51 protein-coding genes (1 of these 51 only partly in view) are annotated in these 55,218 nt (G+C 67.2%); 17 read left to right on the top strand and 34 right to left on the bottom strand.

The features are described from left to right. Positions 1-594 carry the start of a succinyldiaminopimelate transaminase gene (gene dapC / locus ACIQ67_RS05130; protein ID WP_397533280.1) on the bottom strand. The gene continues 654 nt to the left of window position 1, outside the view, so only the first 594 of its 1,248 coding nucleotides appear in the window; the start codon lies at positions 592-594; its stop codon lies beyond the left edge, outside the window. An 18-nt stretch (positions 595-612) separates the two neighbouring features. Next, positions 613-1,044 carry a preQ(1) synthase gene (gene queF / locus ACIQ67_RS05125; protein WP_397533292.1) on the bottom strand — a complete coding sequence of 144 codons (432 nt, stop codon included), beginning with the start codon at positions 1,042-1,044 and terminating at the stop codon, positions 613-615. A gap of 292 nt (positions 1,045-1,336) precedes the next feature. On the opposite strand from queF, the gene smc reads away from it, so the two are divergent. Genes smc through ACIQ67_RS05110 form a run of 3 tightly spaced genes read left to right on the top strand, consistent with a single transcriptional unit; the run spans position 1,337 to position 7,264 of the window. After that, positions 1,337-4,852, top strand: coding sequence for a chromosome segregation protein SMC (smc, locus tag ACIQ67_RS05120; RefSeq protein WP_397533279.1), 3,516 nt, complete (start codon positions 1,337-1,339; stop codon positions 4,850-4,852). Next, positions 4,852-5,946 (top strand): cell division protein FtsZ, encoded by a 1,095-nt coding sequence (locus tag ACIQ67_RS05115; RefSeq protein WP_397533278.1) that lies wholly within the window; start codon positions 4,852-4,854, stop codon positions 5,944-5,946. Before smc ends, ACIQ67_RS05115 begins: the two co-directional genes overlap by 1 nt. 10 nt (positions 5,947-5,956) lie before the next feature. Next, positions 5,957-7,264, top strand: coding sequence for a hemolysin family protein (locus tag ACIQ67_RS05110; RefSeq protein ID WP_397533277.1), 1,308 nt, complete (start codon positions 5,957-5,959; stop codon positions 7,262-7,264). Positions 7,265-7,284: 20 nt separating this feature from the next. Here ACIQ67_RS05110 and ACIQ67_RS05105 read toward each other — a convergent pair whose 3' ends face one another. Beyond that, positions 7,285-9,276 carry a putative bifunctional diguanylate cyclase/phosphodiesterase gene (locus tag ACIQ67_RS05105; RefSeq protein WP_397533276.1) on the bottom strand — a complete coding sequence of 664 codons (1,992 nt, stop codon included), beginning with the start codon at positions 9,274-9,276 and terminating at the stop codon, positions 7,285-7,287. Positions 9,277-9,437: 161 nt separating this feature from the next. Here ACIQ67_RS05105 and ligA point away from each other — a divergent pair, with 161 nt between their 5' ends. The 3 genes from ligA to ACIQ67_RS05090 all read left to right on the top strand — a co-directional run bounded on the left by ligA (position 9,438) and on the right by ACIQ67_RS05090 (position 14,618). Continuing rightward, positions 9,438-11,573, top strand: a complete 2,136-nt coding sequence (gene ligA, locus ACIQ67_RS05100; RefSeq protein ID WP_397533275.1) for an NAD-dependent DNA ligase LigA — start codon at positions 9,438-9,440, stop codon at positions 11,571-11,573. 44 nt (positions 11,574-11,617) lie between these two features. Further along, on the top strand, positions 11,618-12,526 hold the full coding sequence (locus ACIQ67_RS05095) for an MliC family protein (protein ID WP_397533274.1): 909 nt from the start codon (positions 11,618-11,620) through the stop codon (positions 12,524-12,526). Between the two features lie 130 nt (positions 12,527-12,656). Next, positions 12,657-14,618 carry a methyl-accepting chemotaxis protein gene (locus ACIQ67_RS05090; RefSeq protein WP_397533273.1) on the top strand — a complete coding sequence of 654 codons (1,962 nt, stop codon included), beginning with the start codon at positions 12,657-12,659 and terminating at the stop codon, positions 14,616-14,618. Here ACIQ67_RS05090 and ACIQ67_RS05085 read toward each other — a convergent pair whose 3' ends face one another. The 9 genes from ACIQ67_RS05085 to ACIQ67_RS05045 all read right to left on the bottom strand — a co-directional run bounded on the left by ACIQ67_RS05085 (position 14,619) and on the right by ACIQ67_RS05045 (position 24,075). Beyond that, a complete protein-coding gene (locus ACIQ67_RS05085; RefSeq protein WP_397533272.1) occupies positions 14,619-16,106 on the bottom strand; it encodes a serine hydrolase domain-containing protein in 1,488 nt (495 codons plus the stop codon). It abuts the gene before it with no gap. A 145-nt stretch (positions 16,107-16,251) separates the two neighbouring features. Beyond that, positions 16,252-17,013: a LytR/AlgR family response regulator transcription factor gene (locus tag ACIQ67_RS05080; RefSeq protein ID WP_397533271.1), complete on the bottom strand. Its 762-nt coding sequence runs from the start codon at positions 17,011-17,013 to the stop codon at positions 16,252-16,254. After that, positions 17,010-18,077 carry a sensor histidine kinase gene (locus ACIQ67_RS05075; protein WP_397533270.1) on the bottom strand — a complete coding sequence of 356 codons (1,068 nt, stop codon included), beginning with the start codon at positions 18,075-18,077 and terminating at the stop codon, positions 17,010-17,012. Before ACIQ67_RS05075 ends, ACIQ67_RS05080 begins: the two co-directional genes overlap by 4 nt. A 221-nt stretch (positions 18,078-18,298) precedes the next feature. Next, the gene (locus tag ACIQ67_RS05070; protein ID WP_397533269.1) at positions 18,299-19,183 is read right to left on the bottom strand and encodes a DMT family transporter; all 885 of its coding nucleotides are present in this window, start codon (positions 19,181-19,183) and stop codon (positions 18,299-18,301) included. Positions 19,184-19,252: 69 nt separating this feature from the next. Beyond that, positions 19,253-19,756 (bottom strand): methylated-DNA--[protein]-cysteine S-methyltransferase, encoded by a 504-nt coding sequence (locus tag ACIQ67_RS05065; protein ID WP_397533268.1) that lies wholly within the window; start codon positions 19,754-19,756, stop codon positions 19,253-19,255. Beyond that, positions 19,753-21,258 (bottom strand): Ada metal-binding domain-containing protein, encoded by a 1,506-nt coding sequence (locus tag ACIQ67_RS05060; RefSeq protein ID WP_397533267.1) that lies wholly within the window; start codon positions 21,256-21,258, stop codon positions 19,753-19,755. The genes ACIQ67_RS05065 and ACIQ67_RS05060 overlap by 4 nt, the downstream gene beginning before the upstream one ends. Positions 21,259-21,327: 69 nt before the next feature. Continuing rightward, complete coding sequence (locus ACIQ67_RS05055; protein ID WP_397533266.1) at positions 21,328-22,083, bottom strand: substrate-binding periplasmic protein; 756 nt, start codon at positions 22,081-22,083, stop codon at positions 21,328-21,330. A gap of 109 nt (positions 22,084-22,192) precedes the next feature. Further along, on the bottom strand, positions 22,193-22,945 hold the full coding sequence (locus ACIQ67_RS05050; protein WP_397533265.1) for a LytR/AlgR family response regulator transcription factor: 753 nt from the start codon (positions 22,943-22,945) through the stop codon (positions 22,193-22,195). After that, complete coding sequence (locus ACIQ67_RS05045; protein ID WP_397533264.1) at positions 22,942-24,075, bottom strand: sensor histidine kinase; 1,134 nt, start codon at positions 24,073-24,075, stop codon at positions 22,942-22,944. The genes ACIQ67_RS05050 and ACIQ67_RS05045 overlap by 4 nt, the downstream gene beginning before the upstream one ends. Positions 24,076-24,293: 218 nt before the next feature. Here ACIQ67_RS05045 and ACIQ67_RS05040 point away from each other — a divergent pair, with 218 nt between their 5' ends. Both ACIQ67_RS05040 and ACIQ67_RS05035 read left to right on the top strand, forming a co-directional pair. Further along, complete coding sequence (locus tag ACIQ67_RS05040; protein ID WP_397533263.1) at positions 24,294-25,682, top strand: phosphomannomutase/phosphoglucomutase; 1,389 nt, start codon at positions 24,294-24,296, stop codon at positions 25,680-25,682. Then, positions 25,679-26,974, top strand: a complete 1,296-nt coding sequence (locus tag ACIQ67_RS05035) for a 3-deoxy-D-manno-octulosonic acid transferase (RefSeq protein ID WP_397533262.1) — start codon at positions 25,679-25,681, stop codon at positions 26,972-26,974. Before ACIQ67_RS05040 ends, ACIQ67_RS05035 begins: the two co-directional genes overlap by 4 nt. Before the next feature lie 4 nt (positions 26,975-26,978). Here the strand turns inward: ACIQ67_RS05035 and ACIQ67_RS05030 are convergent, their stop codons facing one another. Both ACIQ67_RS05030 and ACIQ67_RS05025 read right to left on the bottom strand, forming a co-directional pair. Next, complete coding sequence (locus ACIQ67_RS05030) at positions 26,979-27,578, bottom strand: nucleotidyltransferase domain-containing protein (RefSeq protein WP_397533261.1); 600 nt, start codon at positions 27,576-27,578, stop codon at positions 26,979-26,981. Continuing rightward, positions 27,575-28,912 (bottom strand): serine hydrolase, encoded by a 1,338-nt coding sequence (locus ACIQ67_RS05025; RefSeq protein WP_397533260.1) that lies wholly within the window; start codon positions 28,910-28,912, stop codon positions 27,575-27,577. Before ACIQ67_RS05025 ends, ACIQ67_RS05030 begins: the two co-directional genes overlap by 4 nt. Before the next feature lie 144 nt (positions 28,913-29,056). Here ACIQ67_RS05025 and ACIQ67_RS05020 point away from each other — a divergent pair, with 144 nt between their 5' ends. The 3 genes from ACIQ67_RS05020 to ACIQ67_RS05010 are packed head-to-tail and all read left to right on the top strand — an operon-like array spanning position 29,057 to position 31,274. Then, entirely contained in the window at positions 29,057-29,764 is a 708-nt protein-coding gene (locus ACIQ67_RS05020) for an ABC transporter permease (protein ID WP_397533259.1), read from the top strand. Beyond that, positions 29,761-30,450 carry an ATP-binding cassette domain-containing protein gene (locus ACIQ67_RS05015; RefSeq protein WP_397533258.1) on the top strand — a complete coding sequence of 230 codons (690 nt, stop codon included), beginning with the start codon at positions 29,761-29,763 and terminating at the stop codon, positions 30,448-30,450. Before ACIQ67_RS05020 ends, ACIQ67_RS05015 begins: the two co-directional genes overlap by 4 nt. Positions 30,451-30,479: 29 nt before the next feature. Beyond that, positions 30,480-31,274 (top strand): substrate-binding domain-containing protein, encoded by a 795-nt coding sequence (locus ACIQ67_RS05010; RefSeq protein ID WP_397533291.1) that lies wholly within the window; start codon positions 30,480-30,482, stop codon positions 31,272-31,274. Between the two features lie 25 nt (positions 31,275-31,299). On the opposite strand, the gene ACIQ67_RS05005 is transcribed toward ACIQ67_RS05010, so the two are convergent. Next, positions 31,300-32,478 carry a GAF domain-containing protein gene (locus tag ACIQ67_RS05005; protein ID WP_397533257.1) on the bottom strand — a complete coding sequence of 393 codons (1,179 nt, stop codon included), beginning with the start codon at positions 32,476-32,478 and terminating at the stop codon, positions 31,300-31,302. A gap of 84 nt (positions 32,479-32,562) precedes the next feature. Next, entirely contained in the window at positions 32,563-35,097 is a 2,535-nt protein-coding gene (locus ACIQ67_RS05000; RefSeq protein ID WP_397533256.1) for an ATPase, T2SS/T4P/T4SS family, read from the bottom strand. A 377-nt stretch (positions 35,098-35,474) separates the two neighbouring features. Here ACIQ67_RS05000 and ACIQ67_RS04995 point away from each other — a divergent pair, with 377 nt between their 5' ends. Together ACIQ67_RS04995 and pcp are read left to right on the top strand one after the other, a co-directional pair. Then, positions 35,475-39,098: a hydantoinase B/oxoprolinase family protein gene (locus tag ACIQ67_RS04995; RefSeq protein ID WP_397533255.1), complete on the top strand. Its 3,624-nt coding sequence runs from the start codon at positions 35,475-35,477 to the stop codon at positions 39,096-39,098. Beyond that, complete coding sequence (gene pcp / locus ACIQ67_RS04990) at positions 39,095-39,739, top strand: pyroglutamyl-peptidase I (RefSeq protein ID WP_397533254.1); 645 nt, start codon at positions 39,095-39,097, stop codon at positions 39,737-39,739. The genes ACIQ67_RS04995 and pcp overlap by 4 nt, the downstream gene beginning before the upstream one ends. On the opposite strand, the gene ACIQ67_RS04985 is transcribed toward pcp, so the two are convergent. Continuing rightward, positions 39,736-39,936, bottom strand: a complete 201-nt coding sequence (locus ACIQ67_RS04985) for a zf-HC2 domain-containing protein (RefSeq protein ID WP_397533253.1) — start codon at positions 39,934-39,936, stop codon at positions 39,736-39,738. The two genes, pcp and ACIQ67_RS04985, sit on opposite strands and share 4 nt — an antisense overlap. After that, positions 39,933-40,514: a sigma-70 family RNA polymerase sigma factor gene (locus tag ACIQ67_RS04980; RefSeq protein WP_397533252.1), complete on the bottom strand. Its 582-nt coding sequence runs from the start codon at positions 40,512-40,514 to the stop codon at positions 39,933-39,935. Before ACIQ67_RS04980 ends, ACIQ67_RS04985 begins: the two co-directional genes overlap by 4 nt. Positions 40,515-40,677: 163 nt before the next feature. On the opposite strand from ACIQ67_RS04980, the gene ACIQ67_RS04975 reads away from it, so the two are divergent. The 4 genes from ACIQ67_RS04975 to ACIQ67_RS04960 are packed head-to-tail and all read left to right on the top strand — an operon-like array spanning position 40,678 to position 43,143. Further along, the gene (locus tag ACIQ67_RS04975) at positions 40,678-40,962 is read left to right on the top strand and encodes a DUF2282 domain-containing protein (protein WP_397533251.1); all 285 of its coding nucleotides are present in this window, start codon (positions 40,678-40,680) and stop codon (positions 40,960-40,962) included. 35 nt (positions 40,963-40,997) lie between these two features. After that, the gene (locus ACIQ67_RS04970; RefSeq protein ID WP_397533250.1) at positions 40,998-41,870 is read left to right on the top strand and encodes a DUF692 domain-containing protein; all 873 of its coding nucleotides are present in this window, start codon (positions 40,998-41,000) and stop codon (positions 41,868-41,870) included. Further along, complete coding sequence (locus ACIQ67_RS04965; protein WP_397533249.1) at positions 41,867-42,646, top strand: putative DNA-binding domain-containing protein; 780 nt, start codon at positions 41,867-41,869, stop codon at positions 42,644-42,646. Before ACIQ67_RS04970 ends, ACIQ67_RS04965 begins: the two co-directional genes overlap by 4 nt. Beyond that, positions 42,643-43,143: a DoxX family membrane protein gene (locus tag ACIQ67_RS04960; RefSeq protein WP_397533248.1), complete on the top strand. Its 501-nt coding sequence runs from the start codon at positions 42,643-42,645 to the stop codon at positions 43,141-43,143. The genes ACIQ67_RS04965 and ACIQ67_RS04960 overlap by 4 nt, the downstream gene beginning before the upstream one ends. Before the next feature lie 21 nt (positions 43,144-43,164). On the opposite strand, the gene tolA is transcribed toward ACIQ67_RS04960, so the two are convergent. The 16 genes from tolA to ACIQ67_RS04880 form a co-directional block, all read right to left on the bottom strand. Continuing rightward, positions 43,165-44,106, bottom strand: coding sequence for a cell envelope integrity protein TolA (gene tolA / locus ACIQ67_RS04955; protein WP_397533247.1), 942 nt, complete (start codon positions 44,104-44,106; stop codon positions 43,165-43,167). A gap of 20 nt (positions 44,107-44,126) precedes the next feature. Then, positions 44,127-44,558, bottom strand: coding sequence for a protein TolR (tolR, locus tag ACIQ67_RS04950; RefSeq protein ID WP_397533246.1), 432 nt, complete (start codon positions 44,556-44,558; stop codon positions 44,127-44,129). Position 44,559: 1 nt separating this feature from the next. After that, complete coding sequence (gene tolQ, locus ACIQ67_RS04945) at positions 44,560-45,255, bottom strand: protein TolQ (protein ID WP_397533245.1); 696 nt, start codon at positions 45,253-45,255, stop codon at positions 44,560-44,562. Continuing rightward, a complete protein-coding gene (gene ybgC / locus ACIQ67_RS04940) occupies positions 45,252-45,689 on the bottom strand; it encodes a tol-pal system-associated acyl-CoA thioesterase (protein WP_397533244.1) in 438 nt (145 codons plus the stop codon). Before ybgC ends, tolQ begins: the two co-directional genes overlap by 4 nt. Beyond that, positions 45,686-46,876, bottom strand: coding sequence for a pyridoxal phosphate-dependent aminotransferase (locus ACIQ67_RS04935; protein WP_397533243.1), 1,191 nt, complete (start codon positions 46,874-46,876; stop codon positions 45,686-45,688). The genes ybgC and ACIQ67_RS04935 overlap by 4 nt, the downstream gene beginning before the upstream one ends. Before the next feature lie 29 nt (positions 46,877-46,905). After that, positions 46,906-47,397 (bottom strand): transcription antitermination factor NusB, encoded by a 492-nt coding sequence (gene nusB, locus ACIQ67_RS04930; RefSeq protein ID WP_397533242.1) that lies wholly within the window; start codon positions 47,395-47,397, stop codon positions 46,906-46,908. Between the two features lie 5 nt (positions 47,398-47,402). Next, positions 47,403-47,867 carry a 6,7-dimethyl-8-ribityllumazine synthase gene (ribH, locus tag ACIQ67_RS04925; RefSeq protein WP_397533241.1) on the bottom strand — a complete coding sequence of 155 codons (465 nt, stop codon included), beginning with the start codon at positions 47,865-47,867 and terminating at the stop codon, positions 47,403-47,405. Between the two features lie 41 nt (positions 47,868-47,908). After that, a complete protein-coding gene (gene ribBA, locus ACIQ67_RS04920; RefSeq protein ID WP_397533240.1) occupies positions 47,909-49,003 on the bottom strand; it encodes a bifunctional 3,4-dihydroxy-2-butanone-4-phosphate synthase/GTP cyclohydrolase II in 1,095 nt (364 codons plus the stop codon). A gap of 47 nt (positions 49,004-49,050) precedes the next feature. After that, positions 49,051-50,187 carry a bifunctional diaminohydroxyphosphoribosylaminopyrimidine deaminase/5-amino-6-(5-phosphoribosylamino)uracil reductase RibD gene (gene ribD / locus ACIQ67_RS04915; RefSeq protein ID WP_397533239.1) on the bottom strand — a complete coding sequence of 379 codons (1,137 nt, stop codon included), beginning with the start codon at positions 50,185-50,187 and terminating at the stop codon, positions 49,051-49,053. 31 nt (positions 50,188-50,218) lie between these two features. Next, positions 50,219-51,433, bottom strand: a complete 1,215-nt coding sequence (locus ACIQ67_RS04910) for a prepilin-type N-terminal cleavage/methylation domain-containing protein (protein ID WP_397533238.1) — start codon at positions 51,431-51,433, stop codon at positions 50,219-50,221. Beyond that, positions 51,430-52,698: a PilX N-terminal domain-containing pilus assembly protein gene (locus ACIQ67_RS04905; protein ID WP_397533237.1), complete on the bottom strand. Its 1,269-nt coding sequence runs from the start codon at positions 52,696-52,698 to the stop codon at positions 51,430-51,432. The genes ACIQ67_RS04910 and ACIQ67_RS04905 overlap by 4 nt, the downstream gene beginning before the upstream one ends. Beyond that, a complete protein-coding gene (locus ACIQ67_RS04900) occupies positions 52,695-53,390 on the bottom strand; it encodes a PilW family protein (protein ID WP_397533290.1) in 696 nt (231 codons plus the stop codon). Before ACIQ67_RS04900 ends, ACIQ67_RS04905 begins: the two co-directional genes overlap by 4 nt. Beyond that, positions 53,387-53,953, bottom strand: a complete 567-nt coding sequence (locus tag ACIQ67_RS04895; RefSeq protein WP_397533236.1) for a Tfp pilus assembly protein FimT/FimU — start codon at positions 53,951-53,953, stop codon at positions 53,387-53,389. The genes ACIQ67_RS04900 and ACIQ67_RS04895 overlap by 4 nt, the downstream gene beginning before the upstream one ends. Continuing rightward, entirely contained in the window at positions 53,950-54,402 is a 453-nt protein-coding gene (locus ACIQ67_RS04890; RefSeq protein ID WP_397533235.1) for a type IV pilin protein, read from the bottom strand. The genes ACIQ67_RS04895 and ACIQ67_RS04890 overlap by 4 nt, the downstream gene beginning before the upstream one ends. A gap of 310 nt (positions 54,403-54,712) precedes the next feature. Continuing rightward, complete coding sequence (locus ACIQ67_RS04885) at positions 54,713-54,937, bottom strand: Tfp pilus assembly protein FimT/FimU (RefSeq protein WP_397533234.1); 225 nt, start codon at positions 54,935-54,937, stop codon at positions 54,713-54,715. A gap of 64 nt (positions 54,938-55,001) precedes the next feature. After that, positions 55,002-55,218 (bottom strand): hypothetical protein (locus ACIQ67_RS04880; protein ID WP_397533233.1); only part of this gene is annotated, 217 nt, incomplete at its 5' end.

The raw sequence follows: 55,218 nt of genomic DNA, 5'->3' as shown, positions 1-55,218 counted from the left end.
CAGCTGTTGCCACTCCGACAGCGGCATCACCGCGCCGGTGGGGTTGCCGGGCGAGCAAACGTAAAGCAGCTGCGTCCTGGCCCAGGTGGCGGCGTCGATCTGCGACCAGTCGGCCGCGAAATTGCGCGCCGGGTCGCTGTTGGCAAACGCGGTCTGCGCGCCGGCCAGCAGGGCCGCGCCTTCGTAGATTTGGTAGAAGGGGTTGGGGCAGACCACCGTGGCGCCGGGGCGCGTCGGGTCGATCACGGTCTGCGCCAGCGCGAACAGCGCCTCGCGCGAACCGTTCACCGGCAGGATCTGCGTGGCCGCGTCGACGGCCAGGCCATAGCGGCGCTGCAGCCAGCCGCTGATGGCGCTGCGCAAGGCCGGATCACCGGCGGTGGGCGGGTAGGCCGACAGGCTTTGCAGGCTGGCCATGAGCGCCTCGCCAATCAGGGCTGGCGCTGGATGCTTGGGCTCGCCGATGCCCAGGCTGATCGCCTTGAGCGCCGGGTTTGGCTTGATGTCCTTGGTCAACGCGCGCAGGCGCTCGAAAGGATAGGGGTGCAGCTTGTCCAGCAAGGGGTTGTGCGGCGCCTGGGCGGGTTGACTCATCGTCGGGCCACTCTCTCTTCAGCGCAGCAGGCCGGTCTCGAAACCGTGGGCCGGCAGATCCACGCGCGGGGCGGGCTTCCAACCCTTCTTGCGGTGCTCGACCACCACATTGGTGTAGATGCCGCCGCGCACATACCACTTGGCTGTGATGCGGATGAAGCGCGGGTCGGTGACCTTCACGATGTCTTCGAGGATGGTGTTGGTCACCTTCTCGTGGAAGGCGCCTTCGTCGCGGTAGCTCCAGAAGTACATCTTCAAGCTCTTCAGCTCGACGCAGAACTTGTCCGCGATCATGTCGATGGTGAAGTGCGCGAAGTCGGGTTGGCCGGTCAGCGGGCAGTGGCAGGTGAACTCGGGCACCTGGAACTGGATCACATAGTCGCGCTCTGGCGCCGGATTGGGGAAGGCATGCAGTTCCTTGCTCGGGCGCGACGGCGGGTTGGGCGGCATCTCGCGCATCTTGGGCGCGAGATCCTGCGCCTTGCGCATCTTGGGCGCGACGGCCTTGGTCTTGGCGGCGGGCTTCGCGGCAGGCGATGCAGCGGGTTTGCGGGCCGACTTGGCGGCAGCGGCGGGCGTGTTCTTGGCCATGTGTTCTACGTGCTCGACCGGCGTCGGATGGGGGCCCGGCGACAGCCATTTTCAAGGGAGGGCGAATGGTATCATCCGGCCCCGAGCGAAGCCCCGACCAAGGGGCTTTTCTGCAAATAAATCAAAGGCTTAGCGCTCAGATTCCAACTCCATGCGGCTGAACTCGATCAAGCTCTCGGGCTTCAAGTCCTTTGCTGAACCCACCACCTTCCAGCTGCCTGGACAGCTGGTCGGCGTGGTCGGCCCGAATGGCTGCGGCAAATCCAACATCATGGACGCGGTGCGCTGGGTGCTGGGCGAAAGCAAGGCGTCCGAGCTGCGTGGCGAGTCCATGCAGGACGTGATCTTCAACGGCTCGGGCAACCGCAAGCCGGCCAGCCGCTCCAGCGTGGAGCTGGTGTTCAGCAATGAAGACGCGCGTGCCGGCGGCCAGTGGAACCAGTTCGCCGAGATCGCCGTCAAGCGCGTCCTGACGCGCGACGGTACCAGCAGCTATTTCATCAACAACCAGCCAGTGCGCCGCCGCGATGTGCAGGACGTGTTCCTGGGCACGGGCCTGGGGCCGCGCGCCTACGCCATCATCGGCCAGGGCACGATCAGCCGCATCATCGAGAGCAAGCCCGAAGAGTTGCGTCTGTTTCTCGAAGAAGCTGCCGGCGTCTCCAAGTACAAGGAGCGCCGCCGCGAGACCGAGAACCGCCTCAAGGACACGCGCGAGAACCTGACCCGCGTGGACGACATCCTGCGCGAGCTGAACAACAACCTCGAGCGCCTGGAGAAGCAGGCCGAGGTGGCCGCCACCTACCGCGCGCTGCAGGATGCCGGCACGTTGAAGCTGCACCAGCTGTGGTTCCTCAAGCACCGCGACGCCGCGGGCGAGGAGGCGCGCGTCAAGACGGCCCATGCCGAGGCGACCAATGCGCTGGAAGCGCGGCTGGCAGAACTGCGCCATGTCGAGGCCGAGCTGGAAACCGTGCGCCAGGCGCATTACGCCGCCGGCGACGAGTTGCATGCCGAGCAGGGCCGCATGGCCGAGGCGCAGCTGGAAGTCAGTCGGCTGGAAGAACGCATCCGCTATGTGGTCGAGGGACGCTCGCGCGTCGAGGCGCGGCTGGCCGAATTGCAGGCGCAGAACCAACAATGGGCCGAGCGCAGCGAGCAGGCGCAGCTTGAGCAGGAAACCATTGCCGAGCAGATCGCCACGGCCGAGGAACAGAGCGAAATCCTCGCCGCCCAGGCCGAAGAGCAGGCCGGCAATCTGCCCGCTGTCGAGGAGACCGTGCGCGCCGCCCAGAGCCGTGCCAACGAGCAGCGCGGCCAGGTGGTGCAGGTGCAGCAGCAGATCCAGGTGCTGGCGGCCGAGAGCCGCAGCATCGACGAGCAGAACCGCACGCTGCGCACGCGGCGCGAGCGGCTGGCGCAGGAACGCCAGGGTCTGGCCGCGCCGGATGCCGAGCGCCTGGCCGACTTAAAGCGCCAGAGCGAAGCCGCCGACGAGGCGCGTGATCTGGCCGATGCCCGACTGCATGAGCTCAGCGATCATCTGCCCGCGCAGGAGGAGTCACGCCGCGCCGCGCAGCAGGACGCCAATGCGCAGATCGGCCGCCAGGGTGAGCTGTCTGCCCGTCTGGAGGCGCTGCGCGCGCTGCAGGAAAAAGTGCAGACCGAGGGCAAGCTCAAGCCCTGGCTGGCCAAGCATGGGCTGGAGGGGCTGCAGGGCCTGTGGACTCGGTTGCATATCCAGCAAGGCTGGGAGAACGCGCTGGAGGCGGCGCTGCGCGAACGCATGGCGGCGCTGGCCGTGGGGCGGCTGGAGACAGTGCGCGCCTTCGACCAAGACCCGCCGCCTGCGCGGCTGGCCTTCTATTCAGCGCCGACCAGTGCGATTGCCAACACCCACCAGACGCTGCCGCGCCTGTCCGATCTGCTCCGCCTGGATGACCCCGGGCTGAAGGCGCTGCTGAACGACTGGCTGGAAGGCGTCTACACGGCCGCCTCGCTGGACGAAGCGCTGGCCGGCCGCGCCAAGCTGGCGCATGGCGAGCTGATCATGACGGCCCAGGGCCATGCGGTCAGCCAGTTCGCGGTCAGCTTCTACGCGCCCGATTCCGAGCAGGCCGGCATGCTGGCCCGCGCCCAGGAGATCGAGCAGCTGACGCTGGAGTTGCGCGCCCAGACGCTGATCGCCGACGAATCCAAGTCCGCACTGATCCGTGCCGAGGCGGCCTATACCGAGGCCTCTCAGCGCCTGGTCGCCTTGCGCCGCGAAGCCGGCGAGACGCAGACCCGCGCGCACCAGCTGCATGTGGAGCTGCTGCGCCTGTCCAGCCAGGCCGAGGCCGCCAGCACGCGGCGCGCCCAGCTGCAGGAAGAGCTGGCCGAAGTCGACGCGCAGATGGAAGAGCTGCAGGAGCGACGCGTCACCGGCGAGGCCCGTTTCGAGGAGCTGGACCTGCAGCTGGCCAACTGCCAGGAGCGCCATGCCGAGCTGGAAGACGGCGTGATCCAGGCCGAGCGCCGGCTGGCCGAGGCACGCGAGCAGCTGCGTGCGCTGGAGCGCCGCGCCCAGGAGGCCGTCTTCAGCGCCCGGACGCTGGCGGCGCGCCGTGGCGAGCTGCAGCGCTCGATCGAGACCGCGCAGGCCCAGGTGCTGCAGAACACGCAGTCGGCGACGGGCTTGCAGCAGGAGCTGGAAGCGCTCAACGATGCCGCCGCGCAGGCGGGCTTGCAGGACGCGCTGGCGATCAAGCTGGAGCGGGAGCAGGCGCTGGCCGCCGTGCGCAGCAACTACGACGATCTCAGCCTGCGCCTGCGCCGTGCGGATGAGCAGCGCCTGTCCTTCGAGCGCAGCCTGGACCCCTTGCGCGAGCGCCTGACCAAGCTGCAGCTCGAAGAGCAGGCTGCGCAACTGGGCGGCGCGCAGTTCATGGAACAGCTGACGGCCGCTGGTGTCGACCTGGAGGCGCTGGCCAAGGGCGTGGAAGAAGGCAACGTCAAGCTCTGGGGCCTGCAGGGCGAGATCGACCGCATCAACCGCGAGATCGCGGCCCTGGGTGCGGTCAACCTGGCCGCGCTGGACGAGCTGACGACGGCGCGCGAGCGCAAGACCTTCCTCGATGCCCAGTACGCCGACCTGAGCTCCGCGATGAAGACGCTGGAAGACGCGATCCACAAGATCGACCTGGAAACGCGCGACCTGCTGATGAACACCTTCAACCAGGTCAACGAGCATTTCGGGCGCATGTTCCCCAGCCTGTTCGGCGGCGGCCAGGCCAAGCTGATGATGACGGGCGAGGAAGTGCTGGATGCCGGGGTTCAGGTGATGGCGCAGCCGCCCGGCAAGAAGAACTCAACCATCCACCTGCTGTCCGGCGGCGAGAAGGCCCTGACCGCGATCGCGCTGGTGTTCGCGATCTTCATGCTGAACCCGGCCCCCTTCTGCCTGCTGGACGAGGTGGATGCGCCGCTGGACGATGCCAACACCGAGCGTTATGCGAAGCTGGTCAAGGAGATGAGCAGCAAGGGTACGCAGTTCCTGTTCATCTCGCACAACAAGATTGCAATGGAAATGGCTGAACAACTGATTGGTGTGACCATGCAGGAGCAGGGTGTGTCCCGCATCGTTGCGGTCGATATGGAAGCGGCGCTGGGCATGGCGGAGGCATGATGAGTTTGACGGTTCTTCTTGCCATTGCCGGTGGCCTGGTTCTGGTGGCCGTGCTGATCCATGGACTGTGGACTGCGCGCAAGGCCGGACCGCGCCGCGCCGCGCCGCCGATCGAACCCACGCTGGGCGGCATCGGTGCAGAGCGCACCGAACCCAGCCTGGGTGAGGCGCAGGCCGCCGTGGCCGAACCGTTCAACGAGCCGGGCACGAACTATGCGCCCAGCATGGATGACACCATTCCGGCGGTGGTGCGGCAGCCGCCGCGCAAGCCCTCGAATCGCATTGATGCGCTGATCGATGCGATCGCGGCCATTCATGTCGAGACGCCCATCGGCGGTGAGATGGCGCTGGCGCATCTGCCGGGCAGTCGCCGAGCCGGCACCAAGCCATTCCACATCGAAGGCCTGAATGCCGAGCGCGGCGAATGGGAGTTGCCCGCACCAGGCCAGCGCTACGGCGAGTTCCAGGCCGGCCTGCAGATGGCCAACCGCAGTGGTGCGCTCAACGAGATCGAGTATTCGGAGTTCGTGCAAAAGGTGCAGGGCTTTGCCGACGGCATCGGTGGCTTCGCGCAGTTCCCCGACATGCTGGACGTGGTCGGCCGGGGCCGCGAGCTGGACCAGTTCGCCGGGGCACATGATGCCCAGCTGGCGGTGCTGCTGCGGGCCCGCAATGCCGCCTGGACCCTGGGTTATGTGCAGCAGATGGCCTTGCGCCACGGCTTTGTGCCGGGTGCGGTGCCGGGGCGCCTGGTGATGCCTTCGCAGGATGAAGGCGCTCCGCCGGTGCTGACGCTGGGCTTCGAGCCCCAGGCTGCGCTGGCGGAAGACCCGCAAGCCTCCTCCTTGCGTGAGCTGACGCTGGCGCTGGACGTGCCTCAGACGCCGGAGGCGCTGGAGCCCTTTGCGGCCTGGCAGGAATCCGCCCGGGCGTTGTCGCGCGACTTCGAGGCCGACATCTGCGACGATCGCGGCCAGGTGCTGAACCTGCATGCCTTCGCCGCCATCGACCAGGAGTTGGGCACCTTGTACAAGGCCCTGGCCTCGCGCGACCTGGCCGCTGGCTCGTTGGTGGCACGACGGCTGTTCAGCTAGACCAGAACCTATGAGTACAAGCCTGCTGCTGATTGCCGTGCTGATCGCAGCGGCCGCCTTTTTCTCGGTGGCCGAGATGGCGCTGGCCGCTTCGCGCCGCCTGCGTCTGCAGCAGATGGCCGATGAAGGAGAGGCGCGCGCCGCGCGCGTGCTGGCGGTGCAGGAGCAGCCGGGCCATTACTTCACCGTGGTGCAGATCGGCGTCAACATGGTGGCCATCCTGGGCGGCATCGTCGGCGAGGGCGCGCTGACACCGCACTACGAAGCCGCGCTGCGCCTGCTGACCACGCCGGAGCGCGCACAGACGCTGGGCTTCGGCCTGTCCTTCGTCACCATCACCGCGCTGTTCATCGTGCTGGCCGATCTGCTGCCCAAGCGCCTGTCGATGAACGAGCCCGAGCGCATGGCGGTGGTGGTGGTCGGGCCGATGCTCACGCTGGTGACGCTGCTGCGGCCGCTGGCCTGGGTGTTCAGCACGCTGACCACCGGCCTGATCCGCCTGATGGGCCGGCCTGCCGAGCGCGACAACACGATCACGCACCATGACATCCTGGCGCTGACCGAGGCCGGTAACCAGGCCGGCGTGGTGGCGGACGCCGAGCAGCAGATGATTGCCAATGTCTTCGAGCTCGACACCCGCACCGTCGAGAGCGCGATGACCACGCGCGAGCGCATCGTGTTCTTCTCCCTCGACGATGACGATGCGCTGGTGCGCAACCGCATTGCCGAGGACCCGCATTCCACCTATCTGGTCTGCGACGGCGAGATCGACCAGGTGGTGGGCTATGTGGATGCCACCGATCTGTTCCAGCGCGTGCTGCGCGACGAGCCTATCAGCCTGCGTGGCACGCCCGGCCTGGTGAAGAAGGTGCTGATGGTGCCCGACCGGCTGACGCTGTCCGAGGTGCTGACCCAGTTCCGCCAGGCGCTGGAAGACTTCGCCGTCATCGTCAACGAATACAGCCTGGTGGTGGGCGTGATCACCCTCAACGACGTGATGAGCACGGTGATGGGCAGCCTGGTGGCCAGCCATGACGAAGAGCAGATCGTGCGCCGCGAAGATGGCTCCTTCCTGGCCGACGGCATCACGCCCATCCCTGATGTGCAGCGCGCGCTGGGGCTGGAGAGTCTGCCGCATGCGGGGCAGTACGACACGCTGGCGGGCTTCCTGATGGTGATGCTGCGCCGCATTCCGCGCCGCACCGACCATGTGCAGTGGGAAGGCTGGCGCTTCGAGGTGATGGACGTGGACAGCCACAGGGTGGACCAGGTGATGATCACCCGGGCACCGACGGCGGCCCCCGCCGAAGCGCCCTGAAGCCCCATCTTGGCCTGCGCTCAGCGCAGGTCGACCGGCGCCGTCTCGCCGAACAGGGAGGCGCGGAACTCGGGCGCCTTGCTTTCGCTGTCGTTCTTGGCCCAGAGCAGGATGGCTTCGGCCGACATGGGCTTGGCGAACAGATAGCCCTGAAGCTCGTCACAACCGAGCTTGATCAGGTACTTCTGCTGCATCTCGGTTTCAACGCCTTCGGCCACCACGCGCAGGTTCATCGCATGGGCCATGCGGACGATGGCGTGCACGACAGCCCAGGCATGTGAGTTGGTATCGATCTCGCAGACGAAGCTGCGATCGATCTTCAGTTCCGAAGCCGGCAGCTTGCGCAGGTAGGCCAGGCTGGAATAGCCGGTGCCGAAATCATCGATCGACAGATGCACGCCCAGCTCGCCCAGCCGGGCAAAGGTCTGCTGCGTCGCCTGGGTGTCCTCCATGGCGACCGATTCAGTGATTTCGCAAGTCAGCAGATCGGGCTGGATGCGGTGTTCGTTCAGCGTTCGCTCGATCCGTTCGACGATGTCGGGCTGACGCATCTGCAGCACCGAGAGGTTGATGGCCACGCGCATGCGCAAGCCTTCATCACGCCAGCGTCTGGCCTGCACGCAGGCCGCCTCGATGACCCAGTTGCCAAGATCACGCATCAGCCCGAAACGTTCGGCTACCGGAATGAACACCGCGGGCGAAATCATGCCCTTGACGGGATGGCGCCAGCGCAGCAGGGCTTCAGCGGCCGTCACCTGGCCGCTGGCAGCATCGATCTTGGGCTGGAAGAACAGCTCCATTTCCTTGCGCTCGATGGCGTGGTGCAGGTCTTTCAGCAATTCCAGCTGCTTGCGGCCGTCCTGGTCCATGCCGGGCGTGTAGACGCTGAAGCAGGCGCCGCCGAGCCGCTTGGCTGCCAGTGAGGCCTGGTTGGCGCAGGTCAGCAGACGCCGGGCGGCGCCATGCTCGGGATAGATGGAGATACCGGCCGAGCAGCCCAGCGGCATCTCCTGGCCGCTGATGCTGTAAGGCCGGGACAGCTCGGCTAGTACCCGGTTGGCCCGGGCGGAAAGCGCCTGCATGTCCATGCTGTAAGGCGTGATCAGCACGAATTCGTCGGCCGCGATGCGCCCGATCCGTTCTTGCCCGCCTTTGGACTGGGTCAGCCGTGCGGCCACATCGCGCAAGACCTGGTCGCCGACGTCATGGCCCAGGCCGCTGTTGATGTTGTGGAAGCCGTCCAGATTGAACACCAGCACCGCCAGCGACTGGCCGCTGCGGTCGGAGCGCGCGGTGAGGGACTCCAGCTCTTGTTCGATGGCCTGGCGGCTCGGCAGCTGGGTCAGCGGGTCGGTCAGCGCTTTGCGCAGTACTTCGACGGAGCGTTCCGACTCTGCCCTGGCCTGGCCCGCTTCGCGCGCCAGCAGCAGGCCGCTGACCGCCAGCAGGCCCAGCAAGGGAAGGCTCATCAAGACGGGCCCGGCCAGCCAGTCCTGCGCGGCGGCGGTGGACGGCGCATGCCACAGCAAGGGCAGCAGGCAGGCCGGCAGCACGGTGAGCAGGCGCAGCAGCGCGCCGCCCGCGCCGCTGTGTTGCAGCGCCAAGGCACCCAGCAGGAGAACGGATTGCGCCGCGGCTAGTCCGAGCAGCCAGGCGAGGTCCATGCCCTGCGCAAGAGCCGGCGCCTGCAGGCAAGCCAGGGCACCGGCCAGCATGGCAGCGCCGATCAGGGCCGTGGCAATCACGGAAAGGATGCGGAATCGGCCTTCGCGCGGGCCCAGCAGGTGGATCAGAACAGCTGCCATCGTCAGCAAGGCAGCCAGCGCCGCGAACTTCAGCGTGGCCCAAGCCGACCAGGGCACCGCGCTGCTTGCAGACCAGACCGGCCACCACAAGCCTAGGCTCAGCAACGTGGCGCTGCTGAGCGTCTGGGCGGGTGTCCGCGGTTGGCGTGCGGCGGATTCCACGCCCAGCCAAGCCAGCCAGCCACTGGCGACGAGCGCGAACCCCAAGGGAAATGCTGTCTGGAAGTCTGGCATCTGGCGTTGGCTTGAATTACCGTCATTTTCAAGGAATGCAGCCCAGGCCAACGTCACAACAGCAGGTGACTTTTCACGCTGTTCGCGTTGGTGTGAGGCCGGAGGCAACAAGTCCGCTGGGACACAATCCCGGCATGAGCCAGTCCGATCTCTTCTCTGCCGATGTGCCGGCGCCGGCCGCGCCGGCTGCGCGCGCGGCCGAATTGCGTGCCACGCTGAACCACCACGCCCACCTTTATTACGTGCTCGACCAGCCCGAGCTGCCGGACGCCGAGTACGACCGCCTGTTTCAGGAGCTGCAGGCCATCGAGGCCGCGCATCCCGCACTGCTGACACCGGACTCGCCGACGCAGCGCGTGCTGGGCCGGGTGCTGGACGGCTTTGCGCCGGTGCGGCATGCCGTGCCGATGCTCAGCATCCTGACCGAGACAGACACCACGCCGGCCGGCGCCGAAAGCTTTGATGCCCGGGTGCGCCGCGAGCTGGATCTGGGCGAACTCGGCGCGCCGGTGGAATACGCCGCCGAGCTGAAGTTCGACGGTCTGGCCCTCAATCTGCGCTACGAGCGCGGCGTGCTGATGCAGGCAGCCACCCGTGGCGATGGCGAAACCGGCGAAGAGGTGACGCAGAACATCCGCACCATCAAGCAGATTCCGCTGCGCCTGCTGGGTGTCGACGCCGCCGTGCTGGAAGTGCGTGGCGAGGTCTATATGCGCCGTGACGACTTCGAGGCCTTGAACGAACGGCAGCGCGAGAAGGGCGACAAGACCTTCGTGAATCCGCGCAATGCCGCCGCTGGTGCGGTGCGCCAGCTGGACCCGGGCATTGCCGCGCAGCGCCCGCTGAGTTTCTTTGCCTACGGGCTCGGTGAGGTGCAGGGTTGGGCCCCGCCCCACACGCATGCGGGCGTGCTGGACGCGCTGCAGGCCATGGGCGTGCCGGTGTGCGAGCACCGTGTAGTGACCTTCGGGCCGTCCGGCCTGGTGCAGTTCCATCAGGCGATGGCGCAGCAGCGCGATGCACTGCCCTTTGACATCGACGGTGTGGTCTACAAGGTCAACAGCCTGGCGCAGCAGCGCAGCCTGGGTTTCAAGACCCGCGAGCCGCGCTGGGCGGTGGCCCACAAGTATCCGGCGCAAGAGCAGCTGACGCGGCTGAATGCGATCGACATTCAGGTGGGGCGCACCGGCAAGCTGACGCCGGTGGCCAAGCTGGAGCCAGTGTTTGTGGGCGGCACGACGGTCAGCAATGCGACGCTGCACAACGTCTTCGAGCTGCGCCGCAAGGGCGTGCGAGTGGGCGACACGGTGATCGTGCGCCGCGCCGGCGATGTGATTCCCGAGGTGGTGGGCCGCGTCGTGAGCGTCGCGCCGGCGCCGCGAGCCGGCGATGCTGCTGCGGCGGCGGACAGCCTGCCGAGCGGCTTCGCGCCACGCCAAGCCTATGTGCCGAACTTCCGCATGCCTGCCGTCTGCCCGGTGTGCGGCAGCGCAGCGCTGCGCGAAAAGGGCGGCATCGATTACCGCTGCAGCGGCGGCCTTTTCTGCCCCGCGCAGCGCAAGCAGGCGCTGCTGCATTTCGCGGGCCGCCGCGCGATGGACATCGAAGGCTTGGGCGACAAACTGGTGGAACAGTTGGTGGACGGCGGCATCGTGCTCAGCCTGCCCGGGCTCTACACGCTGGGTGTGGCCAAGCTGGCCGCGCTGGAGCGTATGGCTGACAAGAGTGCGCAGAACCTGATCGACTCCCTCGAGAAGAGCAAGTGCACCACGCTGGCCCGCTTCCTGTTTGCGCTGGGCATACGGCAAGTGGGCGAAACCACGGCCAAGGACCTGGCCCGGCATTTCGGCAGCCTGGATGGCCTGATGGAGGCCAGCGTGGAGCAGCTTCTGGAGGTCAGGGACGTCGGCCCGATCGTGGCCCAGAGCATCCACACCTTCTTTGCCCAGGCGCACAACCGCGAGGTGGTCGAGCAGCTGCGCGCGGCCGGCGTGCAGTGGGAGGAAGGCGAGGGTGCGGCCCAAAGCCAAGGCCCGCAGCCGCTGGCCGGCAAGACCCTGGTGCTGACCGGCACGCTGCCGACACTCAGCCGCGACGAGGCCAAAGCCCTGATCGAGGCCGCCGGCGGCAAGGTCAGCGGTTCGGTCTCGAAGAAGACCCATTTCCTGATTGCCGGCGAGGAAGCCGGTTCCAAGCTGGACAAGGCCCGTGAGCTTGCGGTGGCCGTGCTGGACGAAGCAGGGCTGCGCGTGCTGCTCAGCGGCGGCTGATCCAAGGCGCGTCTTGAACCGCTCACTTCTTGGGGAGTCGAGTCATGCAGCTGATCGCGTTCACAAGCAGTCTTTGGGGCTGGATCGGCCTGCTCATCGCGGGTCCCGCCCTGGCCGAGTTGCCTGGCGCCGATCCGGCCTGCTCGAAGGCCTGGCAGCAATCCGTTGAGGCCCGCGTGAGCAGCGGTGATGGCCAGGGGCATGGGCCTGATCTGGGGTCGGCCGAGTGGCAGGGCACGGTGGAGTTCCGCATGGGCTTGCGCGGTCGCGCCGATCTGCCCAACCGCACCAGCGCAGACTGGTGCCGTTTCATCGAAGGCCGATTGCAGGCGAGAGTCGCCTCGGACACCCAGGCCAGGCCCGTTGCAGGCCGGGCGGCCGGCAGCGGCAGCGGCAGCGGCAGCGGCAGCGTGGTGCCGCCGGCCTGCCGCGTCAAGCCGGCTCCGGGCAGCATCGCCGCCCGCGTGTGCGCCGATCCGGAGCTGCGTCAGCTGGATCAGCGGCTGGCCGAGGTCTATGCCGCCGCGCTGCGCAAGGCGGTCAACGAGCGGCCGCCGGTCCTGAAAGCCGAGCAGCGCGGCTGGATCAAGGGCCGCGACGACTGCTGGAAGGCCGGTGCCGACGGCATCATGGGCTGCGTGCGCGACAGCTACCGCCGACGCATCGTCGAGCTGCAAGCGCGCTACCGGCTGGTGCCGGTGCTGGAAGTGATGCGTTATGTCTGCGATCTGGCAAATCCAGCAAATGAGGTGGTGGTGACGTTCTTCGCCACCGAGCCGCCGACGCTGATCGCCGAGCGTGGCGACCAGCTGTCCCTGATGGTGCAGGAGCCCAGCGCCAGTGGCGTTCGCTATCTGGGCCGCAACGAAAGCCTTTGGGAAAAGGGGGGCGAAATCCGTCTTCTCTGGGGCTACGGGCAGCCCGAAATCACATGCAATAGCAGGGCTCGATGAGCCGACTGTGGCTTGCGGGCAGCACAGCCGCGTGCAATTCGTTCAGATTTCACTGTTAGCGAAGGTCCTTACAGATTGAGTGCGCCGGCTGTATCACAATTATCAAATCAACTCTGATGCCGTGAAGCCCATGAGCAAGCCTGTGTCCACGCTGCCCGCCTCAACCCCCGCCTGGTTGCGCCCCGGGGTGAACTGGTTTCGCCGGATGATGTTCCCCGGCAAGTCGGCGGTGGTGCTGCTGCTGCTGCTGGCACCGCTGATCATGCTGCTGGTGTTCTTTGCCAGGGACCATCTGGCCATGCTCGAGAGCACGGCCAACGAGCGCCGCGGCGTCGCGGTCGTCCAGGCCATCGTGCCGGCGATGCAGGCCACACAACTCCTGCGGCGTGCCGTGGTCGACCGCGCCAACGGCAAGGACAGGCCCGATCTGGAAGGGCTTCGCGCTGACTTCAACAAGCGCTACGCAACGGCGATGGCGGCGATCAAGCTCCAGCATGCCTACTTCGGTGGTGATGGCGACGTGCACATCAAGGAGATTGAAGCGGCGTACGCGGCGGCTCAGTCGATCGACACCAAGGCGCCGGCCGCCGAACAGCGCAAGCCGCTGGTAGCGCTCAGCGGGGAGTTCGCCGTCATCACCCCTCACTTCGTGGATTCGAGCGGCCTGGCACTGGATCCGGAAGGCGACAGTTATTACCTGATGCTGGTGTCCATGGTCGAGTTGCCCGATCTGATGGAGGCCATGGGCCTGACGCGCGGTGCCATGGCCACGCTGGCCCGCGATGGCATTAGCCCGGCGACTGTCGCGCCTGCGGCGGCAGCGCTGGCCGTGGACAAGGCCAGCGTGAACCGCATCCAGCTCAGTTTTGGGCGGGCGCTGGAATTCAACGCCGGACTCAAGCAACTGAAGTTCGAAGAGGGTTTGCAGAAGTCTCTGGCCTTTTTCAAGGCAGCCGACGCGACGATCACTGGCGGCCCAGGCGCCCTGAGCGCCGATGCGGTGGTGAGTGATGCCACGGTCGCGATCCAGGACCTGCTGGCGTTGCAAGGCCGTGTTGCCAAGACTTTGGACGGCTTGCTGGCCGAGCGCGAATCGCGGATTCGAGCCGCCATGACCTTTGCCTTCGTCCTGACGTCGTTGCTGGTGCTGGCTGCTGGCTACTTCTTCTACTGTTTTTACCGCGCCATCAACGGCGGCATGCAGGCCTTGGTGGTGCACATGCACGAGATGGCTGGCGGCGATCTGTCGCGCGCGATCGAAGTCAAGGGCAGCGATGAGACCGCAGTGCTGATGCGTTCGCTTGCCGAGATGCAGCAATCGCTATGCAACACGGTCGCCCAGGTGCGCGAAACCTCGGCTCAGATCATCGACTCAGCCAGCGAGGTGGCCTCGGGCACGCTGGACCTGTCACGGCGCACCGAGCAGTCGGCCGCCAATCTGGAGGAAACCGCCTCGGCGATGGAGCAAATCGGTTCGCGCGTTGCGACCACCACGGACGGCTCCCAGCAGGCTTCGCAGCTTGCTTCGGGCAATGTGGGCCTTGCGCGCCGCGGCGGCGAGGTGATCGGTCAGGTGGTGCAGACCATGGACGACATCCGCAGCTCCAGCCAGCGCATCGGCGAGATCATCGGCGTGATCGACGGCATTGCCTTCCAGACCAATATCCTGGCGCTGAACGCCGCGGTTGAAGCCGCACGAGCCGGCGAGCATGGCCGCGGCTTCGCTGTGGTGGCCACTGAGGTGCGGGCCCTGGCCGGCCGCTCGGCCAGCGCGGCGCGCGAAATCAAGTCGCTGATCGTCGCCAGCGGCGAGCGCGTCGAATCGGGCAGCCGCATCGTCAGCGATGCCGGCAGCACGATGAGCGAGATCGTGGCCAGTACTGAGGAGGTCGGCGGGCTCTTGCAGGGCATTTCGGCTGGTGCGCGCGAGCAGGCCAGCGGCATCTCGCAGATCGCCAAGGCCATCCACGAACTCGATCAGATGACCCAGCAGAACGCGGCCCTTGTGGAGCAGACAGCGGCAGCCTCGGACGCGATGCGGGACCAGGCGCAGCGCCTGGTTACCGCAGTCGACGTGTTCAAGCTGCCTTAGTTAAGGCAATTGGGGCCAGCGCACCGTCACAACCCGCGAGTCGGCGGGCAAACGCAGCTGGGCCGCTTGCGGCCCGGTGGCTCGCCATTCGAGCAATCCCAAGGGCGTGGCCAGAGCGGCGCGCGCGAGGCCGGGGCCCAGCGCGATCAGCTGTACCGTTCGGCGTGGCCGCTGAGGTGCGGCGCTGAACAGCGGGGCCAGGGCTTCGGGCAGCTGCAGCGTGGCGCGACACAGGCCCGCCGTCTCGCTGAATTGCGCCGGCACCGCATGCGTCTGGCCGGCATCGCTGATGCTCAAGGTGTGCGCACCGGTCGGGCAGGGGCTGCGCACAAGGTCGGCCGGCAGTGCTCGGAAGGGAGCGCTCAGCAGCTCGGCGTTGCGCTCGATGGCGGTGGTCCAGAGCGCGTTGGACAGCAGGCTAACGCCCATCCCCAGCGTGGGCCAGAGCAGCAAGGCGCTGCGCGCGCCGCTTGTCACGCCGGCATGGTGTCGAAGCGGCAGGCCCTGCAGATCGTGCCCAAGGCGCCAGCCGATGCCCATGGTATCGCCACGCGGCTCCCTCACGGCCCGGCCATCGCTGTGCTGCTGAGGGCTCCACATCCATTGCCGCCAACGCTCGATCAGCAGGTCACCCTGCAACAGGCGACCGCCCCAGAGTGCCAGCGCGGCCGGCGTGGCCTCCAGGCCTGCGCCCCCCAGGCTGTAGCTGTAGTCGTGCGCCTCCGCTTCCTCAACGCCCGTCGGGGTCAGGGTATAGGGCCGACTCCTGCTTGAATCAGCCGACCGATAAATGTCTTCCGGCGCGATGGCCAGGCCTTGGGTGAGAGTGCCGGCCAGATAGTCCGCAAACGACCGGCCGCTGCCGGCCTCGATGGCCGCGGACAGCAGCGTGTAGCCCCAACTGGAGTAGCGGTACTGCTGTCCCGGCGTGGCAAGCAAGCTGCGGCCGGCCAGGTGCGCCCGCGCTGCATCCTGCGCGCTGCTGAAGGCGCGCCCGCCTCGGCCCGTATCCTGCAATTCGTAATGCGGCACGCCGGCCGTGTGTGCTGCCAGCTGCGCAGCCGTGATGGCGCCCCAGCCCGCAGGCAACCAGTCGGGCGGGTTGCCAGCTGCCGACAGTGGCGCGTGTGGGTCGATCCGCTCCTCCTGCGCCAGCCGGGCCAGTGCCGTGGCCGTGAACACCTTGGAGACGCTCGCCAGGCGGAAGCGCGTGTCGGCGTCCACCGGTTGATGCCGCGCGATGTCGGCCCGGCCACTGCTGCCTTGCCACACCAGCTTCCCTTGCTGCACCACCGCGGCGCCCATGCCGGGGACGCCGCTGGCTTCGCGCATCGCGTCCAGCAACGCCTGCGCCACCAGCGCACCTGGCGCCGGCGGCGTCTGCTGCTGAACTGGCCTCGACGTTGTTGCCTGCGCTGTCGCCTGCGCTGCCACGGCTGCGGCCCAGGCCAACAGCGCCACTGTCCTTGTTCTCCGATGCTTCTTCATCTGCACTCCGTTTTGACCGGGCCCATCGCCCAGCCGGCGAGGATGGGGCGGGGCTGCGCTCCGGGCCAGCGGTCTGCGACAGGCCGTGCCCGGCTTGCGGTGAACCGGTGTGCAGTCGAGCAGGTGGCTCTCTTGCGGCTGCGCCTCAGCGGGGACGCAGCAGCGCCATCAGCGCCGGCACATGGGTCCGGCTGGCGCGCACGGGCGTGCCGTCCTTCAGACGAAGCAGTGCATCGCGGTTGCTCAGCGCCTGCATCTCGGCGATCTGGTCAAGCCGCACGATGGCGCTGCGGTGCACGCGCAGGAACTGCGCCGGGTCCAGGCGGTCGGCCAGGCGATGCAAGGGTTCGCGCAACAGGTGCCGTCGGCCGTCTTCGGTGTGCAGCACCGCGTAATCCGCATCGGCTTCGATCCATCGCACCCGCTGCGCGTCGACAAAGACACGCCGCTCGCCCTCGCGCAACTCGAAGCGCTGCAGCCAGGCATCAGGAGCGCTTGCATCCTCGGGCAGGCTGCGCAGCCGCAGGGCTTGGCGGGCGCGGGCCAGCGCTTCGGCAAAGCGTGCGTCGTCGATGGGCTTGAGCAGGTAGTCCACGACCTGCAGCTCGAAACCGCGTAAGGCGTACTCAGCATGGGCGGTCAGCACGATGGCCACAGGGCGTTGCGGCTGAGGCCAGCGCGCCAGCAACTCCAGGCCACTGTCGCCAGGCATCTGGACATCGACGATCAGCACGTCGACGGCTGGCGTTGGCTGAGGACTCGCTGTTGCCAGCCCGGCCCAGGCCGACTGCGCGTCGGTGAACTCGCCCACCAGCGTGCAATCGGGCAAGGCCGCCAGCCGTGCTGTCACGCCCAGCCGCGCCAGCGGCTCGTCGTCGACCACGGCCACACGCAGTGCCTGCGTCATGGCGCCGCCGCCGGCCAGCGCACTTGTACACGGTAGCCTCCGGACACCGGGCCGGCATCGAAACGGTGGCGGCCGGGGAACAGCAGCGCCAGCCGTGCGCGCACATTGCGGTGGCCGATGCCATGGCCAACGGCCGCGCTGCTGCTGCTTTCGGCCAACGGGTTGTCCAGCTGCAGCAGCACATCGGCACCATCGCGCTGCAGCTGCAAGCGCAGCAGGCCGCCTTCGGGCCGCGGCGCGATGCCGTGGCGCAGCGCGTTCTCGACCAGCGGCTGCAGCAGCCAACGCGGTGTGGGCTGGGCCAGCAACTCGGGTGCGAGCTCTTGCTGGAGTTGCAGGCGCGGGCCGAGCCTGCGCTTTTCAATGGCGAGGTAGGTTTCGGTGTGCGCCAGCTCTTCGGCCAGGGGCACCAGCAGGCGCTCGTCGGCTTCCAGTGTGCTGCGCAGGTGGTCTGCGAGGTCGCTGATGAGCTCTCGTGCGGCGCCGCCCTGGCCGGCGGTACTGAGCGCAGAGATCGCGTTGAGGGTGTTGAAGAGGAAGTGCGGCTGCAGCTGGTAGCGCAGCGCGCGCAGCTCGGCTTCACGCGCCAACTGCAGGGCCTGTGCGCTGCGCAGCCGCTCGGCCTGCAGTGCCCAGGCGTGGTTCAGCGCCGCATGCAGGGCGGTGTGCACCAGCAGCGCCATCCAAACACCGTCGGGCCCGCGCCCGCGCAGCAGCGTGGCCCAGCTCCAGTTCAGCGGGGCGTCGCTGCCGAGGGCGTTCCACACGGCCAGCAGCACATTGCTCGCCAGAGCACCCAAGCCGCTGGCGAGCAGGAGCAGCAGTGCCGTAGCCCAACGGCCGCTGCCCCGTCGCCACAGGGCGCGCTGCCACAGGGTGAGCGGCAGCGCGGACAGTAGGAAGCAGGCCATCAACAGCAGGCGCTGCTGCCATGCGGCCTCATGCCCCAGCACCTGCAGACTGAGCAGACCGCTGCAGGCCGCCACGCCCCCAGCCCCAAGCAAGGGCCAGCGCAGCGGCGGCAGGTCGATGGCGTCAGCCTGGGTGGAGTGAGGGAGGTCCATCAAACAAGTGGCGGGCGGGTGACTGTGTCAAACGGCGGCATGCCTACGGCGGGCGCAATTGCGCGTGGATCGTCACGGTAAGCAGCGTGGCAGGCAGCGGCGGATCTTGCCAGATGCACGGGCACCTGCGGCAAGATGGCGCGCTGTCTGCCCACCCACAGTGCAGCGCTGCGCCGCGACAGGCCAGTCGGCCTGAGTCTGCGAGACGCCTTGCCCGGGTGTCAGCGGCCCTTGATCGGGCGCCGGATCAACTCCACCGCCAGCGCCGTGCCCAGCAGCACGATGGCGCAGCCGATGGCCATTCGCAGCGTGAAGGCCTCGCCCAGGAACAGCCAACCCCACAGTACCGCAAAGCCCGGGATCAGAAAGGTCACGGCGATGGTGTTGGTGGGGCCGATGCGCGACATCAGGCGGAAGTACAGGATGTAGGCCAGCGCCGAGCACAGCAGGGCCAGCATCAGCGCGCCGCCCCAGGCCCGGGCGCTGGGCATCTCAGCAGGCCACAACAGGGCGGCAGGCCCGGCCAGCATGAGGGCCGCATACAGCTGGCTGCCGGTGGCCACGGCCAGCGGGCTGACGCCGCTTAAGCGCTTCTTCGTGTAGTTGGCCGCAATGCCATAGCTGAGGGCGGCAAGCAGGCAGGCCAGCAGCGCCAGGCCGCTGCCGCCGGGCTTGAAGGAAGCCTGCTCCCATGCCAGGAACACGACGCCGGAAAATCCCAGCATCAGCCCCAGCACGCGCAGCGGGGTCAGTCCATGCCGCAACCAGGCCCAGGCGACCAGCGCGCCCCACAACGGGGTGGTGGCGTTCAGGATGCTGGACAGCCCGGCGGTGATCGACAGCGCGGCATAGCTGAACAGCGCAAAGGGCAGGGCACTGTTGAGCAGGGCCACAACGACCAACGGCCGGGCGTTGCTGCGCAGCTCCGTCAGGCCCTGGCGCCAGGCCAGCAGGGGCAGCAGCGCCAAGCTGGCGATGGCGACACGAAGTGCCGCCAGAGGCACCGGGCCGAACTCCTGCGCACTCAGGCGCATGAACAGGAATGAGGCGCCCCAGATGGCGGCCAAGCTGCACAGTTCCAGCAGATCGGCGGGCTTGAGTTTCATGGCTGGCGGGCAAAAGAATCTTGGGAGGGCGCGATTCTGGCAGCGACGCCACCCGGTTCGAGGCGCTGTTCAGGCTTCGGCAAAGGCGGTCCCTTCAAGACGCAGCAAGGCCTGCTTGCGCGCGAGGCCGCCGGCATAGCCGGTCAGCCCGCCGCCAGCGCCGAGCACGCGGTGGCAGGGAATCAGGATGGAGATCGGATTGCGCCCGATGGCGGCACCCACGGCGCGTGCCGCGTGGGGACGGCCCAGCGAGGCCGCCAGCTCGCCATAGCTCCGGCTGTGGCCGCTGGGGATGCGCAACAGCGCACGCCAGACTTCCTGCTGAAACGGGCTGCCGCGCGGCGCCAAGGGAAGCCTCGCCAGCGCTTGCACTTCCAGACGGCACTCGAAGTAATCCGTCAGCAGCGCGGCCACCTGCAGCAGCAGGGGATCGTCATCCACCCAGGGCGCGTCCAGCGGGCCGGGATGGTGGGCCTGTGCGTCGAACCACAGGCCGGCCAGACCCAGCTCGGTGCGCGCCGCGCACAGCGGGCCCAGCGGGGTGTTGATGCGGCATTGGGCAGTGAAACTCATGAGCTGCTCCGTTTGGCCGGCGCAAGAAGCGCGGCGTTGCGCCACAGGCGCAGCACGGCGTAGCTGCGATAGGGACGGTAGGGCTCGGCGGCGGCCAGCGTCTGTGCGGCCGTCAGCGGCTGCGCAGGGTCGGGGCTGAGGGCGCGCCGCAGCACGATGTCGCCGGTTGGAAAGGCATCCGGCCAACTCCAGCCGCGCATCAGCATGTAGTCGGCTGTCCAGGGGCCGATGCCGGGCAGGGCCAGCAGTTCCTTGCGCGCCTCGTCCACCTCGCCCTGGCCGAGCGCAAAGCGCAAGCGTGGCCAGGACTCGGCCAGCGCGATCAGGGCCTGGGCACGCTGACGGATGATGCCCAGCTCGGCAATCTGCGAGGGCTCGAGGTCGGCGAGGCTTGCCGGGCTCGGAAACAGGCGATTCAGGCCTGGCGCCTGCGCCGGCTCGACCAGGGCCTCGCCAAAGCGCTGCACCAGCCGTGCCGCCAGCGTGCGTGCGGCGGCGACAGTGACCTGCTGCCCCAGCACCGCGCGCACCGCCAGCTCGAAGCGGTCCACGCAGCCGGGCAGGCGCAAGCCAGGCTCGGCGGTGGCCAGGGCGCCCATCCGGGCATCAATGCCGCTGGGCTCGGCATCCAGGTCCAGCCAACGGCGGACCAGCGGCAGCAGGCTGGCGCTGGCCGGCCAGAGCGAGGCCGAGGGCGAGAGTCGCAGCTGGGATGCCTGCGCATCGAACTGCACGACAAGATGGCCGCGCAAGATCTGACCTCGGTGGAGCAGACGCAGGCTGCGGCTGATGCGCTGCTGGTCCAGGTCCACCACCTCGACACCGGGGATGGCCCGATCCGCTAGGAACTGCAGCAAGGCCTGTACCGCATAAGGCGGGCGAAAGGCCAGGCGCAACTGGCCTGGCTTCGCCATTGCTGCCGCAGCCGCACCCTGGCGGCGCAGCGCGCTGGGCTGCATGCGGTAGTGTTCGATGAAGGCCGCGTTGAAACGGCGCAGGCTGGCAAAGCCGGCCGCATGCGCCAGCTCGGACACCGGCAGCTTCGAGTCGCTGAGCAACTGCTTGGCCAGCAGCAGGCGCCGGGTCTGCAGGTACTGCAAGGGCGTCACGCCATGTTCGGCGGCGAAGATGCGGCGCAGATGGCGGCCTGTGATCCCAAGCTGCGTCGCCAGCTGCTCAATCGAGGCCTCCGGGTCGTCGCTGCGATCGAGCCATTCGGCGGCCTGGCGGGCCAGCGTGTGCGAAGCGTCCATCACGCTCCAGGCGGGCTGACCGGCGCGCGGAGCCAGCTCGGGGCGGCACTTCAGGCAGGGGCGGTAGGCGGCGGCCTCAGCCTGTGCGGCACTGGCGTAGAAGCTGCAGTTCTCGCGCTTCGGGGTGCGGACGCGGCAGATCGGGCGGCAGTAGATTCCGGTGGAGCTGACGCCGACGAACCAAAGCCCATCGAAGCGGGCATCGCGGGCGACAAGCGCCGGGTAGCAGTGGTCGGGGTCGAGCGGCATGTGGCCATGATAGGGTGGCCGCCGACGCCGCACTCGCCGTTTCCGGACATGTCGCCGAACGCCTCCTCTTCAGCGCAGATAGCGCTGCTGTAGCCGCGCGACACTGCCGTCGGCCTGCAGCTGCTGATAGGCCTTGATCCAGCGCTCGGCTTCGGCTTCGGGCAGGCCCAGAGAGGCGCCCATGTACAAGGTCGCCTCGCCCAAGGTCGTGTGGGTGATGTAGGCCGCGCGATTGTGGCCATACTCATCGATCGCCGCCTGCAGCATCGGCGCGCCCGCATAGATGGCTTTCAGGCTCTTCTCATTGAGCATGCGCAGCAGGTCCTTGTAGTCCTTCGCCTCACGGATGTTGCTGAACTCCTCGTTCTGCAAGTTGCTGACGATGGGCGAGCCGCGCAGCACGCCGATCGGCGAGCGCCGCAACTGGTCCAGCGTCATCGGCTTGTCTTCTGCCCGGCCGACAAGCGTGTACTGCACGCGCATCAGCGGGATGAGCCAGCGGAATCGGTGCTCGCGCTCCGGCGTGCGGGCAAGCGGAAATACGCCAAACCGGCTGCCTTCGCTCGTCATCTTGACGGCCCGGGCCCAGGGGTAAAAGCTGACCCGACCCGGGCGCCCCAGCCTCTGGCTCATCGCCAAAGCCAGGTCGTGCGCGTAGCCCTGTGCACTGCCGTCACCGGCCTGCCAGGCGAAAGGAGGCAGATCACCGGCCACCCATTGGAGTTCATCGTCCGCGATCCTGACGCTGGACTGGGCGGCTTGGGGAGCGAGGACCGGAGCCGGCGCCAGCACGACCAGCCGCTCCAGAAAATCACGTCGATCCATCACGGCCTCTCAAGGTTGTTCGCTGCCGGCCTGTTGGCGTACCCGGCCTTTCAGACTCCCCTTTTTGGGGCTGTAACTCTAGCACCGAGCCCGGGCGCGCCCAAGTGCTTCACATGGCCTTGAATCGATGCACATAGGCACGGCTGACGGGCAGCTCGCGCTCATGGCGCTTGAAGCGCAGGAGCAGGCGGCTGGCCTCGTCGCGCCGCGTGCCGGCGAGGTGGGCCAGATTGATGACGGTCGAGCGGTGCACCTGCCAGAACTGCGCCGGGTCCAGCTGCGGCAGCAGCTCGACGATGGAGGTGCGGATCAGGTACTCCGCCTCAGCCGTCTGCACGCAGGTGTATTTTTCGTCGGCGTGGAAGAACAGCACCTCGGCCACGTCGATCTGGTGGGTCAGCTCGCCCTGGCTGGCACGCACCCAGCGCAGCAACGGCTGGGCCGGCGCCGGCGCCATGCGCTGCAGTGCCTGCGCCAGGGCAGGGCCCGGTTCGGCGGCCGGCGCCGCCAGCGCAGCCTGCACGCGCTTGACGGTCTGGGCCAGGCGCTCGGTCTTGATCGGCTTGAGCACATAGTCCAGCGCCGCCTGGTCGAAGGCCTGCAGCGCGTACTCGTCATAGGCAGTGACGAAGACCACCCGGGTCGCCCCTTCGATGCCTTGCGCCACTTCCAGGCCGGTCAGGCCCGGCATCTGGATGTCCAGGAAAGCCACATCGGGCTGAAGCGCCTCGATCTGGCCTGCGGCCTCCAGGCCGTTGCGGGCCAGGGCAACGATCTCCAACCCGGGCCACAAGGCCAGCAGCTGCTCCTGCAGGTAACGGGCGAGGTGCTGTTCGTCGTCGGCAATCAGGGCTCGGGTCATGGTTGCGGGAGGTCCTTCTCAAGGGGCAGGCGCAGCGTGGCGCAGCAGCCGGTGTCGGTCAGATCGAGGTCGAGCGCGGCGCCATCGTCGTAGCGGGCAGCCAGGCGCTCGCGAATGTTCTTCAGTGCCAGGCCGTTGCCGTGTCGGGCGCGGTGCTTCGGTGCGGCCAGACCCAGGCCATTGTCAAGCACCTGAATAGTTAATGCGCTATCGGCAACGCTGGCGCTGATGCGCAGATGGCCGCCGTCAGGCTTGCTCTCCAGCCCGTGGTTGATGGCGTTCTCCACCAGCGGCTGCAGCAGCAGCGGCAGCAGCATGGCCTGCCTGGCTTCAGTCGTGGCCTCGATCTCGAAGCTCAGGCGTTCGTTCATGCGGATCTGCATCAGGCCCAGATAGCTTTGCACTGCTTGCAGCTCCTGCTCCAAGGTGCAGACCTCGGCCCGCAGCGTCTGCAGGCTGGCGCGCAGATAGTCGGTGAAATGCTCCAGCATCTGCTTGGCGCGTTCGGGCGCCGGGTCGATCAGGCTCTGCACAGCCGCCAGGCTGTTGAACAGGAAATGCGGTTCGATCTGGGCCTGCATGCGCAGCAGCTGCGCCTCGGTGGCCTGCAGCTGCAGACTGCGGCGCTTGGCCGCCTGCCAGGCCAGATAGGTGCCGATCAGCGCGAACACCAGGCTGATAAAGAGGAACTGGCCGATGGCACGTGTCGAGTCAAACGGTGTGTTCCTGATCTCCACCTCGGTCAGCACGCGGGCCAGCTGGATGAAGATCCAGAAGCTCAGCAGCATGATGGCGATGGGCACCACCGCGAAGAAGACCCCCGCCTTCAGTTCGCCGCGGTTCAGCCGCTGCAGCGTCGGCTCCGGCACCAGCCGCTCGAAGGCGCGGTAGAAGCAGTGGATGCTGAAGGCGATGAACAGGCCCATCGCGTAGCTGAACAGCAGCGTCGACAGCCCCACATTCACGCGACCGAACACGACCGCCAGGCTAATGAAGAAGGTCGGGAAGAACAGGCCGAAGGCGCTGCTGATCAGCAGCCGCGCCCAGGCTGGTTCGTCCCGCCGCTTGTGCAGGTGAAAGTAGCGGCTCAGGGCGTAAGCGAGGTCTTGTTGCAGACTTTGAATGGACATGGCTTGCAGCAGTGTCGGGCTTGGATGCTTCGCAGCCTAGACGGGCTGACCCGGTGAGGCTGCGGGCCGGCGACGAATCGACAGAGGGCGCGACGAATTGCGCCACCGCAATCAGGGATAGGCTTGAGACCGGCATGTAACCCGGCTTGCCTACAATCCCGCAGCTCCAACCGGCGCCTCTGCGGTGCCGGCGACCCAAGCGACACATAAGGGAACCCATGCAAGTACCAGCCTCCATCTTCAAGGCCTATGACATCCGCGGCGTCGTTGGCAAGACGCTCGACGAAGCGCTGGCCGAGCATCTGGGCCGTGCCTTCGGCACCGAAGCCAAGGCCCTGGGCGAGAAGGCCGTGGTGGTGGGGCGCGACGGGCGCTTGTCAGGCCCGGGCCTGGTGGAGGCCCTGGCTCGCGGCATCCGCTCGACCGGTCTGGACGTGGTGGACCTGGGCGCCGTGACTACGCCGATGCTCTACTACGTGGCAGCCACGCGCGCCAAGCACGGCTGCAGCTCGGGCATCCAGGTGACCGGCAGCCACAACCCCAAGGACTACAACGGCTTCAAGATGGTGCTGCAGGGGGCCGCCGTCTACGGCGAGCAGATCCAGGGCCTGCGCCGCCGTATCGAGGCCGAGGACTACGCCACCGGCAAGGGCCGCATCGGCGTGATGGATATCGGTGCCGAATACCAGCATCGCATCGTGTCGGATTGCAAGCTCAAGCGCCCGATGAAGATCGTGGTGGACAGCGGCAACGGCATCCCGGGCGCCAGCGCGCCGGCGATCCTGCGCGCGCTGGGCTGCGAGGTGATCGACATCTTCTCCAAGGTCGACGGCGACTTCCCCAACCACCACCCCGATCCCTCACGTCCCGAGAATCTGGAAGACCTGAAGAAGATCGTCCATGCCTGCGATGCCGAGCTGGGCCTGGCCTTCGACGGCGATGGCGACCGCCTGGGCGTGGTCACCAAGGACGGCACGATGATCATGCCGGACCGGCAGATCATGCTGTTCGCGGCCGACATCCTGAGCCGCAACAAGGGCGCCGAGATCATCTTCGACGTCAAGTGCACGCAGCGCCTGGCACCCTGGATCCGCGAGCATGGCGGCCGCCCGCTGATGTGGAAGACTGGCCACTCGCTGGCCAAGGCCAAGCTGAAGGAAACCGGTGCGCCGCTGGCTGGCGAACTGTCGGGCCATATCTTCTTCGCCGAGCGCTGGTACGGCTTCGACGATGCTATGTACACCGCAGCGCGCCTGCTGGAGATCCTGTCGCGCGAGCAGGACCCGAGTGCGGTGCTGAACGCGCTGCCCAACAGCTTTGCCACGCCCGAGATCAACGTGCCCTGCGCTGAAGGCGAGCAGCACAGCGTGGTGGCCACGCTGCAGGAGACGGCCGAGTTCCCGGGCGCGCTGGAGGTCATCAAGATCGACGGCCTGCGCGTCGAGTACAGCGACGGCTTCGGCCTGATCCGTGCCTCCAACACCACGCCGGTGCTGGTGCTGCGCTTCGAGGGCCACACGCCTGAGGCGCTGGCGCGCATCGAGCACGATGTGCTGGCCCAGCTCAAGCGTGTGAAGCCTGACGCCACCTTTGCCGCAGGCCATTGATCGCGGCTGAGCCCGTCAAGCAGCGCCTGGCCCGCTGGGCCTATGGCGCACTGCTGCGTCTGCTGACCCCGGTCTATCTGCTGCGCCTGTGGCGGCGCGGCAAGGCCGAGCCTCTGTACCGCCATGCAATCGCGCAGCGGCTGGGCCTGGCCTATGCGCCCAGCGAGCCGGGCCGCCTGTGGCTGCATGCGGTCTCGCTCGGTGAGACACGGGCGGCAGCGCCGCTGCTTGCCGCATTGCGAGAACGTCATCCGGGCCTGCGCCTGCTGCTGACACACAGCACTGCCACCGGCTTTGACGCCGGCCGCGAGCTGCTGCGCGAGGGTGACGCGCAGACCTGGCTGCCCTACGACACACCGGGCGCGGTGCGCCGCTTTCTGCAGCGCTGGCAGCCGGCCATCGGCGTGCTGATGGAAACCGAGATCTGGCCGACGTTGCAGCATGAAGCGCGCAACGCCGCCCTTCCCATGGTGTTGGCCAATGCGCGTCTGTCAGCCAAGAGCCTGCGCCAGGGTGAACGCTTTGCCGCCTTACTGCGCCCGGCTGCCGAGGCCCTGAGGCTGGCGCTGGCGCAAAGCGAGGCGGACGCACAGCGCCTGCGTCAGGCCGGCGTGGGCGAGGTACAAATCTGCGGCAATCTGAAGTACGACCTGCAGCCTGATGCGGCCTTGCTGGCGCAGGGCCAGGCCTGGCGCGCCGGCCTTGATCGGCCAGTGCTGCTGCTCGCTGTCAGCCGCGAGGGCGAGGAGGCGCCGCTGCTTGCCGCCTGGGCTCGGCTGCCGGTGCAGGGACGACCGCTGCTTGCCATCGTGCCGCGCCATCCCCAACGTTTCGATGAAGTGGCCGCGCTGATCGAAGCCCAGGGCCTGAGAGTGGCGCGGCGCAGCAGCTGGACCGATTCCCCGCCGGAGGCGGCGCTTGGCGCCGATGTCTGGCTGGGCGATTCGATGCGCGAGATGCCGCTGTACTACGGCCTGGCCGATGTGGCCCTGCTGGGCGGCAGCTTTGAGAAACTGGGCGGCCAGAACCTGATCGAGGCCGCGGCCTGCGGCTGCCCGCTGCTGCTGGGGCCGCACACCTTCAACTTCGCCGAGGCCGCCGAGCTGGCGCTGGCAGCCGGAGCCGCGCGGCGTGTGGATGATCTGCAAACAGCGATCACGCAAGGCCTGACCCTGTGCGCTGATGCAGCGCAGCGCCTGGCGATGCAGCAGGCCGCGCAGGCCTTCGCGGCCGAGCACCGCGGCGCGGCGGCGCGCATGGCCGAGGCCATCGCCGGTCTGCTGGCGCGCTGACTTATCAGCTGCGCAGGCCGCTGCGCTCGATTTTCTGGCCGAGACGCACCAAATAGCGCTTGGCCAGCTCGGTACGCCCGCGTGCCAGCCATTTGATGCAGTCCACCAGCTCCCAGATCAGGCCGGTGTCGCCATACTCGTAAGGCTCGAAGTCCTCGTGCTTGATCGGCTCGCCTTCGGCCTTGCAGCCGGCGGCCAAATCTTCCGGATCCCACACGGTCAGGTAGGGCTGGTACAGGCGGAAGCCTGCATCGCGCCGGAAGGTGTGCAGCTCCACGCTGCTGAAATCGAGGTAGACCGTCTTGCGGAAGGCGCCAATCTCGCGATGCCGCCCCGCGAAGTGATTGAGCCGTGGCGTGCCTTCGTCCAGCCAGGGCTCGGCCAGATCGAGTATGCGCTGCTCATGCCCGCTGTCGACCAGAGCGACCAGGTCGAGGTCGGAGATGCGATGCCCTGTGCCCTTGGCGAAGGATCCCACCAGGAAGATGGCACGCAAGGCGGTTTCCTGGGTCGCCAATTCGTGCAGCGCCCGGATGCGTCGCAGCTGTGAATCCGGGGCTCCCTGTGTACGCAGTGCGTCCGCTATCGACTGCAAGGTGTTCATGGCTCGCGTGCGAAACGCATGGATCCGCCGTTCTGCCTGAGCGTCAGCGCGGGCGCCGCGCTACCGGCCTCGCCATCGAAGACGATCTCCAGCGGCGTGACGCGGGCGAAGAACTGGCGTGGTGCATTGGCAAACAGCTCGAACTCGCCCTGGCCGCTGGCCTGCGCAAACAGGCGTTCGCCGCGCGCCGTGATGCGCAGCTTGAAGTTGCTGTTCAGCGCGTACAGGCCGGCCAGCGGTGCCAGTTGCTCGGGCGGCAGCGTCAGCGCCGCTTGCTGGGTGCTGGCGAAATCCTTGGGCGGCACCGAGGGGTCGAGCAGATGCAGCGCCAGATCGCTGACCGGCACCATGGCATTGGCCAGCACTCCGGCGGCACGGCCGCGCTGAGGATCCAGCCAGAGCGAGCTGGAGAAGCCGCCGGTGCCACCGTCGTGGTTGAACACGGTGCGGCCGTTGAGTGGAGCGAGGTTCCAGGCCAGGCCGATCGGGTTGATGGGTGCAGCGCCGTCGGCATGGCGGCGCAGGCACAGCGCAAAGGCCTCGGCCAGCGGCTTGCCCGGGGTCTGGCCCAGCGCGGCTCGGGCATAGGCGGCCAGATCGCTCGCCGAGCCGAGCAGGGCGCCGGCGCCGGCCATCGCCGGCTGGAAGCGCCAGGGCGCCACCGGCTTGCCGGCCGCGTCATGACCCTGGGCCAGCAGCGTGCCTGGCGGCGGCGCCAGCACCATGCCGTCCAGTTTCAGCGGCCGCAGCACGCGCTCGGCCAGCAGCGCTTCGAAAGGCTTGCCGCTGCGCAGCGCCAGGGCCTGCCCAAGCAGCCCGTAGCCGAGGTTGGAGTATTCATAACGCTCCTCGCGAGCGCGTGCGGGCTGCCAGCTGCGCAGAAAGATCTGCATATCGGCCCAGCCGTAATCGGCATAGGGATCGTCGCCGCGCCGCGGCAGCAGATTGGCAGGCAGGCGTGGCAGACCGCTGCGGTGGGTGGCCAGGTCGATCCAGCGCAGCGGCTGGCCGCTCTTGTCGCGCAGTGGCAGGTCAAGCACCGGCTCCAGCGTATCGTCCAGACGCAACTCGCCACGCAGACTGGCATCGGCCAGCAGCAAGGCGGTGAAGGTCTTGGTGATGGAGCCGATCTCGAACAGGCCGGATTGATCGACCGGCGGCACTTTCCCGGCGCCGGCCAGTGCCAGGCCTTTGGCGACATCCAGCTCGAAGGCCTGGTAGCCTACGCCCTGGACCTTCACCCGCTGGTTCAGCGCGTCCTGGATGGGGCTGGCCTGCGCGTTTGCCTTCGGCAGCCACGTAAAAGTGGGCAGGGCAGCGAGGCTGTTGAGCATCAGCCGCCGCCGCTGTCGGTTTGGCCGCTGTGCGGCGCGTGTGCTTGTTCTCTGAGTCATCGTGAGCCTCCCCCTGAGACGCTGCCGACTGGCGCTGCGCCAGAATAGCAGTCGCATGTTCCTCTCTAGACCTGTCCGCCTCTCATGAGCGTCATTGCACAAAGTGCCCAGCAGGCGCTGGCCCTGGTGCTGAACCTGGATGCAGGTTTGCTGCGCATCGTCAGCCTGTCGCTGCTGGTCAGCGGCAGTGCCTGCCTGCTGGCCTCCGGGCTAGGCCTGGCGCTGGGCGCCTGGCTGGCCGTCGGGCGCTGGCCGGGCTTGCGCTGGCTCGCGCTGCTGACGAACACGCTGCTGGCCCTGCCTTCGGTGGTGGTGGGGCTGTGCGTCTATCTGCTGCTGTCACGCTCAGGCCCGCTGGGTTCGCTGGGTCTGCTGTTCTCGCCCAGCGCCATGGTGCTGGCGCAGGCCATTCTGGTGGTTCCGGTGATCGCGGCGCTGAGCCGCCAGCAGCTGCATGACGCGCTGGCCGAAGGTGGCGAGCAGCTGCGCTCCTTGGGCGCCGGGCCGATGCTGAGGGCTGCGCTGCTGCTGTGGCATGGGCGACGCGCCGTGCTGCTGATCCTGCTGACGGCCTTCGGCCGCGCCATCTCCGAAGTGGGCGCGGTGATGATCGTCGGCGGCAATATCGAGGGATTCACCCGCGTGATGACCACCAGCATCGCGCTGGAGACCAGCAAGGGCGACCTACCGCTGGCCCTGGCCCTGGGCCTGGTGCTGTTGCTCGTGGTGGGCCTGCTCAACCTGATTTCGGCGGCCCTGCGCCGCAAGGGACAGGGGATGAGCGCGGCATGACTGACCAGACGCTGATCGAGCTGCGCAACTGCAGCGTTCGCCACGGAAAGCATCAGTTGCTGGCCCCGACCACGCTGCGCCTAGCGCGCGGCGAGCGCCTGGCGCTGGTGGGTGCCAATGGCGCCGGCAAGACCACGCTGCTGCGCCTGATGCATGGCCTGCTGGACAGCCCCGGCAGGCAGCTGCATGGCCAGCCGCGCCAGGCCATGGTGTTCCAGCAACCCTTCTTTCTGAACCTTTCGGTGCGGCGCAATCTGCTGCTGCCCTTGTGGCTGGCGCGGGTGCCTGGCCCCGAGCGCGAAGCCCGCATGCGCAGCGCGCTGGCGCGTGTGGGCCTGGCTGGCGATGCCGAGCGCAATGCCTGTGAGCTATCGGGCGGCCAGCGCCAGCGCCTGGCTCTGGCGCGGGCCTGGGCGCTGAGGCCCGAGCTGCTGTTCCTGGACGAACCTACCGCGCATCTGGACCCCGGCGCGCGGCGCGAGGTCGAGGCCTTGATCCAGCAGTTCGCCGATGAGGGCATGAGCCTGGTGATGAGCACGCACAACCTCGGCCAGGCCAAGCGCCTGGCCACGCGTGTGCTCTATCTGGAGGGTGGGCGCGTGATCGTCGACCGGCCGACAAAGGAGTTTTTCAATCAAGCCCTGCCCGAAGAGGCGGCGCTGTTTCTGAAGGGGGAGTTGCTGTGATCAAGACCATTCGACGTTGGGCCCTGGTGCTGTTGCTGCCGGGCTTGCTGCTGCCCGCGCTGGCGAGGGCTGACACAGGGCGCAGCCTGGTGATGGCCTCGACCACCTCGACCGAGCAGTCGGGCCTGTTTGCCCACCTGCTGCCGCGCTTCACCGCGGCCAGCGGCATCACGGTCAAGGTGGTGGCGCTGGGCACGGGCCAGGCGCTGGATCTGGCGCGCCGCGGCGATGCCGATGTGGTGTTCGTCCACGATCCGGCCGCCGAGGCCCGCTTCGTGGCCGATGGCTGGGGCCTGAAGCGCCTGCCCGTGATGTACAACGATTTCGTGCTGATCGGCCCGGCGTCCGACCCGGCCGGCGCCAAGGGCAGCGATATCGCCCAGGCGCTGGCGCGCATCGCAGCCCGCTCGGCCCCCTTCATCTCGCGCGGCGACAAGAGCGGCACGCATGCGGCCGAGCTGCGGTTTTGGTCACTGGCTGGGCAAGACCTGACCCCGCTGCGCCAGGCCGGCAGCTACCGCGAGTGCGGCTGCGGCATGGGGCCGGCGCTCAATATGGCCTCTGCCACGGGCGCCTATTTGCTGTCCGACCGCGGCACCTGGCTGGCCTTCAAGAACCGCGGCGAGCTGGTGCTGCTGGTACAGGGCGACCAGCGCCTGAACAACCCTTACGGCGTGATCGTCGTGAACCCGGCCCGGCACCCGCATGTCAAGCACGTCGAAGCCCAGGCCTTTGCCGATTGGGTGACCTCACCGGCCGGCCAGGCCGCGATCGCGTCCTACCGCATCGGCGGCGAGCAGCTGTTCTTCGGTCGCACCGACTGAGGCTCTGCCGCAGGCCAGTGGCCGCTCAGCCAAGCGCGCGCAGTTTTCGGTACAGCGTGCTTCGGCCGATGCCCAGCTGCCGGGCCGCTGCCGACAGATTGCCGCCTGCGGCTTCGACCGCAGCAGCAATGGCATGCAACTCGGTCTGACGCAGGCTGGGAGGCGTCTTGGCAGCGAGCGCTGTCGCAGCGGCTGAGGCTGCGGGCGCGGCGCCCAGGGCGGGGAGGGTGGGGCTGGGCGTTGGCTGCTCATGCAACTCCCGGCGGGTCTGCGCACGCTGCAGGTCCAGGCCGCCCATCGGGAGGCTGAGCTTGGCATAGAGCGCTTCGCCAGGGCGGGCGCCATGGCTAAGGCGTTGGGGCCGATCGGGCTCGGCACGGGTCAGCTGCGCCAAGGCACCCAGGCTGCAGCCGAACAGGTGCTCCAGGCTTTCGCGCCGCAAGGCCGTGGCCGAGAGGCCGAGCATGTCGATCGCGCGACGGTTGACGCCCAGAATCCGGCCATCCTCGTCCAGCGCCAGCTGTGCCTCGTGCAGCGTGCCCAGTCCCATGGGGTTGCTGTGCAGATGAAGCCGGGTGCTGTGGCGGAAGCGATCAGCAAACCACTGGCTTTCGATCAGCCGGGCCGACATGGTGGCCAGTGCCAGGGTGTGCGGGTGGTAGGAACGCCGTTCGCCGGAGACGTCGATCACGCCTAGCAGCGCGCCTTTGTGGTCGAAGATGGGGGCGGCCGAGCAGGTAAGGAATTGCATCGCGCGCAGATAGTGTTCCTGGCCATGCACCAGCGTGGCCGACTCGGTCATCAGCGCGGTGCCGACCGCGTTCGTGCCCTTGTCGGCCTCGGCCCAGAGTGCGCCGGGGGTCAGCGCCACCTGCTGCGCGCGCTCCAGGAAACCAGCATCACCCAATGCATGCAGCACGCAGCCGCTGGCGTCGGTCAGCAGCACCATACTCTGCGCATGCGTCAGCTGCTCGTAGAGCATGTCCATGACCGGCAGGGCCTGCGCGCACAGGCGCGCATTGCGCTGCTGCACGTCGTGAAGTCCGGCGGGCTTGAGCCGCCTCAGGTCAGGCGTGCTGTGCTCGCTCAGCCCGAAGGCCTGGCAACGCTCGTGCGAAGCGGCAATCAGCTGCGCATGCTGCGCGTCAACCAGGGCACGTGATGCAGATGCCTGCGTTGGCGCAGGGGTCGGGCGTTGAACCATCTTGGGCTCCGGAGCAAAGGTGGAGCCCGTGCGACTCCGACCGAATGGGGCCGCCACCCGGTCGAGGCATTATCACTGGCGCGATCAGTTGTTGCTGGTGGCCCGCACCTCGGCCAGCGTGGTGACGCCAGCCAGCACCTTGACGAGGCCATCCTGGCGCAGGGTGCGCATACCTTCGTTGAGGCCGCACACCATGATTTCCTCGGCCCGCGCGCCCGTCTGAATCAGACGTCGCACTTCCTTGGAGACGGCGAGCAGCTCGTGCAGGCCCGCGCGCCCCTTAAAGCCGGTGTGCTCACACTTGGCGCAGCCGGTGCTGCGGTAGCGTTTGAGTTGCCCACCCTCGCCATAGCCCTTCTGCCATTCGGCCAGCAGGGCCGCACGGTCGGGCTTGTGCTCGTCCGAGAAGACATGCAGGTAGTCGTCCAGGATCTCTTGTTGTTCTGGCTCCGGCATCGGCTCGCTGATGCGGCAGCTGGTGCACAGGCGGCGCACCAGGCGCTGGGCCAACACGGCGAGCAGCGAATCGGCGAAGTTGAACGGGTCCATGCCCATGTCCAGCAGTCGCGTGACCGTCTCGGCGGCGCTGTTGGTGTGCAGGGTTGACAGCACCAGGTGGCCGGTGAGCGAGGCCTCCACGGCGATTTCAGCGGTTTCTTCATCGCGGATTTCGCCGACCATGATCACATCTGGGTCGGCACGCAGGAAGGCGCGCAGGGCTTTGGCGAAGGTCCAGTCGATCTTCGGGTTGACCTGGACCTGGCGCAGGCCGGCCTGGGTGATTTCCACCGGGTCCTCGGCCGTCCAGATCTTGCGCTCAGGCGTGTTGATATGCGCCAGTGCCGAGTGCAGCGTGGTGGTCTTGCCCGAGCCGGTGGGCCCGACGCACAGCACCATGCCATAGGGGCGGGCCACCGCGGCCTGGAGCCTGCTCAGATTGCTGGCTGACAGGCCCAGCTTCTCAAGTGGAATGGGTCGCGCGGAAGACAGCAGGCGCATCACCACGTCTTCCAGATTGTTGTTGGTCGGGATGGTGGCGACCCGCAACTCCAGCTTGTGCTGCGACGAGAAGCGCGAGAAGTTGATCTTGCCGTCCTGCGGCTTGCGGCGCTCGGAGATGTCCAGATCGCACATGATCTTGATGCGGGCGATCATGGCAGCTCGGTAGGTGTAGGGCAGCTCCAGATAGGGGTGCAGCACGCCATCACGGCGGAAACGGATCTTGAGCTTCTCGCGCCCTGGGTAGGTCTCAATATGGATGTCGGACACGCCCTGGGAATGCGCCTCGATGATCATCGAGTTGATCAGGCGTACCAGCGAATTGTCCGATTGCTCGATGGGCGTGTCGTCCTCGCGGATCGAGTGTTCCTGGCCTTCACGCTCCAGCGTCTCGATCAGCTTGTTGGCGGTGTCTGGCTCGAAGTCGAGTTGCGTCGCGGACAGGCGCAGCTCGCTGGCGCCCTGGCTCTCGCCGCCGAAGCGGTCGTAGACCGGTCCCAGCGAATAGGCCAACGTGCCGACCTTGGTCAGCGTCGGTACGACCTTCAGCTGGGTGATGAACTCGGCCTCGTCGATCGCGTCGCGCCGCGTCGGATCTTCCATCGCGACGATCAGCTTCCCATCGCGCATCACCAGCGGCAGCACCTCCAGGCGCTTGGCCACCGAGAAAGGCAGCTTGCGCACCGCGTCGGCCTCGACGGGGAAGTGCTCCACATCGACCAGCGGATAGCCCATCTTGCGCGCCAGCGCCGATTGCAGCTGCTGGCGTGTCACCACGCCCTTGCGCACCAGCAACTGGCCCAGCGGGACCGAGCGGTCTTCGCGTTGCTGGACCAGGGCCTCGTCAAGCTGCTCCTGGGTGATCAACTCAAGCGCCAGCAGGGCCTCGCCGATGCGAATCATGGGCATCTTGGCCTGTTGCTCGATGGCCTGCAGCAGCTGCTCGGCGCTGACCACCTGCTTGGCGACCAGGATATCGCCGACGCGGCGGCTGCGCAGGTCCTGCTGCTCGCGCGCGACCGCCTCGATCTGCTCATGCGTGACCGCCTGCTCACGTACCAGCAGGTCGCCGATGCGCTCGCCGATCTCGAAGCTGACCAGAGCCTCGCGCGGCACGAACACGCGTTGCACCGAATCCTCGGCGTCCCCGATGGGCGGAAACAGGTAAAAGCCCAGCTCATCCTGGAAATGGCCGATGGTCGAACCCTTGAGCTCGCCGCCGCCCTGGAACTTCAGCTTGAACGGATGGCGCGGGCGCTGGTCCAGCGGCAGCGGGTCGTCAAACGCGACCGCTTCGCGCGGCGCGGCGGCCACCGGGCGCAACAGCTTGAGGGCGCGGAATTGGGCGAACTTCAGCGGCATCGGATTGCGCGCCGGCGGCACATTGACCTGGGCCAGCCGCTCATCCGGCGACATCAGGATCATCAAGCCGACGGTGCGGCTGTTGTTCAGGCCCAGGATCTCGCAGGGCTCGGAACCGGCCTGGGCGCTGGGCTGAGGGTAGGCCGCATACGGCGGCGTCGGCCACATGAAGACGGTCTGATGCTGAGCGCCGGCGGCATCGCGCTTCGGGGGCGATGCGCCTTGAGGCCAGTCGAGAGGCGCGGACAGATCGTGCATCAATGAACTCCGAGTTTTTGTCGTGGGCAGGCGGCACCGGACTCCCAGCCAAGTGCACTGTGCAAAGCGGAGCTTAGACGCAAATCAGGTCAGGTGTGAGGGCGAACAGCGCCGCTGTCGCGAGCCATTTTCCTTGCCGATGGCATGCGGATGTGCCTTCCGTCACACCTGATGCATCAACTACCGGGCCACCCAGGTGGCCGATGCAGGCCATGGCGCACCACGATGCCGATGTCGACCAGGGTCGGCAGGCCCGGCGGTGCGCGGCTGTCGCAGGGCCCCATCTACACTGCCCAGGCCCATCTGATCGGCCAGCGCAGCGCGCAGCATCGCCGGTTCGTCGGGTCCGGATGAGGTTTTGCAATGAAAGAGATCGCATGAGTTTCGAAGTGGAGCGCTGGCAGTTCTGGATCGACCGCGGCGGCACGTTCACCGATATCGTGGCGCGCCGCCCGGACGGCAGCCTGGCCACGGCCAAGCTGCTGAGCGAGAACCCCGAGCAGTACCGCGACGCGGCCGTCGCCGGCATGCGCCGCCTGCTGGGCCTGCCTGCCGATGCGCTGATCCCGGCTGACCGGGTCGAGTGCGTGAAGATGGGCACGACGGTGGCGACCAATGCCTTGCTGGAGCGCAAGGGCGACCCTACCGTGCTGGTGACGACGCGCGGCTTCCGCGACGCGCTGCGCATCGCCTACCAGAACCGGCCACGTCTGTTCGACCGCCACATCGTGCTGCCCGAGCTGCTGTATAGCCACGTGATCGAGGCTGATGAGCGTGTCGCCGCGGATGGCCGTGTCTTGTCAGCGCTCGACCTCGCAGCGCTGCGCCTGCAGCTGCAGCAGGCACTGGCGGGGGGCATCCATGCCTGCGCCATCGTCTTCATGCACGGCTACCGCTACACGGTGCATGAGCAGGCCGCTGCCGCGCTGGCGCGCGAGCTGGGCTTCACGCAAGTCTCGGTCTCGCACGAAGTCAGCCCCCTGTGGAAGTTCGTCTCGCGCGGCGACACCACGGTGGTGGACGCCTATCTGTCGCCGATCCTGCGCCGCTATGTCGAGCAGGTGGCGCGCGAGATGCCGGGCGTGCCGCTGTACTTCATGCAGAGCTCGGGCGGCCTGACGCGGGCTGAGCAATTCCAGGGCAAGGACGCCATCCTGTCTGGGCCGGCCGGCGGCATCGTCGGCATGGTCCGCACGGCGGAATCGGGCGGCCATTCGCGCCTGATCGGCTTCGACATGGGCGGCACTTCCACCGATGTGTCGCATTACGCCGGTGAGTTCGAACGGGCGTTCGAGACCCAGGTGGCTGGCGTGCGCATGCGCGCGCCGATGATGAGCATCCACACGGTGGCCGCCGGTGGCGGCTCCATCCTCAGCTTCGATGGCGCGCGATTGCGCGTCGGGCCGGAGTCGGCGGGCGCCAATCCCGGCCCGGCCTGCTACCGACGTGGCGGGCCGCTGACCACGACGGACGCCAATGTGATGCTGGGCAAGATCCAGCCCGGCTTCTTTCCGCAGGTGTTCGGCCCGCAGGGTGATCAGCCGCTAGACGAGCAGGTCGTGCGCGAGCGTTTTGCGCGCATGGCCGACGAGGTGGGTGCCAAGACGGGCCGCGCGCTGACGCCTGAAGCCTTGGCCCAGGGCTTTGTGCAGATCGCGGTGGCGAATATGGCCAATGCGGTGAAGAAGATCTCGGTGGCGCGCGGCTATGACGTCACCCGCTACACGCTGCAGTGTTTCGGCGGTGCTGGCGGCCAGCACGCCTGCCTGGTGGCGGATGCACTGGGCATCAGCCGGGTCTTCGTGCACCCGCTGGCTGGCGTGCTGTCGGCCTATGGAATGGGGCTGGCCGACCAGATCGCGATGCGCGAAGCCGCGCTGGAGCGCGCGCTGGACGAGGCGGGCCTGGCGCAAGCGCAAGCGCTGCTGGCGCGCATCGGCGACGAGGCGCAGCAGGAGATCGTGCAGCAGGGCTTTGCGGCGGAGCAAGTGCGGCTGCTGCCGCGCCTGCAGCTGCGCTATGAAGGCACCGATACCGCCCTGTCAGTGCCGCTTGGCTCGATCAGCGAGGTCCAGGCCGGTTTCGACGCGGCCTACCGCCAGCGCTTCGCTTTCCTGATGCCGGGCCGTCGGCTGCTGATCGAATCGGTCTCGGTCGAGGCCGTTGGGCCTGGCGAGGCGCTGGCTGAGCGTGAACTGGCCGTAGACGACCACGACGCGGCCCCCCATGCGCAGCTGCGCATCTATGGCGACGAGGGCTGGCAGCAGGCGAGCCTGTTCCGCCGCGAAGACCTGCAACCTGGTGCGCGCATCGCCGGCCCGGCCATCATTGCCGAGCGCAATGCCACCACCGTGGTGGAAGCCGGCTGGCAGGCGCGCCTTAGCGGGCGCGATCACCTGGAGTTGCAGCGCGTGCAGCCGCGCCGCGCCGCCAAGGCCCTGGGCACCTCGGTCGATCCGGTGATGCTGGAGGTGTTCAACAACCTGTTCATGAACATCGCCGAGCAGATGGGCCTGCGCCTGCAGAACACCGCCTATTCCGTGAACATCAAGGAGCGCCTGGATTTCTCCTGTGCGCTGTTCGATGCGCAGGGTCAGCTGATCGCCAATGCGCCGCACATGCCGGTGCACCTGGGCTCGATGAGCGAGTCGATCAAGACCGTGATCGCGCGCAATCCGCAGATGCAGCCGGGCGACGTCTATGTGTTGAACGACCCCTACCACGGCGGTACGCACCTGCCGGACGTGACCGTTGTCACCCCAGTCTGGAGCGCCGACGAGGGCGAGGTGCTGTTCTATGTGGCCTCGCGCGGCCACCACGCCGACATCGGTGGCATCAGCCCCGGCTCGATGCCGCCGTTCTCACGCAGCATCGAAGAAGAAGGCGTGCTGCTGGACAACGTCAAGCTGGTCGAGGAGGGCCGCCTGCGCGAAGCCGAGCTGACCGAGTTGCTTTCCAGCGGCCGCTGGCCCTCGCGCAATCCGGCGCAGAACATCGCCGACCTGCGCGCGCAGATCGCCGCCAATGAGAAAGGCGTGCAGGAGCTGCATGCGATGGTGGCGCAGTTCGGGCTGGACACCGTGCAGGCCTATATGCGACATGTGCAGGACAACGCCGAGGAAAGCGTGCGCATGGCCATCGCCAAGCTCGATGCCCGGTTGGCCGAAGGCGGGCGCTTTGAGCTGGCGCTGGACAATGGCGCCTGCATCCGCGTCGCGGTGACCATTGACCGCCAGCAGCGCAGCGCCACAGTGGACTTCAGCGGCAGCTCGGCGGAGCAGCTGGACAGCAATTTCAACGCGCCCAAGGCCGTCACCATGGCCGCGGTGCTGTATGTGTTCCGCACCCTGGTGGACGACGAGATCCCGCTCAATGCTGGCTGCCTGAAGCCGATCGAGGTGATCGTGCCCGAGGGCTCGATGCTGAACCCGCGCCCGCCGGCTGCGGTGGTGGCGGGCAATGTGGAGGTGTCGAGCTGCGTCACCAATGCGATCTACGGCGCTTTGGGCGTGCTGGCGGCCAGCCAGTGCACGATGAACAACTTCACCTTCGGCAATGCGCGCTACCAGTACTACGAGACCATCTCGGGCGGCTCCGGGGCCGGGCCAGGCTTTGCTGGTGCCAGCGTGGTGCAGACCCATATGACCAACTCACGGCTGACTGACCCGGAGGTGCTGGAGATGCGCTTCCCGGTGCTGCTGGAAAGCTACGCGATCCGACAGGGTTCGGGCGGCGCTGGGCGCTGGCACGGTGGCGATGGCGGCGTGCGCCGCGTGCGCTTCCTGGAACCTATGCAGGCGGCCATCCTCAGCAACGGGCGGCAGAGCGGCGCCTTCGGCCTGGCCGGTGGCGCGGCCGGTGCGCCGGGGCTCAACCGGGTTGAGCGCGCCGATGGTGGCATAGAGCCGCTGGGCCATATCGGCCAGGTCGAGATGGCCGCGGGCGATGTGTTCGTGATCGAGACGCCGGGCGGCGGTGGCTATGGAGAGGCGCAGGCATGACGCAGACGATTCTGTTGACGGGCTTCGAACCCTTTGGCGGCGAGGCAATCAATCCGTCCTGGGAAATTGCACGCGCCTTGCATGGCGAAGTGATCGCCGGTGCGCGGGTGCATGCGGTGCAACTGCCCTGCGTGTTTGGCCAAGCGCTTGTAGCCTTGCGCGCGGCCCTTCGTGAGACCAGTCCTGGCCTGGTGCTGGCACTTGGGCAGGCGGGCGGGCGCTGTGATCTGTCGATCGAGCGGGTGGCGATCAATGTGGACGACGCCCGCATCGCCGACAACGCCGGAGCCCAGCCTGTCGACCTGGCGGTGGTTCCGGACGGGCCGGCGGCCTATTTCTCAACGCTGCCGATCAAGGCTATGGTGGCGGGCTTGCGCGCCGAAGGCCTGCCGGCCTCGGTCTCGCAGACGGCCGGCACCTTTGTCTGCAACCATGTCTTCTACGGCCTGCAGCACCAGCTGGCCGGCAGCGGCGTGCGCAGTGGCTTCATGCACATCCCCTACCTGCCCGCGCAGGCCGCACGTCTGCCAGGGCAGCCCAGCCTGCCGCTGGCGACCCTGGTGCAGGGCACCCGGCTGGCGCTTGAGCTGGCCTGGCAGACCGAGATTGATCTGCGCCTCGCCGGCGGCGAGATTTCCTAGTCGGTCTCCGAGTAGCGCCGCCAGCGCTCGCTGGCCCTGCGCATCAGCGCCACCTGGTCGACGAAGCGTGGGCAGGCCTTGCAGGCCACCATGTGCAATCGCACGGCGAGGCGTTCATGCCAAGGCAGGGCCTGCTCTTCAGCCTGAAGCACGAGGCGGGTAACTTCCTTGCAGTTGCGGCGTAGCTTGATCGTCATGGCGTAGAGCTTCCGATCGGCGCAGGCGCGCCTGAGAACCAGTTCAGCTGCAAGCATTCGCGCAGACGCAAGCGGGCACGGTGCAGCATGACCCATAAGTTGGTCGGGCTGATGGCCAGAACCTTACAGATCTCTTCGGTATCCAACTCCAGCCATTCGCGCATCATGAACAGCCGGCCCTGCTGGCCGGGCAGGTGATCCACACAGGCCTCAAGCACCTTCATGAATTCGAGCTGCCGCAACGCCTGCTCGGGGTCCCCCCAGTCCTGCGGCACCTCGCGCCAATGGCCGTCGGGCTTGAACAGCAACTCGTCCAGATCAACACCGTCGTCGTCGCTGGCGCTGCTGCTGATCTCGCGGCTGTTGCGGCGGATCTGGTCGATCAGCTTGTGCTTGAGGATGCCGATCAGCCAGGTCTTGAGCTGGGACTGGCCGGCAAAGGCCTGCGGCTTTTCCAGCGCGGCCAGCAGGGTCTCGGAGACCGCATCCTCCGCCCAGGCCGGATTGCGCAGCTGCAAGCGCGCGTACTTCAGCAGCTGCGGACGCAGCGATTGCAAGGCTTGGGCGTAGTCGCTCATTCGATGGTTTCTGGAGGTGGCGGACATCCCGCAAAAATCTTTCAGGGGCAGTGTAAGGACTGGCGCCGCAGCTGCGACAGACCCCCTGTCGAACGCTTGATGCGCCGGCGCCGCGCTGGATCAACTGCTGCGGCAATTCTTGAACCCCAATGGAGAAACCTCGATGAACACCTCGCAAATCATCTCTTCCGCTCTGGCTGCTGCGCTGTCCATGGGCGTGGTCGGGCAAGCCGTGGCACAGGACAAGGCCGCCAAGGAAAAGTGCTATGGCGTGGCTAAGGCCGGACAGAACGACTGTGCCAACCTGAGCGGCAGCCACTCCTGCGCGGGTCAGTCCAAGGCGGACAACGCCATCGACGAGTGGAAGTACGTGGCCAAGGGCAGCTGCAAGAGCATGGGCGGCAAGTCGGCGGACGAAGCCAAGATGATGATGAAGGACAAGAAGTAAGCCCATCGCAGACCGGAACAGGCAGGAAGACAGCGATGCACCCTCGAACACACGCACAGCCGGGCTCAGTGGGTATAGGCTGGCGCCAGCCACATTACGAAGCACTGCGCGAGCAGCGCCCGGCGCTGGCCTTCTTGGAGGTGCATTCGGAGAACTTCTTCGCCAAAGGCGGCGCGGCCCTGCAGGTGCTTCAGGGCGCGCGCGCCGACTATCCGATCAGCCTGCACGGTGTCGGGCTCTCGCTGGGCTCAGCGGTGGGCATCGACCTCTGGCATCTGGAACAGTTGGCGACACTTGTGGAGCGCATCGAGCCGATGCAGGTGTCCGACCATGCCAGCTTCGCCCGCTTGCCGGATCTGCATGCGAACGATCTGCTGCCGGTGGCCTTCACGCTGGACAGTCTGGGCGTGATGGCGGCCAATGTGCAGCAGGTGCAGGAGCGGCTGCGCCGGCCGATGCTGGTGGAGAACCTGAGCGCCTACCTGGGATTCGCCGATGCGGATCTGTCAGAGCCGGAGTTCTTCAATGCGCTTACCCGCAGCACCGGCTGCGGCCTGCTGCTGGATGTGAACAATCTGGTGGTCAATGCGCTGAATGCGGGATGTGACGATGCGGCAGCGGTGCGCCAGGCCTGTGCTTGGATCGATGCCATCCGCCCGGGCACGGTGGGTGAGATCCATCTCGCCGGCCATGCGCGCCTCCAGCATCTGGTGATCGATGACCATGGCAGCCGGGTCTGCCAGTCCGTATGGCAGGTCTATCGCCACGCGCTGCGCCGCTTCGGCGCGGTGCCCAGCCTGATCGAATGGGATACCGATGTGCCCGAGCTGTCGGTGCTGCTCGATGAGGCGGCCTTGGCAGCGGATTGCATGGCCGAGCAGCACAGCCCGCAGGAGGCACTGGCATGAGCGCCGCTGAGTTGCAGCGTCAGCAGGCGCTGGTGCTGGCCATCCTCGGTGCAGGTGCGGGCGGCCCGGCGTCCGTGCCAGGGCTGCAGCCTCTGTCTCGGGACGCGGGCGACGCGAGCCAGGGCCTCCAAACCTACCAAACCAATGCCAAGGCCTTGGCGAGGCGCAGCCTCTCGGCCGCCTATCCTCGCCTGTTGAAGGCTCTGGGCGAGCCGCAGTTCGCCGCGATGGCGTGGCGCTGCTGGCAGGACAGGCCGCCGCAGCTCGGTGAGATCGGCATGTGGGCCGACCAGTTGCCTGCGTTCCTGGCCGTGCAACAGGACTTTCCGGCGCTGTGGCTGGACTGCGCGCGGCTGGAGGCAGCGGCCGGCGAGGCTGAACGTGCGGTGGATGTGGCGCTTGAGGCCAGCTCGCTGCAGCTGCTCGGCGACACGAGGTCGGATGCGCTGCGGATCGAGTTGCGGCCAGGTTTGGCGCTGCTGTCGGTCTGTGTCGGCGCGGCGCGGCTGTGGCCGCTGACTGAGCTGTGCGCCGCGGACGAGGATCAGCCCGTCTGTGCGCTGCTGTGGCGCAAGGGCTGGCGGGCCGAACTGCTGCTCTTGCCTCGTGGGGACGAGGCCTTCACTCGGGCGCTGCTGCAGGGCAAGTGCCTGGCACAGGCGCTCCAGTCTGCGCTGGCGGCAGAAGCTGGATTCGACTTTTCCAAGTGGCTGCAACAGGCCTTGCTGCAAGGCTGGCTGTGGCGGGTGGTGCAAACACCAGAGGATTCAAGATGAGAGCGTTTCTATCGGGCCTGCGCGATGCGGCCATGGATGCGGGCGCCGCTGGCGGCGGTGCCTTCTGGCCTGCACCTGCGCGCGCGCCCTTGCTACTGCTGCAAGCGGCGGCCTTGCTGGCCTTGCGTTGGCATGTAGCCGCGGTGTTCTTCCGTTCCGGCCTGACCAAGCTGGAGGACTGGGAGACGACGCTGCTGCTGTTCGAGAACGAGTACCAGGTGCCTGTGCTGTCGCCCGTGCTGGCGGCCTGGATGGGGACCGGCGGTGAGTTGCTGCTGCCCGTGCTGCTGGTGCTGGGACTGGGCACGCGCGTCGCGGCTCTAGGCTTGAGCGTCGTGAACATCATGGCGGTGCTGAGTCTGGCCGAGATCTCGCCGCTGGCCCTGGCCGGTCATCAGCTGTGGGGCCTGCTGCTGTTGGCGCCCCTGTTGTGGGGTGCCGGGCTGTTCTCGCTGGACGCCGCGCTGGCTCGCTGGCGCGCTCGCGGCACGACCTGAAACCGGCCGGCGCGAGGCGCTCTACTCGCGCGGCTGGAAGGCCAGCACCATCACCGACGGCACGCGGCCGTCGGTGTCACGCGGCAGCGTTTCGGTCTTTGCGATTGCACGCAGCACGGCCTTGTCCCACTCGACGTTGCCGCTGGGCTTGACCAGACGCCAGTCTGCGATGGTGCCATCCGGCAAGACGCGCACTTCAACCTCGGCCAAGGGATTGCCTGGGCCGCTGTCGGTGTAGATGATGTTGGGCCGCACGCGCGCCTTGATCCGTCCGGCGTAGCTGGACGAAGGCCCGGCGCTCTGCAGTGCCGTGCCGGTGGCATTGGGGGCGCCGCTGGCGCCGGCCATGCCCTGGATGCGTCGCAGGTTTTCCTGGCGCTGCGCTTCGCGTTTGGCATCGGCCTGGGCTTCGGCTTTCTTGGCTGCCGCCTCGGCCTTGGCTTTTTCCGCCTTTTCCGTCTTCTCTTTCTCGGCCCTGTCCTTCTTGGCCTTGTCCTCGCGCGCCTTGGCTTCCTTCAGCGCCTCTTCCTTCTTCTTCAGTTCCTCGCGGCGCTTGGCTTCCTGCTCGGCCAGGCGCTTGCGCTCCAGTTCAGCGTCCTCGCGCTGCTTCATGAGCTTCTTTTCGCGCTCCTTGGCCAGTGCGATCTCGGCCTCGCGCTCGACTTGCGGATCGGGCTCGGGCTGCGCTTGCGGTTTGGGCTGGGGCTTGGCCGGCTCGGCCTCCTCGGGCGGCGGCGGTGGCGGCTCCTGCTCACGCGGCGCAGCCGCCACGGGCACGCTGGCCCACAACTCGGCCTCGAAGGCCGGCGGCGTGTGAGTGCGCCAGGCCACGCCGGCGCTCAGTCCCAGCACCAACAGCGCGTGCGCAGCCAGTGCGAAGACAAAGCCGCGGCCCATGCCTTCGGTCTGCGGCGGGCGCAGCGAGAACGCAAGGCGGGCGAGGTTGGGGCTGCTGCTGCTCATCGATGCCAAATGCGCGGCCTTCAGTTGACTGCGCCCTGGCGCACGGCCAGGCCAACACGCTGGATGCCGGCGCTCTGCAACACGTCCATCACCTTGATCACGGCCTCGTATTTGACGGATTTGTCCGCCGAAATCACGACCGGGCTGTTGTCCTTGCCGGCCTGGGCTTGCTTGACGCGCTCGGCCAGCGCGCTCAGCTGCACCGCTTCCGGCTCAGCCTTGTCGAGCTTGAGCTTGAGCTTCTCGTCGGCCGCCACCATCACGTGGATCACCTGCTCGGGCTGCTGCCGGCTCTTGCCCACGCTGGGCAGGTCGACGACGCCTGTGGTGATCAGCGGTGCGCTGACCATGAAGATGATCAGCAGCACCAGCATCACGTCGATGAAGGGCACCATATTGATCTCGTTGATGGTGCGGCGGCGACTGCCGCCGCGAGGCGAAATGGCAGCCATCTCAGTCGGCCCCTTGATGGCCGGACCCCGAGCCCGCGTTGCGCTGCAGGATGTTGGAGAACTCTTCGATGAAGGTCTCCATCGTGATGGCGCTGCGGTCGATCTGGCGCGCGAATCGGTTGTAGGCCAGCACGGCGGGGATGGCGGCAAACAGGCCGATGGCGGTGGCCACCAGCGCTTCGGCGATGCCGGGCGCCACGGTGGCCAGCGTGACCTGCTGCAGATTGGACAGGCCGACGAAGGCGTGCATGATGCCCCAGATGGTGCCGAATAGGCCCACATAGGGCGAGACCGAACCCACCGAGGCGAGGAAGGACAGGTGGCTCTCCATTGCATCGAGTTCGCGCTGGAAGCTGGCCCGCATCGCGCGGCGTGCGCCGTCCAGCAGCGCGCCGGATTCACTGACGCGGCGCTCACGCAGCTTCAGGAACTCGCGCATGCCGGCCGCGAAGATTCGCTCCAGCGGCGCACCATCGAGTCTGCCGTTGACGCTGGAGAACAGGTCGTTGAGATTCTTGCCGGACCAGAACTCGGCTTCGAAGGCCTCGTTGCCCGCCTTGATGCGGCCGAGCGCGAAGAACTTGCTGAAGATCACGCTCCAGCTGGCCAGCGACATCAGCAGCAGCAGGGCCATCACGAGTTGCACCGCCAGGCTGGCGTGCATGATCAGGGTGACGATGGACAGGTCTTGATTCATGGGGTCAGGTCTTGCGCAAGGCTTGCGGGAGTCTTGTCGAGGGCTTGCAGTATGGCTGCCGGAATGCGGCAGGGCTTGAAGTCGGCGGCGCCCACACAGCCGATGCGGATTTCGCCTTCGGCAAGCAGTTGGCCGGAGCGCCAGGCCTGCTGGCGGATCAGCATGCTGGCACGGCCGCGCTCGCGCAGCTCGACGCTGACGTCCAGCCAGTCATCGAGGCGTGCCGGTGCCAGGTAGCGCAGCGCGGTCTCGCTGACGACGAACATGGCGCCGGCGTCCAGGCGCAGGCGCTCCTGCTCGAAGCCGAGCTGGCGTAGCCACTCGGTGCGGGCTCGCTCGAAGAACTTCAGGTAGTTTGCATAGAACACGACGCCGCCTGCGTCTGTGTCCTCCCAGTAGACGCGCAAGCCATGGCTGAACAGCGGGGCGCTCATGCCTGGGGCTGCAGCGCCTGGCTGAGGCGGGCCACGGCTTCCATCAGGTCGTCCATGCTGCTGGCGAAGGACAGTCGCACCCAGCGCTCGGCGCCATGCCGGCCAAAGTCACGGCCCGGGGTCAGCGCGACATGCGCGCGGCGCATCATGTTGAAACAGAAGTCCCAGCTGTCGCTGGCGAAGGCGCTGCAATCCATCCACACGTAGAAGGCGCCGTCGGGCTGGACAGGCACTTTGAAGCCCAGCGACTCGAGCGCCGGCACGATGGCATCCCGGCGCGCGCGGAACTCGGCGCGGCGGCGCTCGAACTCGGCAATCGTCTCAGGCTCGAAGCAGGCCAGCGCGGCATGCTGGGCGATGCTGGACGGGCAGATGTAGAGATTCTGCGCCAGGCGTTCCAGAGGGCCCACCAAGTCGGGCGGCAGTACCAGCCAGCCCAGGCGCCAACCTGTCATGCCGAAGTACTTGGAAAAGCTGTTGACGCTGATGACATCGTCACCATAGGCCAGCGCGCTTTGGGCAAAGCGCTCGTCGTAGCTGAGCCCCAGGTAGATCTCGTCGACCAGGGTCACGCCGCCGCGCTGGCGCACGGCCGCCACGATGGCAGCCATTTCTTCAGGCGCGATCGAGGTGCCGGTGGGATTGCTCGGCGAGGCCAGCAGCACGCCGCGCGTCTGCGGCGTCCATGCGGCTTGGACCTGCGCGCAACTCAGCTGGAATCGCTGCTCGGGTCCGCAGTTCAGTAGCACCGGCTGCGCATCGGTGGCAGCGACGAAGTGCCGATTGCAGGGGTAGCAGGGGTCGGGCATCAGCACCTGGTCGCCTTGCTCGAACAAAGCCAGGCAGGCCAGCTGCAGCCCGGCAGAGGCGCCGGCGGTGATCATGATGCGCTGGGCTGGGATCTCCAGACCGAAGCGCTCGCGATACCAGTGGCTGATTTGCTCGCGCAGTTCCGGCAGGCCTTGTGCCGGCGTGTACTGTGTGTGGCCGGCCTTGATGCAGGCTGTGGCAGCCTGCTGCACGCGTTCGGGCGCGGTGAAGTCCGGCTCGCCGATGTTCAGATAGATCATGCGCCGGCCACCCAGGGCCGGGTCGCAAGCAGGGCTGCGGGCGATCTCCCGCGCAGCCTTGGCGCACTCCATCACGTAGAAAGGCTCGATGTGATCGAGCCGCCCGGCCAGTTTCATCGACGCTGTGCTGCTGGGGCCCACAAGGTTCAACGGGCGCCGCCGCGCGCCGCCTGGACTTCCAGCGGGCGCAGATCGATGGCGGCACGGTCGAGCACGCCATTGACGTACTTGTGCCCATCGGTGCCGCCGAATGACTTGGCCAGTTCGACCGCTTCGTTGATCGCGACCTTGTAGGGCACGTCCATGCAGTGCTTCAGCTCGTAGGCGCCGATCATCAGCACGGCATGCTCGATGGGCGACAGCTCGGTGGTCTTGCGGTCCACATGGCGGGCCAGCACGGCGTCCAGATCGGCTGCCTCCAGCACGCAGCCGTGCAGCAGAGCGTCGAAGTGGGCGGCGTCAGCCTTGCCGAAGCCGTCCTGCTCGCGCATGTGGGCGTCGATCACGCCGATGTCCTCGCCGGAGACTAGCCATTGGTAGAGGCCTTGCAGGGCCGACTCGCGGGAGCGGCGGCGGGCGGACTTGGCCGGCGCGCGCTTGACGGCCGGTTTGCTTGCGGGCTTCGAGGTATTGGGCATGGTGTTCAGCGCAGGCTTTCCAGCAGATTGGCCATCTCTACCGCCACGCGGGCGGCATCGCGGCCTTTTTCCTCGACGCGAGCCCAGGCCTGGGCTTCGTTCTCGACGGTCAGAATGGCGTTGGCAATCGGCAGCTGGGTGTCGAGCGAGATGCGCGTGACGCCGGCGCCGCTCTCATTGGCCACCAACTCGAAGTGGTAGGTCTCGCCGCGGATGATGCAGCCCAGCGCGATCAGCGCGTCGTAATCATCGCTCTCGGCCATGGCCGACAGCAGCACCGGGATCTCCAGCGCGCCCGGCACGGTCAGGTGCGTGATCTGTGTCTTGGCGACGCCCAGCGCCGCTAGCTCGGCCAGGCAGTGCTCAGCCAGCTTGCCGGTGATGGCGTCGTTGAAGCGTGCCTGCACGATGCCAACGCGCAGGTTCTGCCCGTTCAGCGCTGTGGCCTGGCCCTTGTCAGCTGCTTGCATGTCTTGCTTGCTTTCTTGTTGTTGTTGTTCGTGGCCGGCCATCAGGCCTTGCGCGGGGCGGCAAAGCCGGTGACTTCGAGCCCGTAACCAGTCATGCTGGGCATGCGGCGCGGGCTGCCCAGCAGCTTCATCTTCTGGATCCCCAGCTCGCGCAGGATCTGTGCACCGACACCATAGGTGCGCAGATCCATGCTGCCGCGCGGCGCGGCTTGCACTGCAGTGCCCAGACGCTCCAGCAAGGCATCGCCCTCTTCACCGCAGTTCAGGAGCACGGCGACACCGCGGCCGGCCGACTGCAGTTCGGCCAGAGCGGCTGGCAGGGGCCAGGAGTGGGGCGTGGGGCCGCTCTCCAGCAGATCCAGCACCGACAGCGGCTCGTGCACACGCACCAGCACTTCGTCCTGCGGCGTCCACTTGCCGCAGGACAAGGCCAGGTGGACGGCCCCTGTGCGATCACGGAAGGCCTGGCAGTCGAACACGCCCTGGGCGGTCTGCAGGCTGCGCCCGGCTACGCGCTGCACCAGCGATTCATTGCGGCTGCGGTATTCAATCAAGTCGGCGATGGTGCCGATCTTCAGCCCGTGTTCCTTGGCGAACTCTTCGAGATCAGGCAGACGGGCCATGGTGCCGTCGTCCTTCATGATCTCGCAGATCACCGCGGCGGGCGTGAGGCCTGCCATGCGCGCGAAGTCACAGCCGGCTTCGGTATGGCCGGCGCGCATCAGCACGCCGCCGTCCTGCGCCTGCAAGGGGAAGATGTGGCCGGGCTGGACCAGGTCTTCGGCACGTGCATTGCGGGCCACGGCGGCCTGCACGGTGCGGGAACGGTCGGCGGCCGAAATGCCGGTCGTGACGCCGGTGGCGGCTTCGATGGAGACCGTGAAGGCCGTGCCATGCTTGGTGCCGTTGCGGGTGGCCATCGGCGGCAGCTGCAGGGTTTCGCAGCGCTCGCGCGTGAGGGTCAGGCAGATCAGGCCACGGCCATACTTGGCCATGAAGTTGATGGCTTCGGGCGTGACATGCTCGGCCGCCAGCACGAGGTCGCCCTCGTTCTCACGGTCTTCTTCGTCAACCAGGATGACCATGCGGCCGGCCGCCAGCTCGGCCACCAGCTCGGGTACGGGTGAAATAGGCATGGCCGCGATTGTAGGCGGGCAGGGCAGGGGTTTGCCCTGAGCGGGGCTTAAGCGGCCCAGAAATCAGCGCCGTACTTCGGGCGCGCCAGCAGCCGGAGGTCGTCGCCGACCTGCGCCATCTCGCGCCATTGCAGCTCAACGGCTTCGTCCAGGCTGTGCAGCGGCCCAAAGGCGGCGATCTCGCGGCCCAGGCCCAGCAGCTTCGGGGCGAGGTAGATCAGGTATTCGTCCACCAAGCCGGATTTCACCAATGAGCCGTTGAGCTTGTGGCCGGCCTCGACATGCAACTCGTTGATGCCGCGCGCGCCAAGGTCAAGCAACATGGCTTGCAGATCGACCTTGGCGCCAGCGCCGGGCTTGAACACCACTTCAGCCCGGGCCGCCGCCAGTGCGGCTTCCCGCTGCTGATCGGGCTGGGCCGCGTAGATGAGGACCTGTCCTGGCGGCGCGAGCAGGCGTGCATGCACCGGCGTTTCAAGGCGGGAGTCCACCACCACTCGCAAGGGCTGATGCTGTGTCTCGACGAGACGGACATCCAGCCGCGGGTCGTCGTCCCGCACCGTGCCGATGCCGGTCAGTACGGCGCCGGCACGGCGGCGCCAGGCATGGCCATCGCGGCGGGCCGCTTCGGCGGTGATCCACTGGCTTTGCCCATCGGGCAGAGCGGTGCGCCCGTCCAGCGAGGCGGCGGCTTTCAGGCGCACAAATGGGCGGCCGCGCAGCATGCGCGAGAAGAACCCGATATTGAGTTCCCGGGCCAGTTCGGCAAGCAGGCCGTGTTCGGTGGCGATTCCAGCGGCACGCAAGCGGCCCAGGCCTTGGCCAGCGACCTGCGGATTGGGATCGGTCAGCGCGGCCACGACCCGCCCGAGGCCTGCCTGGATGAGTGCGTCGCAGCAGGGCGGCGTGCGGCCATGATGCGAGCAGGGCTCCAAGGTGACGTAGGCCGTGGCACCCTTGACGTCATTCCCCCTTGCCTGTGCATCACGCAAAGCCATCACTTCAGCATGCGCTTCGCCGGCCCGCTGCGTGTGGCCGCTGCCGATCACCTGACCCTGCGGATCGGTGATGACGCAGCCGACCCGCGGGTTGGGGTCGGAAAGACCGACCGCCCGTTCGGCCAGGGCCAGCGCATGGCGCATGGCACTGCTGTCGTCGCTGTGGTGCGTAGGAGGAGTCGTCATTGACCGAAGTCTAGCGGCAGCCGCTGGCCGCTCAGGGCTGGTGCTGGACGGTTGCGCTGTTGAAAAAGGCGCCGGCTGAAGGGTCGACGGTTCGACCCACTGGGCAGCTGTTGCTTGCGGCGATGACAAGAAAGTTCTGTCCGACGAGCGCTCGGCTGACGCCAGCGTACTGCTGTGGGTGTTCGTCGTTCGAGATCCGGCCGTCGCCGTTGTAGTCGGCGCTGTAGCGGCAGACCTTGTAGCCCCCGCCACCCAGGGGGATGTCAGCCACCCGCAGCACGCCGGTCCAGCTGGGTGGTGTGGCGCTGTTGGGGTAGACGGCGCAGAAATAGCGCACGCCGTCGACCTGTGTGTTCACGGGTGAGGCTGGAGCGTCGTCGAAGCATTGGTAGGCTGGGGTCGGATGGGCGTCAGCCGGCACGACGTCCACCGCCATTTCGAGCGGCAGTGCGTTGCTGGACGGGGCTTCCGGATCCGGTGTCGGCCCGGTGGAGAACCGCACATGGCCGCTCAGCAGGTAGGCCGTGATGTTGTTGTCGCAGTGGCTGGCGACATCGGCAGCGCCGATGGATGCAGTGTCGGTATTGACCCCGAATCCGGTGCAGCGGCTGGTGATCATGCCGCTGAGGTTGTTGAAGATCCAGGCCACGCCACCGCTGTTTGGGGGCTTGAAGACACTGCGGCCGTCGCCGAGGTCCTTGGCGTCAAAGGGGATGGTGACAGAGCGACCCAGCGGCCGCCGGGTGGGCTCGCCATCGGCGGGTATCGTCAGTGCGGCACTCAGTCGTGGATCGATCCGGGCCACGAAACTGCGCAGGCGAAGCGTTTGCGTGTCGCCGGCGCGATCGGTCCAGCCGACCCTGACTTCGACGATCTTGTTTACGCCATCAGGCGCATCCTCGACATCTCGACGCACCGTGTACACCGCATTGCGCACGGCATCGCCAGCATCGGCGTTCTGGGCATCGACGATCTGATCGAAGCTGAGCAGCTGCGCGGGTGTATTCACATCCCGGTCCAGCAGTGAGTAGGCGCGCAGGGTTTCGGTCTCTCGCTGCGCCAGGCGCACCGCCTCGCTGAGTTGCTTGGCAAAGTCGGCGCTGCGTCGCATATTGCCTTGCATGCCGATAAGGGCCACCATGCCGAAGGCCATGATGAGCAAGGCCACCAGGGCCTCTAGCAGCGTGACGCCAGCTTGCACGCGTGGCTGCGTGGGCTTTGGGGTGGATGCACGAGCGCGCTTCATTGCGTGTCCGTCCAACTGCTGGGGACGCGGACGAAACTGCCCCGCCGATTGCGCAGTGTGTCGATGACTCCACGCTGGTAGACGAGATCCACCAGACCGGACGCGACGAACTGGCCTTCAGACAGCAGGGCGCCGGTCAAGGTGGCCGGCTGCCCGCTGGCGTTGCTCCAGGCCACGTTGCCGCGCGCATAGAGCAGGCCGTTGATCAACATGGGCCCCTCAATCACCGCCTCTGCGTCGCTGATGATCAGCACGGGATCCGCGGCACTGCCCAGAACGATGTTGCTGCGCAAGTTCATGCGGCCGTCGATCCAGAGCATGCGTGCGCCCTCGGCATACGCAGACTGCAGCGCAGCGCTGCAGTCGTCGGGGCAGGTGAGGCGTCGAACAGCAGGCTGCTCGCGATAGGTGCCAGGTGCCATGCCGAAGAACTTGGCGAACATCTCCATCGGGTTGGCGGTGGCAAGACTGGGGTCGGAGGAGATCAGCGCCGCACGTACGGGAGACCCCGGCAAGGTGGTGGATCGGCCGGTTTGGCCTGTGTAGGCGCCACCGCTCTGCAGCAGCAGGCCTTGTGTTGACGTCTCGGCGTTGTGCAGGCCCAGTCCTGGAGCGCCCAGATCAACGCTGTCCCGAACGGTCAAAGGGCTGGCCGGCGGCACTTTGAGCGCGCTCAGCAAGGCAATATCCACCGTCACGACGGAACGCGCGAGTCCGGCAGCGGCGGCATTCGCCTCCTGCGCTGGCGAGCATTCGCTGAGTGTGGAGGTGCAGGCCGTGACCTGCAGGCGCACGACGCCAGGCCTGTTCACCGATCGCAGCGCCACGCCGAACATCGGCTGAAACTGCGCCGCTGCCGCCACGGCGGGCGAGGAGACAGTACCGTCGTTGCGGCATTGGCAGACCAAGCCCTGGGCGGCAGTGTCGATGCAAGCGGCAATCGGCGTCAGGCGGTTCAGTCGAGGTGTGATCGTGTGATCTGCCCCGATCGACAGGTAGCGATCACGGAAACTTGAGGCCCCGGCACCATCCGCGACACACAGTGCGTCCATGTTGCCGCTGTTGAGCTTGCCGAGCGCCCAGTCGATCCCGGCCTCGGCCGTTTCCAGCGCGATGCCTGAGCGGTAGTAGTTGCTGGCAATGCGCTGCTCGAAGATGAGGTTGCGGTTGGCGTAGGCGGCCATCATCGCCATGATGAGGAACAGCACCATGACAACGACAAGCGTTGCAGCGCCGCGTTGCCGGTGGGTGGCGCGGGCGCTCATGCCGGGCAACTCCCGCTGATGGCATCGTTGCGCACGCGGGTGCTCAGCGTGACGCTGCGAACGACGTTGGCATCGTGCACGGCTTCGCCCACCAGGCGAACGTTGACATGCCGCACCTGCTGAACGAAGGGCGCGCAAACGGCGCCGGCCGGGCAGGGCTTGGGACAGAATTCCTCAAGGGGAATGTCCTGGGTGCTGACCTGAACGTTGAATCCGGTGATGTTCAGCGTGCCGGGGTCGGTCAGCGGTTGCCAGCGTCCTCCCAACAGGAACTGAAGCGTACCGTTGCGCAGGCGGAAGCCGAACTGCTCCCGGTTCGGGTCAACGGCATTGTCTTCAGGGTGACTTGGAAACCTCGCTGTCCGGTTGTCGGCGCGGCTGTAGTCGTAGGTGATGCCGTCGTTTGCAGCCATGGGCTCCACCGCGCCATAGGCGCTGCGCTGGAGCGGCAAACCTTCGGCCCAGACGCCGTTCTCAGGCAAAACCCAGAAGCCGGCGCGACGCATATCACGCAGCAGCATATCGGCCGCTGCGCGCAGGTCCTGTTGCACCTGGGTCTCCAGCACGAGACGCCGATGGTCGGCCAATTGGTTCGTCGCCATCATGACGGCACCGGCGGTGACGATCATGCCCACCGTCAGCCCCACCATCATTTCGACAAGGCTGAAACCGCGCTGGCGCTGGGCGTTCATTCGTTTGGGCATCGCTTGTAGCTCCCGCCCATCGAACCATTGGGGTCGCAGATCAAGACACGCCCCAGGCTGTTCAGACGCGCTTCCAGCTGGTAGCCGCGATTGCCGATGATGGCGACCGACGTGCCCAGGTCATTGCCCAAGGTGGCATGCGGGGGCCAGAAGGTGATGGAAGGCATGCCGCGGGAAGGCACCAAGGTGACGCCGCGTAACGCGGTGACACGAGTCGCCTTCAGGAAAATCTGGTTCGCCGGCGGCGGGGGACATTCGTTGCCGGCCGCGTTCAGGCAGTTGCAGAAGCCGATGGCGCCGAGCACGTGGACGACATAGCAACTGGTCTGGGCGTCGCTGCCGAACAGCAGGCTGACAGGCCGCGATCGAAGCCCGCCTTCCGCCCTGGCGTAGGCGAAGTCAGAGCTCAACTCCGCAGCAACCATCTCGACGCGACGTTTGTTCATCATGTCGGCGAGGGACGGGGCCGCGACAGCGAGCAAAATGCCCAAAACGGCGACAACCGTCAGCAACTCGACCAGGGTCAGACCCGATGAAGCCGCACGTTTCATTCTGACCAGCATCCCGGCTGAGTGGATTCATAGGTCACGCGCCCGCCTTGCAGCCTGACCGCCATGCGGGTGCACTTGCTGTCTGCGGCTTGTGCACGACCAGTGACGGCGTTCGCGCTCACGGTGTAGCCTGTGCTGCTGACGCCAGACAGTTCGAGTGCGTAGTACTCCTTGGGCGAAGCTGTCGACGTGAATCCGAGGGTGACCAGTTGGTCGGCATAGCTTGGGTTATTGGCACGGAAGCGTTCTTGCGCTTGCTGCACGGCAGAAAGCGCTGCGACGGCGTCACTGCGACGCCCCTTGCGGACCTGCTCCAGATAGACCGGCAATGCGACCGCTGCGAGGATGGCGGCGATCGCAACGACGATCAGAAGCTCAACAAGGGTAAACCCGCAAAACCTGCGAGCGCGAGCCGTCTTGCCGTCTGCAAATGCTGGACTGGAAGCCATGGCGGGATTATCAGGAGGGGAGGCTTCGTGATGGATGTCACGGTCTGCCGCTCATCCTAAAGCCGCGACCGTCTGTCACATGCTCCGCTTTTACCCGGGGTCAGGCCTGGCAGGAGGGAAGACCGGCGATGCAGCCACGCAGCGCACAGCTACGTGCTCGGCCCGTAATGCTGACGATGTGGCGAATGCCGACACCGTCGCCAATCCGCACATCGATGCTTCATGTGTTCATGACCGAGCTTTGGTGCGCCTGAAAGCCGAGGCTGGAAACACCGGCACGGATGGCTATCGAGCGGGCGCCGGGTAGGCATTACGTCTTCAGTGCGGTGCCTGCTTCGGTGCAGACGGTTGCACCGTTCTTGTCGCATCGGCAGATGCCAGGCGCGCCGGCGTGGAGGACGTAGCAGCTAACTGTTGTGTGAGCGTCGAGTTGGAGCTTCACAGCTTCGACGCCGCTGACGGCTTCGCTGCGCGCTTGCTGCAGGTCCAACATCAGCGTTTGTGCAATGCCATGCAGACGTTGGCGCTGCGCCATGTTCTTCAACGCAGACAGAGCCAAGCTCAGCAGCACCGCCAGGATCAGGCAGTCAATCCAGTTTTCACGACTTTGGCCCCAGCTGTGACGCTTGGTGGGCTGCCTTGTGGCTCAGTTGCTGCACGCTGCCTTGCATCGCCGTCTCAGGTTGTGTTCCGTTCATGATGAACACTAGGGAAGCTCTGCACAAAGCACCGCCGGTTGTGCTCGGTGCCGATTGAAGAGGTTTCGTGACGCCGGTGTCGTCGTCAGCAGCAGGTTTTGGGTGCATTTGCGCATCA

Origin of the sequence: Roseateles sp. (assembly GCF_044373315.1) — a bacterium.
GTDB lineage: Bacteria > Pseudomonadota > Gammaproteobacteria > Burkholderiales > Burkholderiaceae_C > JACDQM01.
This window is presented reverse-complemented; position numbering and strand designations above follow the sequence as displayed.

What these genes read in the sequence shown, in the direction of transcription:
- ACIQ67_RS05030 (WP_397533261.1), bottom strand. Translation starts at nt 27,578, where the DNA reads ATGAACACCTTGCAGTCGATAGCGGACGCACTGCGTACACAGGGAGCC.
- ACIQ67_RS04895 (WP_397533236.1), bottom strand. Translation starts at nt 53,953, where the DNA reads ATGAAACGTGCGGCTTCATCGGGTCTGACCCTGGTCGAGTTGCTGACG.
- ACIQ67_RS05115 (WP_397533278.1), top strand. Translation starts at nt 4,852, where the DNA reads ATGAGTTTGACGGTTCTTCTTGCCATTGCCGGTGGCCTGGTTCTGGTG.
- queF (WP_397533292.1), bottom strand. Translation starts at nt 1,044, where the DNA reads ATGCCGCCCAACCCGCCGTCGCGCCCGAGCAAGGAACTGCATGCCTTC.
- ACIQ67_RS04935 (WP_397533243.1), bottom strand. Translation starts at nt 46,876, where the DNA reads ATGAAACTGGCCGGGCGGCTCGATCACATCGAGCCTTTCTACGTGATG.
- ACIQ67_RS04890 (WP_397533235.1), bottom strand. Translation starts at nt 54,402, where the DNA reads ATGGCTTCCAGTCCAGCATTTGCAGACGGCAAGACGGCTCGCGCTCGC.
- ligA (WP_397533275.1), top strand. Translation starts at nt 9,438, where the DNA reads ATGAGCCAGTCCGATCTCTTCTCTGCCGATGTGCCGGCGCCGGCCGCG.
- ACIQ67_RS05070 (WP_397533269.1), bottom strand. Translation starts at nt 19,183, where the DNA reads ATGAAACTCAAGCCCGCCGATCTGCTGGAACTGTGCAGCTTGGCCGCC.
- ACIQ67_RS05000 (WP_397533256.1), bottom strand. Translation starts at nt 35,097, where the DNA reads ATGCACGATCTGTCCGCGCCTCTCGACTGGCCTCAAGGCGCATCGCCC.
- ybgC (WP_397533244.1), bottom strand. Translation starts at nt 45,689, where the DNA reads ATGAGCGCCCCGCTGTTCAGCCATGGCTTGCGCGTCTACTGGGAGGAC.
- ACIQ67_RS05055 (WP_397533266.1), bottom strand. Translation starts at nt 22,083, where the DNA reads ATGGATCGACGTGATTTTCTGGAGCGGCTGGTCGTGCTGGCGCCGGCT.
- ACIQ67_RS04980 (WP_397533252.1), bottom strand. Translation starts at nt 40,514, where the DNA reads ATGAGCGACTACGCCCAAGCCTTGCAATCGCTGCGTCCGCAGCTGCTG.
- ACIQ67_RS04995 (WP_397533255.1), top strand. Translation starts at nt 35,475, where the DNA reads ATGAGTTTCGAAGTGGAGCGCTGGCAGTTCTGGATCGACCGCGGCGGC.
- ACIQ67_RS05015 (WP_397533258.1), top strand. Translation starts at nt 29,761, where the DNA reads ATGACTGACCAGACGCTGATCGAGCTGCGCAACTGCAGCGTTCGCCAC.
- ACIQ67_RS05075 (WP_397533270.1), bottom strand. Translation starts at nt 18,077, where the DNA reads ATGGACCTCCCTCACTCCACCCAGGCTGACGCCATCGACCTGCCGCCG.
- ACIQ67_RS04905 (WP_397533237.1), bottom strand. Translation starts at nt 52,698, where the DNA reads ATGAGCGCCCGCGCCACCCACCGGCAACGCGGCGCTGCAACGCTTGTC.
- ACIQ67_RS05060 (WP_397533267.1), bottom strand. Translation starts at nt 21,258, where the DNA reads ATGCCGCTCGACCCCGACCACTGCTACCCGGCGCTTGTCGCCCGCGAT.
- tolR (WP_397533246.1), bottom strand. Translation starts at nt 44,558, where the DNA reads ATGGCTGCCATTTCGCCTCGCGGCGGCAGTCGCCGCCGCACCATCAAC.
- ACIQ67_RS05020 (WP_397533259.1), top strand. Translation starts at nt 29,057, where the DNA reads ATGAGCGTCATTGCACAAAGTGCCCAGCAGGCGCTGGCCCTGGTGCTG.
- ribBA (WP_397533240.1), bottom strand. Translation starts at nt 49,003, where the DNA reads ATGCCTATTTCACCCGTACCCGAGCTGGTGGCCGAGCTGGCGGCCGGC.
- nusB (WP_397533242.1), bottom strand. Translation starts at nt 47,397, where the DNA reads ATGCCCAATACCTCGAAGCCCGCAAGCAAACCGGCCGTCAAGCGCGCG.
- smc (WP_397533279.1), top strand. Translation starts at nt 1,337, where the DNA reads ATGCGGCTGAACTCGATCAAGCTCTCGGGCTTCAAGTCCTTTGCTGAA.
- ACIQ67_RS04985 (WP_397533253.1), bottom strand. Translation starts at nt 39,936, where the DNA reads ATGACGATCAAGCTACGCCGCAACTGCAAGGAAGTTACCCGCCTCGTG.
- ACIQ67_RS04910 (WP_397533238.1), bottom strand. Translation starts at nt 51,433, where the DNA reads ATGAAGCGCGCTCGTGCATCCACCCCAAAGCCCACGCAGCCACGCGTG.
- ribH (WP_397533241.1), bottom strand. Translation starts at nt 47,867, where the DNA reads ATGCAAGCAGCTGACAAGGGCCAGGCCACAGCGCTGAACGGGCAGAAC.
- ACIQ67_RS05085 (WP_397533272.1), bottom strand. Translation starts at nt 16,106, where the DNA reads ATGAAGAAGCATCGGAGAACAAGGACAGTGGCGCTGTTGGCCTGGGCC.
- ACIQ67_RS05005 (WP_397533257.1), bottom strand. Translation starts at nt 32,478, where the DNA reads ATGGTTCAACGCCCGACCCCTGCGCCAACGCAGGCATCTGCATCACGT.
- tolQ (WP_397533245.1), bottom strand. Translation starts at nt 45,255, where the DNA reads ATGAATCAAGACCTGTCCATCGTCACCCTGATCATGCACGCCAGCCTG.
- ACIQ67_RS05065 (WP_397533268.1), bottom strand. Translation starts at nt 19,756, where the DNA reads ATGAGTTTCACTGCCCAATGCCGCATCAACACCCCGCTGGGCCCGCTG.
- ACIQ67_RS04960 (WP_397533248.1), top strand. Translation starts at nt 42,643, where the DNA reads ATGAGAGCGTTTCTATCGGGCCTGCGCGATGCGGCCATGGATGCGGGC.
- ACIQ67_RS05050 (WP_397533265.1), bottom strand. Translation starts at nt 22,945, where the DNA reads ATGACCCGAGCCCTGATTGCCGACGACGAACAGCACCTCGCCCGTTAC.
- ACIQ67_RS05045 (WP_397533264.1), bottom strand. Translation starts at nt 24,075, where the DNA reads ATGTCCATTCAAAGTCTGCAACAAGACCTCGCTTACGCCCTGAGCCGC.
- ACIQ67_RS05090 (WP_397533273.1), top strand. Translation starts at nt 12,657, where the DNA reads ATGAGCAAGCCTGTGTCCACGCTGCCCGCCTCAACCCCCGCCTGGTTG.
- ribD (WP_397533239.1), bottom strand. Translation starts at nt 50,187, where the DNA reads ATGACGACTCCTCCTACGCACCACAGCGACGACAGCAGTGCCATGCGC.
- pcp (WP_397533254.1), top strand. Translation starts at nt 39,095, where the DNA reads ATGACGCAGACGATTCTGTTGACGGGCTTCGAACCCTTTGGCGGCGAG.
- ACIQ67_RS05025 (WP_397533260.1), bottom strand. Translation starts at nt 28,912, where the DNA reads ATGCTCAACAGCCTCGCTGCCCTGCCCACTTTTACGTGGCTGCCGAAG.
- tolA (WP_397533247.1), bottom strand. Translation starts at nt 44,106, where the DNA reads ATGAGCAGCAGCAGCCCCAACCTCGCCCGCCTTGCGTTCTCGCTGCGC.
- ACIQ67_RS04885 (WP_397533234.1), bottom strand. Translation starts at nt 54,937, where the DNA reads ATGGCGCAGCGCCAACGTCTGCATGGCATTGCACAAACGCTGATGTTG.
- ACIQ67_RS05095 (WP_397533274.1), top strand. Translation starts at nt 11,618, where the DNA reads ATGCAGCTGATCGCGTTCACAAGCAGTCTTTGGGGCTGGATCGGCCTG.
- ACIQ67_RS04900 (WP_397533290.1), bottom strand. Translation starts at nt 53,390, where the DNA reads ATGAACGCCCAGCGCCAGCGCGGTTTCAGCCTTGTCGAAATGATGGTG.
- ACIQ67_RS04965 (WP_397533249.1), top strand. Translation starts at nt 41,867, where the DNA reads ATGAGCGCCGCTGAGTTGCAGCGTCAGCAGGCGCTGGTGCTGGCCATC.
- ACIQ67_RS04975 (WP_397533251.1), top strand. Translation starts at nt 40,678, where the DNA reads ATGAACACCTCGCAAATCATCTCTTCCGCTCTGGCTGCTGCGCTGTCC.
- ACIQ67_RS05080 (WP_397533271.1), bottom strand. Translation starts at nt 17,013, where the DNA reads ATGACGCAGGCACTGCGTGTGGCCGTGGTCGACGACGAGCCGCTGGCG.
- ACIQ67_RS04970 (WP_397533250.1), top strand. Translation starts at nt 40,998, where the DNA reads ATGCACCCTCGAACACACGCACAGCCGGGCTCAGTGGGTATAGGCTGG.
- ACIQ67_RS05110 (WP_397533277.1), top strand. Translation starts at nt 5,957, where the DNA reads ATGAGTACAAGCCTGCTGCTGATTGCCGTGCTGATCGCAGCGGCCGCC.
- ACIQ67_RS05040 (WP_397533263.1), top strand. Translation starts at nt 24,294, where the DNA reads ATGCAAGTACCAGCCTCCATCTTCAAGGCCTATGACATCCGCGGCGTC.